Source organism: Bacillus cereus group sp. MYBK227-1 (assembly GCF_051916325.1).
GTDB lineage: Bacteria > Bacillota > Bacilli > Bacillales > Bacillaceae_G > Bacillus_A > Bacillus_A cereus.
Window position 1 is genome coordinate 173,014 of sequence record NZ_JBQAGK010000005.1, and the last position, 57,671, is coordinate 230,684.

The following is a 57,671-nucleotide window of genomic DNA, read 5'->3' on the forward strand; positions in this document are numbered from 1 at the left end:
TATGTATTAGAAAAGGAGTTTCAAATGGTAGGAATGTTCGAGAATATTTTAGAACAGTGTACGGAAAATGGAACATTTACATTAAATAAAAAAGAAATACAGCTTCTTGCCCATAATATTTTTATACAAGGACAGATGTGGGGATTTAGACGCTGGGCGCTGCAAAAACTGTATACGCTCGAAGAATATACAGAAATGCAAATTAGGTATGTATTGCAAGGGGCCCATATGCTTCCGAAATAAGGAACAGACAAATTATAATTTTACTACCCTATAAAAGTTTCCCGTTTTTTTTTGTAGCATATTTGTGCGACTTTTGTTTATAATGAATAGTATGGATTTTTTTAAGCAGGCCGTTATATATAAGGTTATATTTGATGAAAGGAAGTGCCGCATAAGTGGATTTTAAGCAATATTCACCAGAAGAGCTAAAAGAATGTTCAATGATTGAAGTTGTACATAGCGTTTTAGGGGATAAAAAACAAGCAACGACATTCAACGAGTTGGTTCAAGAAATCGCTCAAGTGCTGGGACTATCTCAAGAGCAAGTTAATGCGAAAATCGCACAATTTTATACAGACTTAAACATTGATGGACGTTTCATTAATTTAGGAGAAAATCGTTGGGGGCTACGCAGCTGGTACCCATACGAGCAAATTGATGAAGAAATCTTGCCTCAACCAAAACCGAAGAAGAAACGTAAAGTTGAAGAAGACGGTTTTGACGACTACATTGAAGAAGATGAAGATGACTTCGACGATGCAGACGTAAGTGAAGACGAAGATGATGATGTAGAAGATTTGGACAAGGTTCTTGAAGAAGAAGACGGAGATGACGACGATCTTGATGATTTAGACGAAGATGACGACGACTTCGCTGAAGAAGAACTTGAGTATGACGAAACTGAAGAAGAAGAAGAGGAAGAACTGTAGTTCTTGACTTTTCATTATCGTCCATGTAGAATCATTTTTGGGCTCTTTAAAAAAGGACGATAATACTTTTAAAGTGTAAATATAAAAGAAAATTGCTCCCTACTTATTACTTTTTGTGATGAGGGGAGCAATTTTCTTTTTTGTTTTTTGTTTAGAAAATAAAAAGAGTCTAACAATAAGATGGATACAGTGTTATCTACATACGTTGCGCTTTGCAACGGTGATTATATAACAGCAAAATAGAAGGGAGCTTTTTCATGACTAAGTATATTTTTGTAACAGGCGGTGTAGTATCGTCTTTAGGAAAAGGTATTACAGCAGCATCTCTTGGAAGACTTTTAAAAAATCGTGGTTTAAACGTAACGATTCAAAAGTTTGATCCATACATTAACGTAGACCCAGGGACTATGAGCCCATATCAACACGGTGAGGTATTCGTAACAGATGATGGCGCAGAAACTGACTTAGACCTTGGTCACTATGAGCGTTTTATCGACATTAACTTAAACAAATACAGCAACGTAACAACAGGTAAAATTTACTCTTCAGTTCTTCAAAAAGAGCGTCGCGGTGAATATTTAGGAGGAACAGTTCAAGTTATTCCTCACATTACTAACGAAATTAAAGAACGCGTATATCGTTCTGGTCGTGAAACAAATGCGGATGTTGTTATTACAGAAATCGGTGGAACTGTTGGTGACATCGAGTCTCTACCATTCTTAGAAGCAATCCGTCAAATTAAGAGCGACATCGGTCGTGACAATGTAATGTACATTCACTGTACGTTAATCCCGTACTTAAAAGCAGCGGGTGAAATGAAGACAAAACCAACACAACATAGTGTTAAAGAACTTCGTAGCTTAGGTATTCAACCAAACATTATCGTTGTTCGTACAGAAATGCCTGTTTCTCAAGATATGAAAGACAAGCTTGCATTATTCTGTGACATCGATACAAAAGCGGTTATCGAAGCTCGCGATGCAGATACTTTATATGCGGTCCCATTATCTCTTCAAGAACAAAACATGGACCAAATCGTTTGTGACCACTTAAAATTAGACAATCCAGCTGCAGATATGACAGAGTGGACTGCTCTAGTTAACAAAGTGCGTAATCTTTCTAAGAAAACAAAAATCGCTCTTGTTGGTAAATATGTAGAACTTCAAGATGCTTATATTTCTGTTGTAGAAGCACTTCGTCATGCTGGTTACTCATTCGACACAGATGTAGAAGTAAAATGGGTAAATGCTGAGCACGTAACAGCAGAAAACGTAAAAGAATTAGTTGGCGATACAGATGGTATCCTTGTACCAGGTGGCTTCGGCGATCGCGGTGTAGAAGGTAAAATCGTTGCGATTCAATATGCTCGTGAAAACAAAGTTCCATTCTTAGGAATTTGCTTAGGTATGCAACTTGCATCAATCGAATTCGCACGTAATGTATTAGGTTTAGAAGGTGCTAACTCTTCTGAAATCAACCCTGACACACCATATGCAATCATCGACTTATTACCAGAACAAAAAGATGTAGAGGACCTAGGTGGTACACTTCGTCTTGGTCTATACCCATGTAAGCTTGCTGAAGAAACAAATGCTTACAATGCTTATAATGAGCCGGTTGTATATGAACGTCATCGTCATCGTTATGAGTTCAACAACCAGTTCCGTCCGGATATGGAAAAAGAAGGATTTGTATTCTCTGGTACAAGCCCAGACGGCCGTCTAGTTGAAATCATTGAATTAAAAGATCATCCTTGGTTCGTGGCAGCACAGTTCCACCCAGAACTTGTTTCTCGTCCAAACCGTCCACAACCATTGTTCCATGACTTCGTAAGAGCTTCTATTACGAATAAAGAGAGCAAGTAATAAAAAAAGCGCCTGAAATAAGGCGCTTTTTTTAATATTCATTTAACATTTCATCGATTGTGAATTTGATCCCGTGATAAGCAAATAAGGCTACTATTAAACTTGGGAATCCGTAGCGATTACCTTCATCGTCTGGAATAAGACCTTTTAACAGTTTTGTATCAATATGTACGTCTGTATATCGTTCGAGTGATTCCGTACCTTCTTGAAGAGCAGAAATGCCGACAATAGAGTGTCCCTCTTCTTGTAGTTTTTTTGCAATTTCTACAACCGCTTCATCTGTTGAAAAACGGCTAATAAGAAGTACACGATCCGCAGAGGTTACTTCTGCTTCTTTACCATTTTCAAATAAGCGTTTTGCTTGCTTCATTGGTTCAGCACCGAATAGTGCCTCGGCAACAACGCCCTCCATTTCATTTGTACCATGTAAATAAATGAAACCATCGCCAACTAGTGCTTGAGCAAGTAAACGAGCGCTATCTTCTATATTCATTTCTTCTTTTTGAGAAACTCTGGAGAAATAACCACTTAATTGAGTTGAAAAAATTTTTAACATAATGTTACTCCCTTCGTACGTGTTTGCCGGCTTTCATTATAATTTATTTTTTTAGAAAGGTGAAATCGTAGGGTAGCATAACAAAATAGGAAACGGTAAAATAAGAAAGAATAGGAAGGAATTTGCCAAAGAATAGCGAAATTAAATCGTTAAGATATAAGAAGCTTTAAATCTTGTACTTACACAGAAAGGTTGGGAATTATGGAAGGTAAAATTTTAATCGTTGATGATCAATATGGGATTCGTGTGTTATTACATGAAGTGTTCCAAAAAGAAGGTTATCAGACATTCCAAGCAGCGAATGGATTTCAAGCTTTAGATATCGTGAAAAAAGATAATCCAGATTTAGTAGTGTTAGATATGAAAATTCCAGGCATGGATGGTATAGAGATTTTAAAGCATGTAAAAGAAATTGATGAGAGTATTAAAGTAATTTTAATGACTGCTTATGGAGAGCTTGATATGATCCAAGAAGCAAAAGATTTAGGAGCTTTAATGCATTTTGCTAAACCATTTGATATCGATGAAATTCGTCAAGCTGTGAGAAATGAGCTCGCTGTAGAGGCATAAAAATGAATTTTTTATAAAAAATATGGAAAAAAGCGTTTACATGGACTATTGTGCAGGTGAATACGGTTGAGTTTTTGAGTACAAGTTGTTATCCTATTGAGTGTAGAAAAAAGTCCGGTATGTAGATATACATATTTTACCTTATTCTGGTCATACTACCAGCGATAAGAACTTATCGGATACAAAAAACGTTTTTTAGGAGGATTCACCATGCCTTTAGTTTCTATGAAAGAAATGCTAAACAAAGCACTAGAAGGAAAATACGCAGTTGGTCAATTCAACATGAACAACTTAGAGTGGACTCAAGCTATCTTAGCTGCTGCGGAAGAAGAAAAATCTCCTGTAATCCTAGGTGTATCTGAGGGTGCAGCTCGTCATATGACTGGTTTCAAAACAGTTGTAGCTATGGTTAAAGCTTTAATCGAAGAAATGAACATCACTGTTCCTGTAGCGATTCACCTTGACCATGGTTCAAGCTTCGAAAAATGTAAAGAAGCAATCGATGCAGGTTTCACATCTGTAATGATCGACGCTTCTCACCACCCATTCGAAGAAAACGTTGAAACTACTAAACAAGTAGTAGAATACGCACACGCTCGTAACGTATCTGTTGAAGCTGAGCTTGGAACAGTTGGCGGACAAGAAGACGACGTAATCGCTGAAGGCGTAATTTACGCTGACCCAGCAGAGTGTAAGCACCTTGTTGAAGCAACAGGTATCGATTGCCTAGCTCCAGCTTTAGGTTCTGTACACGGTCCTTACAAAGGTGAGCCTAACTTAGGATTCGCTGAAATGGAACAAGTTCGTGACTTCACTGGCGTACCTTTAGTATTACATGGTGGTACTGGTATCCCAACTGCTGATATCGAAAAAGCTATCTCTTTAGGTACTTCAAAAATCAACGTAAACACTGAGAACCAAATCGAGTTTACAAAAGCTGTTCGTGAAGTATTAAACAAAGACCAAGAAGTTTACGATCCTCGTAAATTTATCGGACCTGGACGCGACGCTATCAAAGCAACTGTTATTGGTAAAATTCGCGAATTCGGTTCTAACGGTAAAGCGTAAGAATAAAATTCCGTTTTGGAAACCGTCTAGTCTTTTAGACGGTTTCCTTTCGTTGTATAATGAAAGCGTGAACAAGTCTAAAGATTTTATCATTTTTGGTTTTTAAATAGAAAATAATGTGCATAGTCCTATTAATAAATGTGATAACGTATCTAAATTGATAAAGTAAATTCGATGAATAGTTGATCTTTATCTATTCGTGCTACAGGAGAAATGAAGATAATGGTTTCCTATTTATTGAGTTTTGGGATGGAAAGAGTAATTGAGATTCTTAAGGGGAGCTTTCTATAAAAAGATAGAAAGTAAATACATTCACAAGAAGGGAGCTCAATATGGAAAAATTGCTAATTGAAGGCGGAAGAGCTTTAAATGGAACAATTCGAGTAAGTGGTGCAAAGAACAGTGCCGTTGCATTAATTCCAGCGACAATTTTAGCAGATACTCCAGTAACTATTGGTGGTGTCCCTAATATTTCGGACGTGAAAATGTTAGGAGACTTACTAGAGGAAATTGGAGGGAAAGTAACTTATGGACAGGAGGAAGAGATGGTAGTCGATCCTTCTAACATGGTTGCAATGCCTTTGCCAAATGGAAAAGTGAAAAAATTGCGCGCTTCTTATTATTTAATGGGTGCAATGCTTGGCCGTTTTAAAAAAGCTGTTATTGGGCTTCCGGGTGGATGTCATTTAGGACCGAGGCCGATTGATCAGCATATTAAAGGGTTTGAAGCGCTAGGTGCACATGTTACGAATGAACAAGGTGCCATCTATTTAAGAGCAGATGAGCTACGCGGGGCACGTATTTATTTAGATGTTGTTAGTGTAGGAGCTACGATTAATATTATGCTAGCAGCTGTACGAGCGAAAGGTAGAACTGTTATTGAAAATGCAGCGAAAGAGCCTGAGATCATTGATGTAGCTACATTGTTAACAAGCATGGGAGCACGTATTAAAGGTGCTGGTACTGACGTAATCCGAATAGATGGTGTTGACTCTTTACATGGTTGTCACCATACTATCATCCCAGATCGTATTGAAGCTGGTACGTATATGATTCTAGGAGCTGCATCAGGAGGAGAAGTAACGGTTGATAACGTTATTCCTCAGCATTTAGAATCAGTTACTGCAAAGCTAAGAGAAGCTGGTGTTCAAGTTGAAACGAACGATGATCAAATTACGGTGAACGGTAATAGAAAGTTAAAAGTAGTTGATATCAAAACGCTTGTATATCCAGGTTTTCCAACGGATTTACAACAGCCGTTTACGACGCTTTTAACAAAGGCACACGGGACGGGAGTTGTAACAGATACAATTTACGGTGCCCGTTTCAAACACATTGATGAATTACGTCGTATGAATGCTCAAATTAAAGTAGAGGGTCGTTCGGCAATTGTAACTGGTCCTGTGTTACTGCAAGGTGCAAAAGTGAAGGCGAGTGATTTACGAGCAGGAGCGGCACTTGTTATTGCAGGGTTAATGGCAGATGGAATTACAGAAGTAACAGGACTTGAGCATATTGATCGAGGTTATGAGAATATAGTGGACAAGCTTAAAGGGCTTGGTGCAAACATTTGGCGAGAACAAATGACAAAGCAAGAAATTGAAGAAATGAAGAACGCATAAGTGATACTTCCGCAAGGGGGAAGCATCACTACTTGCGGAAGTACACTTTATAGAAAAACACGGTTCACAAAATACGGCAGAAATATAAAGGCTTAAAGGAGAGGGATTATCGTGGAAAGAAGTTTATCTATGGAGTTAGTACGTGTAACAGAGGCTGCAGCTTTATCATCAGCGCGTTGGATGGGGCGCGGGAAAAAGGATGAGGCAGACGGTGCAGCAACATCAGCTATGCGTGATGTATTTGATACAATTCCGATGAAAGGTACAGTTGTAATTGGTGAAGGTGAGATGGATGAAGCACCAATGCTATATATCGGAGAGAAATTAGGTACAGGATATGGACCACGTGTAGACGTTGCGGTTGATCCTTTAGAAGGGACAAACATCGTAGCAGCCGGTGGCTGGAATGCTCTTGCTGTCATTGCAATTGCAGACCACGGTAATTTGTTACATGCCCCTGACATGTACATGGATAAAATCGCGGTTGGCCCAGAAGCAGTTGGGGCGGTCGACATTGATGCGCCTATTATTGATAACTTACGTGCAGTTGCGAAAGCGAAAAATAAAGATATTGAAGATGTTGTAGCGACAGTTTTAAATCGTCCACGTCATCAAGAAATTATTGAAGAAATTCGTAAAGCTGGTGCGCGCATTAAATTGATTAATGATGGAGATGTAGCTGGAGCGATTAATACAGCGTTTGATCGTACAGGTGTAGATATTTTATTTGGATCTGGTGGAGCACCTGAAGGTGTATTAGCAGCAGTTGCTTTAAAATGTTTAGGTGGAGAAATTCACGGAAAACTATTGCCACAAAACGAAGCTGAATTAGCACGTTGCAAAAAAATGGGCATAGAAGACATTAATCGTATCCTTCGCATGGAGGACTTAGTAAAAGGTGACGATGCAATCTTTGCAGCAACAGGCGTAACAGATGGAGAACTATTACGTGGTGTTCAATTTAAAGGTAGCGTAGGAACAACGCAATCCCTTGTTATGCGCGCAAAATCAGGCACAGTTCGCTTCGTAGATGGTCGTCATAGCTTAAATAAAAAACCGAACTTGGTTATTAAGTAAAAGGTGGAAGCGGCTCGCTCAGAATCGCAGGACACTTTCAACTCTCGACCTTGAAGCGCTCTTTGCTTCGAGTGAGAGAGTAAAATGACCGGAGATTCTAGCCGCTGGAACTGGATTTAAGTAAAAAGCGTAAGCAGCTTGTTCAGAATGGGAGGTGGATGGAGCTTCTGACGTAGAGGCGCTTTTTGCCTCGCAGGAAGAAGTGAAGCCACTGACCATTCTAGCTGCTGAAGCTAGATTAAATAAAAAGCGTAAGCAGCTCCTTCAGAAAGGTTAAAATGGTCGATCTTTCTAACTATCGGAGCTGGAACTAAATTAAATAAGAAGCGAAGACAAATTTTCTTGTCTTCGCTTCTTGTATTTGTGTTCCAACGTATTGATTAAAACTAGATAAAAGGGTTACAATAGTGAATATTACCCTACTTGAACTTATTGCCTTTCATTATTAATTATTTGCCTTCCGTATTTTTTCCCTTTACCCATGAAAAAAGAGAATAACGTTAAAGTGTGGTGTCTGAATGAATTTGTCAATTGCAGCATTAGAAAACATGAAATTAAAAGAGTTATACGAGCTTGCGAAAGAATTTAAGATTTCGTATTATAGCAAGTTAACGAAAAAAGAGCTGATTTTTTCTATTTTGAAAGCTCGAGCAGAAAAAGAAGGTTTCTTTTTCATGGAAGGCGTATTAGAAATTATTCAATCAGAAGGATTTGGATTCCTACGTCCTATCAACTATTCTCCAAGCTCAGAAGATATTTATATCTCAGCTTCGCAAATTCGTCGTTTCGATTTACGTAATGGAGATAAGGTTTCTGGTAAAGTACGACCTCCGAAAGAAAATGAACGCTATTTTGGGTTATTACAAGTTGAAGCTGTAAACGGAGATGATCCAGATTCAGCAAAAGAGCGTGTGCATTTCCCTGCATTAACACCATTATACCCAGATCGCCAAATGAAATTGGAAACGGAACCGAAAAAGTTACCGACACGCATCATGGATTTAATCGCACCAGTTGGATTTGGACAACGTGGTTTAATTGTTGCGCCTCCAAAGGCTGGTAAAACAAGTCTATTAAAAGAAATCGCGCACAGTGTTACAACAAATCATCCGGAAGCAGAACTAATTGTACTTTTAATTGATGAGCGTCCAGAGGAAGTAACAGACATTGAACGTTCTGTTAAAGGAGATGTTGTAAGTTCTACTTTTGATGAAGTACCAGAAAATCATATTAAAGTAGCTGAGCTTGTGTTAGAACGTGCGATGCGTCTTGTAGAGCACAAGAAAGATGTTATCATTTTAATGGATAGTATTACCCGTTTAGCTCGAGCTTACAACCTCGTTATTCCACCAAGTGGTAGAACATTATCAGGTGGTATCGATCCAGCTGCCTTCCATAGACCGAAGCGTTTCTTTGGAGCTGCACGTAATATTGAAGAAGGCGGTAGCTTAACAATTTTAGCAACAGCCCTTGTTGATACAGGATCACGTATGGACGATGTTATTTACGAGGAATTTAAAGGAACTGGAAATATGGAACTTCACTTAGATCGTTCATTAGCTGAACGTCGTATCTTCCCAGCGATTGATATTCGTCGTTCTGGTACACGTAAAGAAGATCTATTAATTCCAAAAGAACATTTAGACAAGTTATGGGGCATTCGTAAGACAATGCGTGATACACCAGACTTTGTTGAAAGTTTCTTACGTAAGCTTCGTCAAACGAAGACAAATGAAGAGTTTTTACAAAACATTGTTGCAGACTCGAAAAGGTATGTAACAACTAAGTAAAGGGAAAAAATCAAGACTCGCTTATTTTATAGTAAGCGAGTTTTTTATGCTGTTTAGGTGATATTAAAGAGAGAAATAAGTGAAAGAACCTGAGTTAGTCAGAGCTGGATGAGCTCCCTCCAGCGGCTAGAATGGTCGGTGGCTTCGCGTCTTCCTACAAGGTAAAAAGCACCTCTACGTCAGAAGCTCCATCCCCCTCCCATTCTGAACGAGCCGCTTCTGCTTTTAAATTGTATCTAGTTCCGACGGCTAGCTCTTCGTGTCTAAGAACCTCCCGCACTAAAGGTAAAAAGCACCTTTTGTGCGAGAGAACCTTAGCCGGTCAGAGCTAAACGAGCCGTCTACACTTTTAATTTCAAAAGACAAAAACAGGTAGTTGCAAAATGAAGTTAGCCTTGTTATAATTTCATCATATGTGTTTCATCAATATAGTTGTGTATGCAGCTGAAGATGAAAAACTCTGTTTCGAAAATGATTCAGGGCGGAAGGAGATGAAAAGAATGAAAGCAGGAATTCACCCAGATTACAAGAAAGTTGTATTCATGGACACAAACACAGGCTTCAAATTCTTAAGCGGATCTACTAAAGGATCTAACGAAACTGTTGAGTGGGAAGATGGTAACACTTATCCATTACTAAAAGTTGAGATCAGTTCTGATTCTCACCCATTCTACACTGGACGTCAGAAGTTTGCTACTGCAGACGGACGCGTTGACCGCTTCAATAAGAAATACGGTCTTAAGTAATAAAAACATAAAACAGGCAAGTGTATGTATTCGCTTGTCTGTTTTTTTTGCGAAAATATTATACCTTTACCCTACTTTTAACTGAAAAGTAGATGAAAGGAGAGCTTCATGTACTTAATAAATCAAAATGGCTGGATTGAAGTGATTTGCGGTAGTATGTTTTCTGGCAAGTCAGAAGAGCTAATCCGCCGTGTGCGCCGTACGCAATTTGCAAAACAACATGCAATTGTATTTAAACCATGTATTGATAATCGATATAGTGAAGAAGATGTTGTATCACATAACGGATTAAAGGTAAAAGCAGTTCCTGTTTCAGCTTCAAAGGATATATTTGAACATATTACAGAAGAGCTGGATGTTATTGCAATCGATGAGGTGCAATTTTTTGATGGGGACATTGTGGAAGTGGTGCAAGTATTGGCAAATCGTGGCTATCGTGTCATTGTAGCTGGTTTAGACCAAGATTTCCGTGGTCTACCATTTGGACAAGTTCCTCAGCTGATGGCGATTGCTGAACATGTGACAAAACTACAAGCAGTATGTTCTGTATGTGGATCTCCAGCAAGTCGTACACAACGATTAATTGATGGAGAACCAGCGGCATTTGATGATCCAATTATTTTAGTTGGAGCTTCAGAATCGTATGAACCACGTTGTCGTCATTGTCATGCAGTACCTGCAAACAAAGATAAGTAAAACTCGCTGCGCAAGGCGGGTTTTTTTCAAAATAGAGAGAATGAGCGGTGTGAGCCGCTTACGCTTTTAAATATATCTAGTTCCGGTGGCTAGCTCTTCGCATCTAAGAACCTTCCGCCCGAAAGGTAAAAAGCACCTTTAGGTCGAAAGAACCTTAGTTGGTCAGAGCTGAAAGAGCCACTGCCACTTTTAAATATATTATCTAGCTCCAGCGGCTAGAATCTCCGGCCATTTCGCTCTCTCGCTCGAAGCAAAAAGCGCTTCAAGGTCGAGAGCTCCAATGGCCTGCAATTCTGAGCGAGCCGCTTGCGCTTTTAAATATAATTTGCGTTTTTTTGAGTAAGTACCATATACTATTTGTATTAGATACTAGGATGTAGAGGTGAATGATGTGTTAGATCGTTTGCAAGCTGTAGAAAATCGTTATGAGAAGTTAAATGAATTGTTAAGTGATCCAGCGATTATTAGTGATTCAAATAAGCTTCGTGAATATTCAAAGGAACAGTCTGATATACAGGAAACGGTAGAGGTGTATCGTGAGTATAAGGATGTTCGTGAGCAATTAAAAGATGCGAAAGCAATGTTAGAAGATAAGTTAGACGCAGAAATGCGTGAAATGGTAAAAGAAGAAGTTTCTGAGTTAGAATCACAAGATAAAACATTATCAGAGCGTCTGAAAATTTTACTTGTTCCAAAAGACCCTAATGATGATAAGAACGTTATCGTTGAGGTTCGTGGAGCTGCTGGTGGAGACGAGGCAGCTTTATTTGCTGGTGACTTATACCGTATGTATAGCCGTTACGCTGAGGTACAGGGCTGGAAAACGGAGATTATTGAGGCTAGCTATACAGAGTTAGGTGGATATAAAGAGATTATCTTTATGATTAATGGTAAAGGTGCTTTCGCGAAGCTGAAATTCGAGAATGGTGCTCACCGTGTACAACGTGTTCCTGAAACGGAATCTGGTGGACGTATTCATACATCTACAGCAACTGTAGCTGTATTACCAGAGGCAGAAGAAGTAGAAATTGATATTCATGAGAAAGATGTTCGTGTTGATACATTCGCTTCTAGTGGACCTGGTGGACAGAGCGTTAATACAACGATGTCAGCGGTGCGTTTAACGCATTTACCGACTGGTGTAGTTGTATCTTGTCAGGATGAGAAATCACAGATCAAGAATAAAGAAAAAGCGATGAAAGTATTACGCGCACGTGTTTATGATAAGTTTAGACAAGAAGCGCAAGCTGAGTATGATCAAAACCGTAAACAAGCTGTTGGTACGGGAGATCGTTCAGAGCGTATTCGTACGTATAACTTCCCGCAAAACCGTGTTACAGACCATCGAATCGGTTTAACGATTCAAAAGCTAGATCAAATCTTACAAGGTAAGTTAGATGATTTCATCAATGCCTTAGTGATGGAAGATCAGGCTCAAAAGATGGAGGCAGCGGAGTAATGCGTGTCTATGAAGCCCTGAAATGGGCTTCTTCTTTTTTACAGGAAAATGGACGAGATGAAAATGCGGGAGAAATTGTCCTTTGTCATGTATTAAAGGTGAACAGAACAGGATTACTTATGAATATGCGTGAAGAAATAACTGAGGAACAAGAGAAAAGCTTTACGAAGTTTATCCATAAGCATGTAGAAGGTATTCCTATTCAATATATGATTGGTTATGAAATGTTTTATGGACGGTCTTTCTTTGTGAATGAAGAAGTATTAATACCAAGGCCGGAAACAGAAGAGCTTATAGTGGGAGTATTAGAAAGAATCGAGCGCCATTTTGGTGATGAGAAACTACATGTAGCAGATATAGGTACAGGTAGTGGAGCGATTTCTATTACGCTTGCTTTAGAAAATAAAAATCTTCATGTGTATACAGTAGATATTGCACAAGAGTCGATTGAAGTTGCAAAAGAAAATGCAAAAGCTTTAGGTGCAGAAGTAACGTTCTATCACGGTGATTTATTGTCACCATTTCATAAAACGGGTCAAAAGCTAGATGTTGTTGTTTCAAATCCTCCATATATACCGGAAGAGGATTGGCGTGGTCTTTCTCCTGTTGTGAAAGAGCATGAGCCGAAGAGAGCACTTGTTGGTGGTGAAGACGGATTAGATTTCTATCGCCGTTTTATGGAAGAATTGCCGAATGTGTTGCAGAAGAAAGCGATTGTGGCGTTTGAAATTGGAGTAGGACAAGGTGAGGATGTAAAAAGATTTTTACAACAAGCTTTTCCACATGCTCATGTTGAGGTTGTTTTCGATATTAACGGAAAAGATCGTATGGTATTTGCAGAGATGGAGTAAGGTTCACACCTTACTCTATTTTTTTGTGGAAAAATTCATATAGATTTTGAATTTAATAGTTTAGAAAGATGAAAGTCTGTCCACACTGTTTGTAGAAGGGACGGTGGAGGAAATGAAAAAACAAGTTATTGCTTATCTTCTTATACTATTAATTGGTGCACAGTTACTTGTGCAGTTTGGATATATGAAAGCTGATGCGAAAGGGCCTTCAGTTATTCCGAAAGAGGCCGTTCGATTACGAATTTTAGCAAATAGTGATTCAGATAAAGACCAGGCATTAAAGCGTAAAGTGCGTGATGAAGTAAAAGCACAAATTGATGGATGGGTAGCGGATTTAACTTCATTTGAAGAGGCGCGCAAAGTAATTCAAAGTCATATTCCAGAAATCGAGAAAACGGTGGAAAATACGTTAAAAAGAGAAGGAAGTAAAGAATCATTTCAAGTGAAATTTAGTAAGAATGTAAAGTTTCCGACAAAGGTATATGGGAATTTTATTTATCCGGCAGGGGAATATGAAGCAGTCTTAATTACAATTGGGGAAGGTGAAGGGGCAAACTGGTGGTGTGTATTATTTCCACCGATGTGTTTCTTAGATTTTTCAAGTGGTACAGCTGTAAGGAAAGAAGAACATGTTGTGAAGGCTGAATCTCCTGAAGAGGAGCAAGTAAAACAAATAGATAATGAAGAAGTAGTAAATGTAGAAGAGAAAAAAGAGGATGAGGTAAAAGAAACGAAAGTTGTAAAGCGGGAAGCAGTAAAAAAAGTAACAGCTTCTGAAAAGAAAGTAGTGAAAAATGAAACAAAAGTCGAAGAGCAGCCTGTAAGTAAAGAAGAAACAAAAAATGTGGAAAAAGTGGAGAAATCTGTGGAGAAAAAACAAGAACAGCAAAATGAGTATGTAAAAGTAGAAGAGGAAGAAGAAAAGCCAGAAGTTAAATTGTTTATTGTAGAAGCTTTTACATCTTTATTCTCTAAATAGTACTATTAATAAATCCCTCCTCATATATAAAAATGAGGAGGGATTTATTATGAAGAAAGTGTATTTTGCTACGAAAGCAGATGTGGAAAGATTACATTCTTTTTTCGGACAAGCTAATAAAAAAGATGATAAAATAAATGAGTTGTACGCACAATTTATGATTTTGGAAGAGGCGGAAGAAATACGAGCTGTAATTGGTTATGAACAAAGTGGGGAAGATGTACTTATTCGTTCTTGTTTATTCACACCTCATGTGGATAAACAGACTTTCTTATATTTTTTTGAAATGTTTTTGCAGTATATGAAAGAAAAAAGTGTTCAACAATTGTACTTACTAACAAATCATCCACAATCTGTACCGATCTTTCAGTTCTTTGACTTTTTTACTATAGAAAAGGATGAGGTTCCAGAGGGAATTCAACAGCTAGAACATTTTTGTAAAAATATAAAAGAGCAGAATGCAATAATACTAAATTGTCAGCTATTCACAAAGTTATCCACGGATTAATTAGGTTTATCCACATTTTGTGGATAAACCTTGTTTGTCTTTTGGATAAATCTCATAGTAAACTAAAAATAGACAAGTATTTAAGGCTAGAAAAGGACGTGGAAAAAAATGCATACAAATATGTGGGTTGTGGATAATGTTGTGGAAAGAAAAAAATATTATCCACAGTTACAAGAAGCAGCAAAATTATTAAGAGAAAATGAGGCGGTTGCTTTCCCTACGGAAACAGTATATGGGTTAGGGGCAAACGCGATGGATGATGAAGCAATCGCGAAAATTTTCGAAGCGAAAGGAAGACCGAGTGATAATCCACTCATTGTCCACATAGGTACAAAATCTCAGTTAGATGGGATTGTGAAAGAAATTCCACCAGTTGCAGAGAAGTTAATGGCGCATTTTTGGCCAGGACCATTAACAATTATTTTGCCGAGAAAAGAAGGAATTTCAGAGAAGGTGACGGCAGGACTTAATACGGTTGGAGTAAGAATGCCTGATCATCCAATTGCACTTGCTCTTATTGAAGAGGCGAATGTACCTGTTGCGGCACCAAGTGCGAATCGTTCAGGGCGTCCAAGTCCAACATTAGCTTCTCACGTATATGAAGATTTGAATGGGAAGATTGCAGGTATTGTTGATGGTGGTGCAACTGGAGTAGGCGTTGAATCAACTGTAATTGATTGTACAAGCACGGTTCCAACAATATTACGTCCAGGTGGGATTACGAAAGAACAATTAGAAGCGGTGATAGGTACTGTTTCTTTAGATCCAGCTTTAAAGGATGAGAAGGAAAAACCGAAATCGCCTGGAATGAAATACACACATTATGCGCCGAAAGCACCACTTAGTATTGTCGAGGGCTCACGTGAGTTTATTCAGCATCTTGTGGATGAGAAAAAGAAAGAAGGATTTAAAGTAGGCGTATTAACGACAGAAGAGTATCAGCATGTATATAGTGCAGATGTTATATTATCTTGTGGTGTTAGAAGTGACTTAGCTAGCGTTGCGACTAAATTATATGATGTACTTAGAACATTTGATGCAAGTGAAGTGGATGTTATTTTTAGTGAGTCATTCCCTAATGAAGGAATAGGGAATGCAATTATGAATCGTTTAACAAAAGCGGCAGGACATCATATTATTATTGAATGATAAGGTAAGATTAGCAAACAGAATATTTCTCCTTGGATAAGCATATTGTGAAGTAGCACGTCCAAGGAGGGGCATGAATGACGTTTGAACAGCTAATACCTTTAATAATTATGGCATTCGCCTTAGGGATGGATGCGTTCTCGGTGAGTCTTGGTATGGGGATGATGCCCCTAAAGTTAAGACAAATCCTGTATATTGGTATGACGATAGGGATATTTCATATTATTATGCCGTTTATAGGAATGGTACTAGGTCGTTTTTTATCAGAGAAATATGGAGATATCGCACATTTTGCGGGTGCTATTTTATTAATCGGACTAGGGTTTTATATCGTATATTCGACCATTTTACAAAATGAAGAGACTAGAACTGCTCCTATTGGAATTAGTTTATTCGTATTTGCATTTGGCGTCAGTATAGATAGTTTCTCAGTAGGGCTTAGTCTTGGTATTTATGGGGCACAGACAATTATTACGATTTTACTTTTTGGATTTGTTAGCATGTTATTAGCGTGGATTGGTTTATTAATTGGGAGACATGCGAAAGATATGCTCGGTACATACGGTGAGATAGTAGGTGGTATCATTTTGGTTGGGTTTGGATTATATATCCTTTTTCCTATATAATTTTATGTAGGAGGGAATTATGAACAAGCTATTGGAATGGTATGTTAAATTTTTAACCTTCTTTCCTCGATGGCTAAGAAGACTTATAATTTGGGGTATTATTTTGCAAATTTCGATGTTAGGTTGGATTAAGTTAATTCGTGAATGGTGAGATAGTTCCTTTCTGTGAATATTTTGTTTGTACTATATTTATTACGCTAAAAATTACAGATATAGAAAGGATGAGATGAATGACGAGATTGAAGCAAGTTTTTGGTATTATTATTAGTTTTTTTGTTTTTTGGTTTAGTATGCTCGGTGTACAAATGTTTGCTGAGTTTTTAGATATTGAGTCATTGAAATTTGTTGCGGGAAAGACTGAGGCGGCGCGTGCCTTTTACTCTCCGTACCCGTTTTTAATTGTTTTTCTTATTACATTGCTTTCCCTATACTTCTTCGTAATTAAGCTAGGGAAGCCGAAAAAAGAGAAAATGCCTACTTTAGAGGAAAAGAAGGAAGAATTACAATGATAAAATCCCCTGCTAAAAAGCAGGGGATTTTATATTTGAGTGATGGGAGGAATCTAGCTGCCTCCGCTTTTAGATGTTATCCAGCTCCAGCTGCTAGAATCTCCGGTCATTTCGCTCTCTCGCATGAAGCAAAAAGCGCTTCAAGGTCGAGAGCTCCAATGCCCTGCGATTCTGAGCGAGCCGCTTCCGCTTTTAGATATATCTAGCTCCAGCGGCTAGAATGGTCGGTGGCTTCGCGTCTTCCTGCGAGGCAAAAAGAGCCTCTACGTCAGAAGCTCCAATGCCCTGCGATTCTGAGCGAGCCGCTTCCGCTTTTAGATATTATCCAGTTCCAGTGGCCAGCTCTTCGCATCTAAGAACCTCCCGCACGAAAGGTAAAAAGCACCTTTTGTGCGAGAGAACCTTAGCTGGTCAGAGCTAAACGGGCCACTTCCACTTTTAGATATTATCCAGCTTCAGCGGCTAGAATCTCCGGTCATTTCGCTCTCTCGCATGAAGCAAAAAGGGCTTCAAGGTCGAGAGCTCCAATGCCCTGCGATTCTGAGCGAGCCGCTTCCACTTTTAGATTGGCCTAACTAATTCAAATTGTTCTCCTAATTTTGCATAGTTGTGTCCTGCTAGGCGGCTTATTGGTTTGAGTCCTTCGGCGTGAATGCGCCCTTTTTCATATAGATGTTCGGCAACGTGGAAACGAACGACGCGTCCAATTAGTAGATCACAAGCTGGTGAGTCTTCCGTTCCGCCAAGTGGAATTGCACGTTCTAATACACATTCCATTCGAATATTTGCTTCTTTTACACCTGGAACAGAGATGACTTCACTTTCGATTGGTGTTAGTTTTGCTAGTTCAATTTCACTTTCATTTGGCGGGAGGTTAGCTGCTGTTTCGTTAATTGCTGCTACATATGATTCGTCAGAAATATGTACGACAAATTCTCCTTTTTCAATTGCGTTTCGGGAAGTGTCCTTTCTTTCTCCTGCTTTTCGTTGTACAGATACTGAGATAAGTGGTGGATTAGCAGCGACAATATTGAAATAACTATATGGTGCTCCGTTTAGTACACCTTCTTTTGTTACAGAAGTAACGAATGCGACAGGACGAGGGATGATACTTCCGGTAAGTAATTTGTAATTATCTTTTTCAGTTTGTTCATTTGGATTAATGGATAACATGCTTGTAATCCCCTTTCTAAATATGAATACTTATTGTTTGTTTACAAGATAACGATGAGAAAATCCTGCTGGAAATAATATTTTGTTTCATAAAAAGAACTTACTTCAATTGTAATGAAGTAAGTTCTTTTTCAAGAATCTCAAATTTGAGATAAAAATTAAAGTAAAACGTATGCCCCAGGCCCGATTAAAGCTACACCAACAGCGACAGCGATTAACATTAAGTTATATTCATATCCGTTTTGTGTTACCCAGTAACCATTTTTTCCGTGAACAGTGAAGATAGCCATTAACATTGTTCCAACGATAAATAATGAACCAACTACAATGAAAATACCTGATGCGAATAAGAAACCACCTAGTAATTCAGTTGCGCCAGCCATAAATGCCATAAATACACCAGGACGTAAACCGATTGACTCCATCCAGCCACCTGTTCCTTTTAAACCGTAACCGCCGAACCAACCAAATAATTTTTGAGCGCCATGACCCATGAATGTAATTCCTATAATAAGACGAATAATAAGTAGACCGAAATCCATCATTTTAAAAACCTCCTAAAAGTTATTAACTTACCTTATGTAAGTAATAATAAAATAGTTACTTACTATAGTCAAGTGGATTTTGAAAAAAGTTTGAATTAAATTTTACAAATTAACAACAAAAAATAAAATGTAGTAAAGACCTCTAGACAAGTTGAGCAAAAAAAGAGAAAATATAAATAGAAGTTAACTTCTAATTGTTATTCAGACAATCAGAATTGACTGGAATTTTGTGAAGCGCTACAATAAGAGTCTATTAGTAATGACATAATTTATTTCGAAAGCGTTTTTACAGTATAATATTCGAAGTATGAAGTCTTACATGTATCCCGAGTTTTACTAGGGATTGCCCTATAAACTTTTAGGTAAATTATAAGGAGGACTATCCTATGTTTAAAAAATTATTCGGTCTTGGTTCAAAAACAAATGAAGAAACAATCGTAGCTCCATTAACTGGAGCAGTGAAAAATATTGAAGAAGTACCAGATCCAGTATTTGCTGGTCGTATGATGGGTGACGGTGTTGCAATTGATCCTACTGAAGGTGTAGTTGTATCTCCAGTTGATGGTGAAATCGTACAATTATTCCACACAAAACATGCTATCGGAATTAAAGCGAAAAACGGTACAGAAATTTTAATCCACGTTGGATTAGAAACTGTAAAAATGGAAGGTGAAGGTTTCGAAGCTCACGTTTCTGAAGGCCAAGCTGTAAAAGCTGGAGATAAATTAATCTCATTCGACTTAGAATTAATCCGTGAAAAAGCGAAAAGCACAATTACTCCAATTGTTATTACAAACACAGATGCAGCTGAGTCTATTAAGACAACTGTAGGCGTAGCAGCTACAAAAGGTTCAACAGAAGTAATGAAAGTTACAATGAAATAATTGCAATATAAGAGGAATCCGTTTCGTATGAAATGGATTCCTTATTTTTGTTGCGTGTTCAGTATGTATGTTAAAATACTCTAGGCACTTGGAAATAGGGTTTCACATATATGTGGATAAGGCGCATTTTTCTTAGAAAAAATATAAGAGAAATGCGCCTTTTGTATATTCACATTTCTTTTGTTCTATTCTAATGTAAGTTATGATGAATGATAAGAAATCGAATATAGGGGTGGGTTTGAATGAAACGAGTGTTATTTGTTTGTACTGGCAATACATGTCGTAGTCCAATGGCTGAGGCGTTGCTTCGTCATCACGGAGGAGATAAGTTTGAAGTGCAATCTGCTGGTGTTTTCGCCTATCCTGGGAGCGATGCATCGGTACATGCGAAGGAAGCTTTAGCTGAAAAAGGAATTTCAATTGATCATGCGGCGCAGCAAGTAAATGAAACTTTGCTTGATTGGGCTGATATTGTCGTAACGATGACAGAAAACCATAAGCAAATTGTACTTGGGCATTATCCGAGCGTTGAAAAGAAATTAAATACGTTATATGGATTAACTGAAGGTATAGGCAAGGACATTTCAGATCCATTTGGAGGCTCGCTTTCTATTTATAAAGAAACGTTAGATGAGATGGAAAAACTTGTACAAACTTTACTGAAAAAACATTCAGTAGGTTGATGTTTCGTGTATAATACGATATTGGAGATCACTTCTTCCTATATGAGGTAGCGAGTGTGAAATGAAGATAATTGATTGAAACTTTGGAGGGGTAAAAATGAAAGTAGTAATAGCATCTGATCACGGCGGTATGAATATCCGCAAAGAACTTGTAAATTTATTAGAAGAGTTAAATATTGAATATATTGATTTAGGTTGTGAATGTGAAGCTGGTTCTGTTGATTACCCTGACTTTGCGTTTCCAGCAGCTGAAATGGTAGCGAATGGTGAAGTAGATCGTGGTATCTTAGTTTGTGGGACAGGCATTGGTATGTCAATCGCAGCAAACAAAGTAAATGGTATCCGTTGTGCGTTAGTTCATGATACTTTCAGCGCGAAAGCGACGAGAGAGCATAATGACACTAATATGCTAGCAATGGGCGAGCGTGTAATTGGTGCTGGTCTAGCGCGTGATATCGCGAAAATCTGGTTAACAACTGATTATGAAGGTGGTCGTCACGAAAACCGCGTAGGAAAAATTAAAACATACGAAACAAAGTAATAGATTCTAACTATCAGTAGTGTGAAATATAATTTGGTGAACCAACCTGTGAAAGGAAGAGGCGTAATGACAGAAATCGTAAAGGTAAGAGAACAGCTACAAATGTCGCTTTCTGATTTCCAAGAACAAGCTTCATTACAAAGCGGTCAAGTTTTTGTAGTGGGTTGTAGCACGAGCGAAGTGCTAGGCGAAAGAATTGGAACATCAGGAACGATGGAAGTAGCAGAGGCGATTTTCTCTGAGTTAAAACAATTTCAAGAGCAAACAGGTATTGAATTAGCGTTTCAATGTTGTGAGCATTTAAACCGTGCTTTAGTAGTTGAGAGAGAAGTAGCGATAAAATATCAATTTGAAATTGTAACAGTTACGCCTGTTAGATCAGCAGGTGGTGCATTGGGGACATATGCATATCACAATTTGAAAGATCCGGTAGTAGTTGAGTTTATTAAAGCTGATGCAGGAATGGATATTGGTGATACATTTATCGGTATGCATTTAAAGCATGTAGCTGTTCCGGTTCGTACAAGTGTGAAGGAAATTGGAAGTGCGCATGTAACGATGGCCAAAACACGTGGAAAACTAATTGGTGGAGCACGTGCTGTCTATGCGGCAGTGGAAGAGACTACCACTTGCCGTTAAATATGAGAAATTAGAAAGTCATATAGTACCTGTTTATCCTAAGGTAAAAGGTATGTTGTCTGACTTTATAATAGAAGAAAGAAAAGACCGATTTTCGGTCTTTTTTTTCTTTTATGATATAGAAAGTCATGTTAGAATGTAGTTGAAAACATGAAGGTTCGAAAGAATTACAACCTGAATTTTCGTTTTTTCTGAATAAATAAGAAAAAACTGTTGGGAATCGATGTAATTCGTTCAGAAAAGGGGGATTTTGGTGGATCATTTAAAACGTCAAGATGAAAAGGTATTTGCTGCAATTGAGGCAGAACTAGGAAGACAGCGTTCAAAGATTGAGTTAATTGCTTCGGAAAACTTCGTAAGTGAAGCAGTAATGGAGGCACAAGGTTCTGTTTTAACGAATAAGTATGCTGAAGGATATCCTGGAAAACGTTACTATGGTGGCTGTGAACACGTAGACGTAGTAGAAGATATCGCACGTGATCGCGTGAAAGAAATTTTCGGCGCAGAGCACGTAAATGTTCAACCACACTCTGGTGCACAAGCGAACATGGCAGTATACTTCACGATTTTAGAGCAAGGCGATACAGTACTTGGTATGAACTTATCTCATGGTGGTCACTTAACACACGGAAGCCCTGTTAACTTCAGTGGAGTACAATATAATTTCGTAGAATATGGCGTGGATGCTGACTCTCACCGTATTAATTACGATGATGTATTAGCAAAAGCGAAAGAACATAAGCCAAAATTAATCGTTGCAGGTGCAAGTGCATACCCTCGTGTTATCGATTTCAAGCGATTCCGTGAGATTGCAGATGAAGTGGGCGCTTATTTAATGGTTGATATGGCACATATCGCAGGTTTAGTAGCTGCTGGTTTACATCCAAATCCAGTACCACATGCACATTTCGTTACAACGACAACACATAAAACGTTACGTGGTCCGCGTGGTGGTATGATTTTATGTGAAGAGCAATTTGCAAAACAAATTGATAAATCAATCTTCCCTGGTATTCAAGGTGGTCCACTTATGCACGTAATCGCTGCAAAAGCTGTTGCATTTGGTGAAGCACTTCAAGATGATTTCAAAACATATGCACAAAATATCATTAACAATGCGAACCGCTTAGCTGAAGGTCTTCAAAAAGAAGGACTTACACTTGTTTCTGGCGGAACAGACAATCACTTAATCTTGATTGATGTTCGTAACTTAGAAATCACAGGTAAAGTAGCAGAGCACGTATTAGATGAAGTTGGTATTACAGTGAACAAAAATACAATTCCATTTGAAACAGCAAGCCCATTTGTAACAAGTGGTGTACGTATCGGTACAGCAGCTGTAACATCTCGTGGTTTTGGTTTAGAAGAAATGGATGAAATTGCGTCACTTATTGCTTATACATTAAAAAATCATGAAAATGAAGCTGCATTAGAAGAAGCACGTAAGCGTGTAGAAGCGTTAACTAGCAAATTCCCAATGTATCCAAATCTATAATAGATTGAAGAAGACTGCCGAGACTTAATTGTTTTGGCGGTCTTTTTTTGGACATATATTATTTTTAAAGTATGTATACAAATGATGAATAAATTTTGGCGATATAATGAAGGATACAGCTCCCATAATTGGTAAAGATACTAGATAGATTCATTGTAAAATCATGATTTTGCCAAATTTGCCCTTGAATATTAGTAGCGTTTTCTTTACAATCGTAAATAGTGTAAAAAAGCGTGCAAACGCATGAATATCATCTAAAGGAGAGATTCACATGGGAAAACTGTATGTATTTGATCACCCGTTAATTCAACATAAGATTACATATATTCGCGATAAGAATACAGGTACGAAAGATTTTCGTGAATTAGTGGACGAAGTAGCAAGCTTAATGGCTTTCGAAATTACTCGCGACCTTCCACTTAAGGACATTGAAATTGAAACACCAGTAAGCAAAGCGACAACAAAAGTGATCGCTGGTAAAAAACTTGGTTTAATTCCGATTTTACGTGCAGGTTTAGGAATGGTTGATGGAATTCTGAAATTAATTCCAGCAGCAAAAGTAGGACACGTTGGTTTATACCGTGACCCTAAAACATTGCAACCGGTAGAATACTATGTGAAACTTCCAACGGATGTAGAAGAGCGTGACTTTATCGTACTAGATCCGATGCTAGCAACAGGTGGTTCTGCGGCTGAAGCAATTAACTCTCTGAAAAAGCGCGGTGCGAAACAAATTAAATTAATGTGTATCGTTGCAGCTCCAGAAGGGGTAAAAGTAGTACAAGAAGAACATCCTGATGTTGATATTTATGTAGCAGCATTAGATGAGAAATTAAATGACCACGGATATGTAGTACCAGGTCTTGGTGATGCTGGTGACCGTTTATTCGGAACGAAGTAAGACAACTGACGAGCAGGGAGATTCCCCGGCTCGTCTTTTTTTGTTGTAAGCAAGTAGGGGAGGGGGAGAGGATAAATATACATCGTATATACAACATAAGTTGCATACACCTCACATATAATATAGAAGTCTTACGTCTGAGGAACACTATATTATGGAAGAAAAGCGTTATATCTCGAAAATATAATAGTGACAAACTTGTGAACATTTCCTTCTATTATAAAGAGAAAACTGTTAGAAATTGCATATATGTAACCAGTATTTAGAAGGGGAACGTTTTCATTTTTGGGAGGAAATGCCTAATACTCAAATTTTTAGATTTTTTACGATTTCTCGTTGACACTGTTAATACCCTATTGTATGCTAACAACGGGGATAGATGGTAGGGCTTTCAGTGACAAAATTACATCTATTCCGTGACGAAAATGTAAACTTTTTGTTTTGTATAGGATTTATGCAAAAAAATGAGTTATTATTAACACATCGTGAATGAGGGTTACATATTGGAGGGATGAATCCTTGCAAAAAAACGATCGCAGCCATATAAAAGCTTATGCTTTAATGTCAGGTATTCTCGCTCAGTTAGTCGGTTCTATTCTTGTTGGAATCTTTGGTGGGCAGTGGATTGATAATAAGGTTGGAACGTTTCCGTTGTTTCTTATTATAGGGTTATTACTCGGACTAGGAACAGGGGTATACGCAATGATTCGACTCATTCGACATTACTATTCGGGAGAGCAATGATGATAGACGTACATGGACTTGTCCAAAGACAAAAGAAATATATGTACTACTTGCTTGCGCTTCTAGTGCTAGGATGGGGATTTACCTCTTACAAGGATGTATTTCTTGGACTGATTATCGGTACGATTTTCAGTTTTCTTAGTTTGCGCATCATTGCACGTAGAACAGACAAGCTGCTAGATCGCGTAACAAATGGAGAAAACGTGAAGTTCAAGGCAACAGCGGTAAGTACATATTCAAGATTCGCCACGATTGGGTTATTAATTTTATTTGCAGCCAAATATCAAGAGTTAATCGCGATGTGGGGCCTAGGTGTAGGATTGCTGACAGGATACCTTGTCATGATCATAGATTTTCTTTATTTAGAGTATAAGAGCAGGGAAGAGAGGTGAATTACTAGTGGAACACGGTAAATTAGTTGAATTTCTAGGTTTAACGTTCGATTTGTCATCAGTTATGATGGTTACTGTAGCAGCAGTTATTGTTTTCTTAATCGCTGTTATCGGAACTCGCAGCTTAGCTCTTCGCCCAACCGGGATGCAAAACTTCATGGAATGGGTGTTTGACTTCGTGAAAGGGATTATCAATAGTACGATGGACTGGAAAACAGGTGGACGTTTCTTAACGCTTGGCGTTACGCTTATCATGTTTATCATCGTATCGAACTTCCTTGGTTTACCATTCATGTATTCAGCAACTGAAGCTGGCGAACATATTGCATGGTGGAGATCACCAACGTCTGATCCAGCAGTTACATTAACATTAGCCGTGATGGTAGTTACCCTCACCCATTATTATGGAATTAAGATGAAGGGTACGAAAGAGTACGTAAAAGGTTATTTCCAACCTATGAAATTCTTATTCCCATTAAAGGTTATTGAGGAGTTTGCTAACACATTAACGTTAGGTCTTCGTTTATTTGGTAACATTTATGCAGGTGAGATCTTATTAGGATTACTTGCTAAGTTGGGCGGAGCATCAGTCCTTGGGGCATTAGGTGCGCTTGTACCAATGTTAGCATGGATGGGATTCAGTGTATTCGTTGGATCAATCCAAGCATTTATTTTCGTTATGTTAACGATGGTTTATATGGCTCATAAAGTAAGCCATGACCATTAATATAATTTAAGTAAGAAAAAAATTATTTTTTTATAATACAAAGGAGGACAAATTAAATGAGTTTAGGTGTAATCGCAGCTGCAATTGCAATTGGTTTATCAGCATTAGGTGCAGGTATTGGTAACGGTCTTATCGTATCACGTACAATCGAAGGTGTTGCTCGTCAACCAGAATTAAAAGGCGCACTTCAAACAATTATGTTCATCGGGGTTGCTTTAGTTGAGGCACTTCCAATCATCGGTGTAGTTATTGCATTCATCGTAATGAACAAATAAGGGAGACTCCCCTTACATAGATGGCGAAGAGTGTTTTTCCGAACTTTCTTCGCCATTGCTTTATGAACGAAACGTATGTCTTTTTTTTTCATATGATCAATTTAGATATTTTGAAGGGAGTGAATCCTTGTGCCAACTTTATTATTAGGAGCTTCCATTCCATTTGGAACGATTGCTTATACATTGTTCATTTTCTTACTTCTATTAGTAATGCTACGCAAATTTGCGTGGGGTCCTTTAATGGGAATTATGAAAGAACGTGAAGAGCACGTTGCTAATGAAATCGACGCTGCAGAAAGAAATAATGCTGAAGCGAAGAAATTAGTAGAAGAACAACGTGAGATGTTAAAACAATCGCGTGTTGAAGCACAAGAGTTAATCGAAAGAGCGAAAAAGCAAGCTGTAGATCAAAAGGATGTTATTGTTGCTGCTGCGAAAGAAGAAGCAGAATCAATTAAAGCATCTGCTGTACAAGAAATTCAACGCGAAAAAGAGCAAGCAATTGCTGCTTTACAAGAACAAGTCGCTTCTTTATCTGTTCAAATTGCTTCTAAAGTAATTGAAAAAGAATTAAAAGAAGAAGATCAAGTGAAGTTAATTCGCGATTATATTAAAGAAGTAGGAGAAGCGCGATGAGCAATGGGATTGTAGCAAAACGTTATGCTGTCGCTCTTTTTAAAATTGCAAAAGAAAAACACGTATTAGAAATGTTTGAAGAGGAATTACGCCTTGTACAAAACGTTTATGTAAAGAACGGAGAACTACATAGCTTTTTAACGCAACCGAACATTTCAAAGGAACAAAAGAAAACGTTTCTTGCAAACGTATTCGGATCTGTTTCTGAATCTATTTTAAATACGTTATATATTTTAATTGATAACAAACGCATTGATATCTTACCTGAAATTGCAGATGAATATGTTGTTCTTGCTAATGAAGAACGTAACGTAGCGGATGCAACTGTATATTCTACTCGTCTTCTATCAGAAGAAGAGAAGCTTAACATTGCTGAAGCATTTGCAAAGAGAACGGGAAAAGATGCAATTCGCGTGAAAAATGTTGTAGATGAAGATTTACTAGGCGGAATTAAAGTACGTATTGGAAATCGCATTTATGACGGAAGTTTACAAGGAAAATTAGCACGTATTCAGCGTGAATTAATGAAGAATAGATAGGGGTGAAGCACATGAGCATCAGAGCTGAAGAAATTAGCGCACTGATAAAGCAACAAATCGAGAACTATCAGTCTGAAATCGAAGTTAGTGATGTTGGTACAGTTATCCAAGTTGGTGACGGTATCGCGCGTGCTCATGGTCTTGATAACGTTATGGCTGGTGAACTTGTAGAGTTCTCTAACGGCGTTATGGGACTAGCACAAAACTTAGAGGAAAACAACGTAGGTATTATCATTTTAGGACCTTACACAGAAATCCGTGAAGGTGACGAAGTTCGTCGTACTGGTCGCATCATGCAAGTACCAGTAGGAAAAGAACTAATTGGTCGTGTTGTAAACCCATTAGGTCAACCAGTTGATGGTTTAGGCCCAATCAATACAACAAACACTCGTCCAATCGAAAGTCCAGCACCAGGTGTAATGGATCGTAAATCTGTTCATGAGCCACTTCAAACAGGTATTAAAGCGATCGATGCTCTTGTACCAATTGGCCGTGGTCAACGTGAGTTAATCATTGGTGACCGTCAAACTGGTAAAACAGCAGTTGCACTTGATACAATCATTAACCAAAAAGATGAAGACATGATTTGTATCTACGTAGCAATTGGACAAAAAGAATCAACTGTACGTAACGTAGTAGAAACACTACGTAAGCACGGTGCATTAGAGTACACAATCGTTGTAACTGCATCTGCTTCTCAGCCAGCTCCATTATTATACCTAGCTCCTTATGCTGGTGTAACAATGGGTGAAGAGTTCATGTACAATGGTAAACACGTATTAGTAGTATATGATGACTTATCAAAACAAGCAGCGGCTTACCGTGAGCTGTCATTACTATTACGTCGTCCTCCAGGTCGTGAAGCTTACCCAGGGGATGTATTCTACTTACATTCTCGCTTATTAGAGCGTGCAGCAAAATTAAGTGATGCAAAAGGCGGCGGTTCTTTAACTGCACTACCTTTCATCGAAACACAAGCAGGGGACGTATCAGCATACATCCCAACAAACGTAATTTCTATTACGGATGGACAAATCTTCTTACAATCTGACCTATTCTTCTCTGGCGTACGTCCAGCGATCGATGCGGGTACTTCTGTATCTCGTGTAGGTGGATCTGCTCAGATTAAAGCAATGAGTAAAGTATCAGGTACACTTCGTCTTGACCTTGCATCTTACCGTGAGTTAGAAGCGTTCGCTCAGTTCGGTTCTGACCTTGATAAAGCAACTCAAGCGAAATTAAACCGTGGTGCTCGTACTGTTGAGGTATTAAAACAAGGATTACACAAACCGTTACGTGTAGAGAAACAAGTTATCATTCTTTACGCTTTAACACGTGGATTCCTAGATGATATCCCAGTAGTAGATATCACTCGTTTTGAAGAAGAATTCCATGCTTGGTTAGATTCTAATGCGACTGACTTATTAGAAGAAATCCGCACAACTAAGAAACTTGCGGATGACGACAAATTTGCAGCAGCAATCAATGGATTTAAAAAAGTATTCGTAGCTTCTGAATAATAAAAGCTCCAGCGGCTCGTTCAAGCCGCTGGAGCTAGATAGTATATATAAAAGGCATCTCGGGCTCTGAGATTGCTAAAGGTCATGTAAAGGAAAAGAGTAGGTGCACCTATTCTTTTCCTTCAATCATGAGCAAGAATATCTTGCAACGTAGATTAGGAAGAGGATTCTTACTAATCGTGCCAACTTCCGGAAAAAAGGTGGTGAAAACCTGTGGCATCTTTACGCGATATAAAAGCGAAGATTAACTCGACAAAGAAAACGAGTCAAATTACGAAAGCGATGGAGATGGTATCTGCATCTAAGTTAAACCGTGCAGAGCAAAATGCTAAATCTTTCGTTCCGTATATGGAAAAGATTCAAGAAGTAGTAGCGAGCATTGCGCAAGGAAGCAAAGGGATTAATCATCCAATGCTAAATGCGCGTCCTGTAAAGCGTACAGGATACATCGTTATTACGTCTGATCGCGGACTAGCAGGTGGTTATAACAGTAACGTATTACGTACAGTAAGTAACGTAATTCGTGAACGTCATAATATGGATTCAAACCAATATTCTATTATTGTGCTTGGACGACTAGGACGTGATTATTTAAAACGTCGCGGCTTTAACATTATTGATGAAGTAGTTGGATTATCTGACCACCCATCATTTACTGATATTAAAGACCTTGCTTCTCGAGCAATTGCGATGTTCGCAGATGGTGCTTATGATGAGCTGTACATTTACTACAACCATTACGTAAGTAAAATTTCACAAGAGGTAACGGAAAATAAAATTTTACCGCTTACTGATGTGGCGTCTGACAAACCGACGACAGCTTATGAATTCGAACCTTCTGAAGAAGAAATTTTAAAAGTACTATTGCCACAATACGCAGAAAGCTTAGTGTACGGTGCATTACTAGACGGTAAAGCAAGTGAGCACGCAGCGCGTATGACAGCAATGAAGAGTGCTACAGACAACGCAATGGAAGTTATCGATTCACTTACACTTTCATTCAACCGTGCGCGTCAGGCAGCGATTACGCAAGAAATTACGGAAATCGTTGGTGGAGCAGCAGCGTTAGAATAGTATTAAAAAGCGGAAGCGGTTCGTTCAGAATGAGAGGGGGATGGAGCCTTTTGACGTAGAGGCGATTTGTGCCTCGTAGGAAAAAGCAAAGCCACCGAACATTCTAACCGCTGGAGCTGGATTCAATAAAAAGCGGAAGCGGCTCTTTCAGGAGAGTCGCGTAAGCTAAACTAATAAAAAATTAAAAGCTAACCTCTCTGATAGAGGTAGCTAATTAAAAGAAAGCTAGGAGGGAACCCGATGAATAAAGGGCGCGTTACGCAAATCATGGGTCCGGTTGTAGACGTTAAGTTTGATGGCGGAAAGCTACCAGAAATCTACAATGCCCTTACGGTAAAACAAAGCAACGAAAACGGAAGCATGAACTTAACATTTGAAGTTGCACTTCATTTAGGTGATGATACAGTTCGTACAGTTGCGATGTCTTCCACAGATGGACTTGTTCGTGGCACAGAAGTAGAAGATACTGGTAAAGCAATCTCTGTACCAGTTGGTGATGCAACACTTGGACGTGTATTCAACGTATTAGGTGATGCAATTGACTTAGATGGTGAACTTCCTGCGGATGTACACCGTGATCCAATTCACCGTCAAGCACCTGCATTCGAAGAATTATCTACTAAAGTAGAAATTCTTGAAACTGGTATTAAAGTAGTAGACTTACTTGCTCCTTACATTAAGGGTGGTAAGATCGGCCTATTCGGTGGTGCCGGCGTAGGTAAAACAGTATTAATTCAGGAATTAATCAATAACATCGCACAAGAGCACGGTGGTATCTCTGTATTCGCTGGTGTAGGTGAGCGTACTCGTGAGGGTAATGACTTATACCACGAAATGAGCGATTCTGGCGTAATCAAGAAAACTGCGATGGTATTCGGACAAATGAACGAGCCACCTGGAGCACGTCAACGTGTTGCATTAACAGGTTTAACAATGGCTGAGCATTTCCGTGATGAGCAAGGACAAGACGTACTTCTGTTCATCGATAACATCTTCCGTTTCACGCAAGCGGGTTCTGAAGTATCTGCCCTTCTTGGTCGTATGCCATCTGCGGTAGGTTACCAACCAACACTTGCAACAGAAATGGGTCAATTACAAGAGCGTATTACATCTACAAATAAAGGGTCTATCACGTCTATCCAAGCGGTATATGTACCAGCCGATGACTATACTGACCCAGCACCAGCTACAACGTTCGCTCACTTAGATGCAACAACAAACTTAGAGCGTCGTTTAACGCAAATGGGTATTTACCCAGCCGTAGATCCATTAGCATCTACATCTCGTGCACTTTCTCCAGAAATCGTAGGAGAAGAGCATTATGAAGTAGCTCGTCAAGTACAGCAAACTTTACAACGTTATAAAGAGCTTCAAGATATCATCGCTATCTTAGGTATGGATGAGTTATCTGAAGAAGATAAGTTAGTTGTACATCGTGCTCGTCGTATTCAATTCTTCTTATCTCAAAACTTCCACGTAGCTGAGCAGTTTACAGGTCAAAAAGGTTCTTACGTACCTGTAAAGAATACAGTTAGTGGTTTCAAAGAAATTCTAGAAGGAAAATATGATGACCTTCCAGAAGATGCATTCCGCTTAGTAGGTGGCATTGAAGAAGTTATTGAAAACGCGAAGAAAATGATGGCGTAAGGCCTTAGGAGGGACGAAGTATGAAGACATTTCCAGTCAGTATTGTAACTCCTGATGGACCGGTTTACGAAAAAGAAGTAGAAATGGTAAGTGTAAAAGCAGAGAGTGGGGAAATGGGGATCTTACCAGGTCACATTCCAACTGTTGCACCATTAAAAATTAGTGCAGTTCGTCTGAAAAATGGTGGACACACTGATTATGTAGCAGTAAGCGGTGGCTTTATCGAAGTTCGTCCAGATAAAGTGACTGTATTATCATCATCTGCTGAAGAAGCAAACCATATCGATATCCATCGTGCAAATGAAGCGAAGCGTCGCGCTGAGCAACGTCTGCAAGATAAACAAGCACATGTTGACTTTAAACGTGCAGAAATGGCATTACAACGTGCTGTGAACCGTTTGAACGTTTCCGATATGAAGTAAAAAAATCCGTAAGGGCTTTGCCTTTACGGATTTTTTTTTGTGTATTTTATGGATAATTTTACAAAACTGGTATAATTATATTGATGCTTGTATAAGTAGAAGTGTACAACAATTTATATTTCATAAAGGGGATGGATCAATGATTGGTGAAATGAAGCGAGAAGCATTGTACTCTTTAAAGGGAAAATGGGGACTAGGTGTTGGATCAACAATTTTATATTTTATTTTAAGTTATGTTGTTTCGCTGGCTGCAATGCTTATACTATTAATTCCAGGAATTATTATATTTCTCTCAGTTGTAAGCTTAACTGGATCATTTGAAGAGGAAACGATGTCAATTGGAGCAGGTATTACCTTTGGAATTTTTTATTGCATTATGATAATTTTGAGTAACGCATCGTATGGGATTACGTCATATGGTTATACAAATGTATTTTTACAGATTAGTAAACGAGAAGATGCTAAAGTAGATTACTTATTCGAAGGATTTCGTGGCTTTAAAAGAATGATGAAAACAATGTGGGCAATGCTTGCAATTTTGTTATATACAGGTACATGGATTCCGATGCTGTTAATAGGCTTATTTGCATTGTTAGGTGAAGAAGGGAATACGTCATTTGCAATAGCTTTCTTCGTACTATTAGCAATTTCAATAGTTGGTATGATTGTGATGTATTTTTCTTATGCACTGACGTACTATGTGATGATTGAAAATCCAGAATATAGTGTTTCGCAGGCGATGAAGGAAAGTAAGAATCTTATGAAGGGTCATAAGTTAGATTTGTTTCTTTTATGGCTGAGTTTCATAGGATGGGCTATTTTAGCGCTGCTTACTTTTGGAATAGGATTTCTTTGGCTTAGTCCGTATATGAGTACGACGACAGCACACTTTTATCGCTACATTTCAAAAGGTGAATTTCAATAGGAACATGCTATACTAATAGAATTATTGTGTATAGGAGGCGAGGCTACGCATGATTAGTGATTTAAAAGGAGAAGCACTAGATTCATTAGAAGGGAAATGGGGATTAGCTGTTGGAGCTACACTACTCATTTCAATTCTTATCACGGCTTTTAGTTTTAGTGTTGATTGGGGATTTTCTTTAATTTTCGGTTGGCAAAAAACAAATGGTTCACTTTCAACGAATATTCTTTCATTTTTTGTAACTGGACCGTTAACTTTAGGTGGATATTACCTTGGTTTAAATATCCTTCGTGAAAAGCAAGCTAGTATTGGTAATGTATTCATTTGGTTTTCAGAGGGAAAGAGATTTCTAAAATCATTTTTATTATATTTATTAGTAAATCTTTATCTTTTCTTATGGACGTTATTGTTCATTATTCCAGGTATTATTAAATCATTTTCTTATGCGATGACATACTTTATTATAAACGATCATCCTGAGTATTCACTGAACCAAGCTATTACAGAAAGTCGTCGTATGATGGATGGACATAAGATGGAGTATTTCATTTTATGTTTAAGTTTTATTGGCTGGTTTATATTAAGTTGTATTACGTTAGGGATTGGATTCTTATGGTTAATTCCATATTTCTATACGACATCTGCAGCTTTTTACGAAGAGATTGCAGAAGAATATTATGAGAAAAAAATTTAGCACTATAAAACCCCCAGTATGAATTATTTGTTCATACTGGGGGTTTTTTGTAGAAATTTTATAAATTGATTACTAGTAAGTGGTTTACTGAAATAGTAACCTTGCATATATTTACAGTTATGTTTTTGCAGAAACTTAAGCTGTTTTTCGGTTTCAATTCCTTCGGCAACGACTGAAAGATTTAAAGTATTTGCGAGGGAAAGTATTGTAGAAACGATGGCTCGTTCTTCAGGACGATGATCAGCTAATTGTGTAAATTCTCTCGGTACTTTTAATGTGTCGATTGGAAAAATTGATAAATAAGCAAGAGAAGAATACCCAGTACCGAAGTCATCAATGGAAGTTTGGATACCGTACTCTTTTAATTGCTTCAGTCTCAATAACGTTTCTTTCTCGTCAATCATTGCAATTCTTTCTGTTAACTCAAGGGTTACATATTTTGGGTCGACTTGCACGTCGTTTAATATTTGTGAAATGTTTTCGATTAATTGATCTTGCCGGAATTCTTTTGCGGATAAATTAACACTTATTTTTAAATTTTGGTAGCCAAAGGTATGCCATATTTTTAATTGGAGACAAGCTTCTTGTAATACCCAATGTCCAAGTGGGACTACTTGTGGCGTCTCTTCTACAATTGGAATAAACTCACATGGTGAAATGTCACCTAATAGCGGGTGTTTCCATCGTATTAAAGCTTCAGCACCGATAATTTTATTTGTTGTCGTATCAATTTGTGGTTGATAAACGAGATAAAATTCTTTGTTTACTAAAGCGATTGGCAAATCTTTTTCAATTCGAGCTTTTCGTTCCATTTTTTTATATAGTTCTTTCGTGTAAAGAGAGCTACCGTTTTTTCCTTTATTCTTTGCTTCGTACATGGCCATATCAGCATGCTGCAAAATGGATAGCGCATCTTCACCTGCTTCAGGATATATTGCAATTCCGATGCTCGGTGAGATTTGTAAATGTTGATTTTCGATTTCAAATGGCTCATTCATGGCCGCTACAATCCTATCAGCTATTTTTTGGACATCTGGCTTTTTTTTGTAATTCTCGATAAGGATTGTGAACTCATCCCCAGCTAGCCGCGCGAGTTTCATATTTGATGTTGCTATTCTTTCGAGCCTTTTTGCTACTGCGATGAGCAATAGGTCTCCTACTCGATGACCGAGGGTATCATTAATAACTTTAAAACGGTCTAGGTCGAGAAACATAACAGCAAAAGGCTTTTTCGATATTTTTGCTCGCGCAATTGCCTGTTCTAAATGTTGATGAAATGCACGACGATTTGCAAGCTCTGTTAAAGTATCATGGTATGCTAGGAAGTTGATTTGTTCTTGTTGTTGTTTGCTTTCCGTAATATCTTTAATCATTAAATAAACCCCAGAAATTTTCTCCTTTAAAAAGATCGGTACGGCGGTAACGTGCAAGTAGTAAATATCTCTGTTTTTATGGTAAGCCCGTATTTCTAAAGAAATAGAATATCCCTTTTTCACGCGATGAAAGGCGTTAATCATTTCTTCTAAATCTTCTTCGTATATGAGTGAGTAGTAAGGCTGGTTTAATAATTCATTCGTTTGATAACCGAGTAAAGTAGTACCAGCGTTATTTACTTTGAGAAAATTACCGTACAAATCTAATGTGAAAATTGGATCGGGATGATGCTCGTATAAAGATTTAAACATTTGTTGATTATGATAGAGTTCATTTTTCTGTTCTACTAAATCTTCTGTACGTAGTTTAATTTGTTTCTCGAGTTCTGAGTTGAATTGCATTTGAGCGATCAATAATATTTTATTTTGTTTTCGAACTAAACTATGACGTATGAGAACGAAAGAAAAAGTTATTATAAGTCCGATTACTATAATAGGCGCAAAAACGTATTCAACTAATATAAAAACAATAAGCATTACTACCGAAATATACGGTAATGATAATCGGATTGATTCGCCAATTTTAGGTGTTAGTAGTACTTGTTCTTGTTTTTCAGGCTTTTTTGTATGGAGAATACAGGCGATTGCTACTAGTACTAAGGTTACTTGATAGAAAGGCGTAACTGTAAACATAGAATACTCTGGTATGAAGTATTTTATATAAGCATAAATCGCATCTGTAGTAGCATATAAAATTAAAGCACTGCCAAGAAGTGCACCGACCTTTTTAGGTAATAAGGATAGTGGTTTGAATAAAAGGTTGATTCCTATTAAGAGAAAGAGTAAATCAGCCATTGGATAGGTAAGTTGAACAAATATGTCGATATAGGATGTTTTAAAGATATGAATAGTTCGTTCAATAAGTAAGTAGTAACTTAAAGTAAATTGGGCTGTAACGATAATACAAATATCACATAGCATAAAAAGTTTTTCTAATAAATCTCGGTTATAAATGATTTCGTATAGAAAGGCAAACGTAAAGCTAACTAAAAAAAGTAAGTAAAAAAAGTCAGATGGATCAACGAACGTATAGAAGTCCTTTACAATTAAACGCTGATAGGCAACGACTATATCACCGATAAAATAAGAGAGAGCTCCAACAGATAATATGATCCAAAATAAACGAGATAGCCCTTCTTTCATGTTTGAAAAATAAAGTATATAACTACAAGCGATAATATCAATTAATAGGGTGCTCGTTCCGATTAATAGCTGAAAAGGAAATGAGTATTCATATACAAAAGGCATTGCTACATAGTGAAGCGTTATAGACAGCAATACAATGCTTATAAGAATACTTACATGTGTTTGTTTTTTCATTTATATCACCTACGGTTTCTTGAAAAGCATATATAAGTTTTATATTTATTTTGCACAATTATAGCAAGTTGTAAAGATAGATTTTAATAATTCTTGTTTCTGTCTCCCAACATATCGACATAGGAATTTGAAGTTTGCTATAATGATTAGAATAGTTGCATTATTTAGAAAAATTTAAAAATAATAATTACTGCAACTAGGACATATTGTTTACTATGTGAACTTGTTCTTAATTTAGGGGGGAGGGTTTCACAATGGCAAGTGTATATGAAAATAGTTATATGATCGTTTTGATTTTCTTGCTATTAGGTATATTGCTGCCGGTAGTGGCTCTTACATTAGGAAGGATGCTGCGCCCAAATAAACCAAGTGCAGCAAAGGCGACGACGTATGAGAGTGGAATTGAGCCTTTTCATGATGCAAATATTCGGTTTCATGCTCGTTATTATATTTTCGCTTTATTGTTTGTGATCTTTGATGTAGAAACTTTATTTTTATATCCTTGGGCTGTTGCGTATGACAAGCTAGGTTTATTTGCATTAATTGAAATGCTCATCTTTGTTGTAATGTTGCTAGTTGGATTAGCGTATGCTTGGAAAAAGAAGGTGTTACAATGGTTATAAATTTTGAGGAATTACATCCAAATGAGCGAGCAGAATTAGAACGAAATATCTTTTTTTCTACATTGGAACAGTTGAAAGGATGGGCGAGGAGCAACTCTTTATGGCCGATGACATTCGGACTGGCATGCTGTGCAATTGAAATGATGGGGGTAGGCTCATCACATTACGATTTAGATCGATTTGGGTCATTTTTTCGAACTTCACCAAGGCAATCGGACGTCATGATTGTATCGGGAACAGTAACGAAGAAGATGGCTCCTATTGTTCGGCGTTTATATGATCAAATGCCCGAACCGAAATGGGTTATTGCGATGGGATCTTGTGCGACAGCAGGTGGTCCGTATGTAAATTCATATGCTGTTGTGAAAGGTGTAGACCAAATCGTACCAGTTGATGTGTATATTCCTGGTTGTCCCCCAAATCCAGCTGCTTTAATCTATGGAATTAATAAATTAAAAGAGAAAATTCGTTACGAGGCAAAGACCGGAAAGCAGGTGACGAATAAATGAGTAATCCAAATAAAGATTTAGAGGATCTAAAAAAAGAAGCAGCTAGGCGTGCGAAAGAAGAAGCGAGAAAACGCCTTGTAGCGAAACACGAGGCGGAAATAAGTGAACTTGAGGAGGAAGATCAAGAAAAAGAGAAAGCGCTACCAAAAAATGATGATATTACTATAGAAGAAGCAAAACGACGTGCAGCAGCAGCCGCAAAAGCAAAAGCGGCAGCATTAGCAAAGCAGAAAAGAGAAGGGACAGAAGAAGTAACGGAAGAAGAAAAAGCGAAAGCCAAGGCGAAGGCAGCAGCAGCTGCAAAGGCAAAAGCGGCGGCGTTAGCGAAGCAGAAAAGAGAAGGGACAGAAGAAGTAACGGAAGAAGAAAAAGCGAAGGCGAAGGCAGCAGCAGCCGCAAAAGCAAAAGCGGCGGCGTTAGCGAAACAGAAAAGAGAAGGAACCGAAGAAGTAACGGAAGAAGAAAAAGCGAAGGCGAAGGCAGCAGCAGCTGCAAAGGCAAAAGCGGCAGCGTTAGCGAAACAGAAAAGAGAAGGAACCGAAGAAGTAACGGAAGAAGAAAAAGCGAAAGCCAAGGCGAAGGCAGCAGCCGCAAAAGCAAAAGCGGCAGCGTTAGCGAAGCAGAAAAGAGAAGGAACCGAAGGAGTAACGGAAGAAGAAAAAGCGAAAGCCAAGGCAAAAGCGGTGGCGGCGGCAAAGGCGAAAGCGGCAGCATTGGCGAAGCAGAAAGCCTCGCAAGGTGATGGGGATTCGGGAGATGAAAAGGCAAAGGCAATTGCAGCGGCAAAAGCGAAAGCAGCAGCGGCTGCAAGAGCGAAGACAAAGGGAGCTGAAGGTAAGAAAGAGGATGAGCCGAAGCAGGAAGAACCGTCCGTAAATCAGCCGTATTTAAATCAGTATGTTGAGGCTATTAGGGAGAAGTTAGGAGAGGGTGCATTAGTAGATTCCTACATTAATAAACTGTCAAAGGATGTGCCAACTCTTGTGGTGGATCCCGAAAAGTATTATGAAGTGATGGAGTCACTGCGATTCCATGAGGGACTTGCTTTTGATTATATGTCAGAGCTACATGCGACGGATTTTGTGACACATATGGAAGTGTATGTTCATTTGTTTTCATATGGCAAGAAACAATCGGTAGCGGTGAAGGTAAAGCTAGACCGGGAAGCGCCGCAAGTCGAATCTGTGACAGCGCTTTGGAAAGGAGCTGACTGGCCGGAGCGAGAAGCATACGATTTGCTCGGCATTGTATTTAAAGGGCATCCGAATTTAACGCGTATTTTAATGCCAGATGATTGGGTAGGATATCCGCTTAGAAAAGACTATGAACCGTATGATGTGGAGGTGTAGCTATGATCCGCACGGAAGAGATGCTTTTGAATGTAGGACCTCAGCATCCGAGTACACATGGTGTGTTCAGGCTCGTAATTAAGATTGACGGGGAAATTATTAAAGAAGCTACACCTGTTATTGGATATTTGCATCGCGGGACCGAAAAGATCGCTGAGAGCTTACAGTATACGCAAATTATCCCTTATACAGATCGAATGGACTATTTATCAGCCATGACGAATAATTACGTCATTTGCCATGCTGTAGAGACGATGATGGGGCTTGAAATTCCAGAGCGTGCCGAATACTTGCGAGTACTTGCGATGGAGCTAGGAAGAATTGCGAGTCATCTCGTTTGGTGGGGGACGAATCTTCTTGATATAGGAGCGGTCAGCCCGTTTTTGTACGCGTTTCGTGAACGAGAGATGATTATAAATTTATTAAATGAATTATGCGGGGCACGGCTTACTTTTAACTATATGAGAGTTGGCGGTGTGAAGTGGGATGCGCCAGATGGTTGGATTGAAAAGGTGGAAGAGTTTGTTCCGTATATGAGGGAGCAATTAGCAGGGTATCACGATCTTGTTAGCGGTAATGAGATTTTCTTAAATCGTGTGAAAGGCGTTGGTATATATAGCGCGGAAGAAGCAATCTCGTATTCTTTAAGCGGAGCAAATTTGCGGTGCACTGGAGTAAACTGGGATCTTCGCAAAGATGAGCCGTATTCGATTTATGATCGTTTTGATTTTGATATTCCTCTTGGAAGCGTGGGAGATGCTTGGGATCGCTACGTTTGCCGAATGCAAGAAATCGAGGAGTCTTTAAAGATTGTTGAGCAAGCGGTTCAGCAGTTCCCGAAAGATGGAGCTGTGCTGGCAAAAGTACCGAAAATTATTAAGGCACCTAAGGGAGAAGCATTTGTACGTATCGAATCGCCGCGCGGAGAGATTGGTTGTTATATCGCAAGTGACGGAAAGAAAGAGCCGTACCGTTTGAAGTTTCGTAGGCCATCTTTTTATAACTTGCAAATTTTACCGAAGTTATTGAAAGGTGAAAACATCGCTAATTTAATTACGATTTTAGGTGGAGTTGATATTGTACTTGGGGAGGTTGATGGCTAATGATTGAGACGCTCTTACAATCACCTTCAAGCTGGACGAATTTCTTCATTTTTTTCGGATTAGCGGTACTTCTACTATTTGCAGTCCTTGGCTTCGTTACATATGGAATTTTGGCAGAACGGAAAGTGATGGGGTTTATGCAAGGGCGGATTGGACCAAACCAGGTTGGAGGCCGATTCGGTTTACTGCAAACGGTAGCTGATGTTTTAAAACTATTATTGAAAGAAGATAGTATTCCGAAAGCAGCAGATAAACCGCTGTTTATATTAGCGCCTGTCATTGCATTTGCACCAGCATTTATGGTGCTTGCGGTTATCCCGTTCACTGATAAATTTCAATTTGCAGATATTGGAGTCGGGCTACTTTATTATATTGCTGTTTCCGGTATTACGACGATAGGTGTTGTAACTGGGGGATGGGCATCGAATAATAAATATTCCCTTTTAGGAGGGATGCGTGCGGCGGCGCAAATGATTTCTTATGAGATTCCGCTCGTAATGAGTGTAATTGGTATCGTTTTGCTAGCTGGTAGTCTGAATTTAAATGAGATTGTAGCGGCGCAGGAGAAGGTTTGGTACATTTTCGTACAGCCAATTGGCTTCGTCGTTTTCTTAATCGCAGCAGTTGCAGAATTAAATAGGACGCCATTCGATTTGCCGGAAGCGGAGTCAGAACTTGTTTCTGGATATCATACGGAATACTCCGGTTTTCGCTGGGCGTTTTTCATGCTTTCAGAGTACGTATATTTCTTCGGGATGGCATCGTTAATTACAGTGCTCTTTTTAGGCGGATGGAATCCAGTCATGTTTCTTGGATTTATCCCAGGTGCCGTATGGTTTGCTTTGAAATTTAGCAGTGTAGTCTTTCTATTAATTTGGTTCCGCGTTACGTTCCCGCGTATAAGAGGTGACCAGTTAATGGAGTTTGGATGGAAAGTATTATTGCCGATTGCACTTGCAAATATTTTCTTAACGGCATTGATTAAGGAGTTATTCTTCTAATCTATGAGGGGGGTGCCAGTAAGAGATGAAAGGACTATTTAAAGGGTTAAAATATACATTAAGTAATTTGAGCAAGAAGAAGGTAACGTATGATTATCCAAATCAACCGTTGCCGTTGCCAGACCGTTTTCGGGGGATTCAAAAATTTTATCCGGAGAAATGTATTGTTTGTAATCAGTGCTCTAACATTTGTCCGACAGACTGTATTCAGTTAACAGGAAAGAAACATCCGGATCCTACGAAAAAAGGAAAAATTATCGACACGTATGATATTAATTTTGAAATTTGTATTCTTTGTGATTTATGTACAGAAGTTTGTCCGACAGAGGCAATTGTCATGACAAATAACTTTGAACTCGCGGAATATTCACGTGATGACTTATTTAAAAATTTGCAGTGGCTTGACGAAAACGACGAAAACGTCAGGAAGGAGAATAAGGCATGAATGGCGAGTTTGTAGCATTCTTTATACTATCCTTGTCTGCAATTATCGGCGGTGTTCTTATGTTGAACTTAACGAAAGTTATGCACATGATGCTAGCTCTCGTTCTGACATTTCTCAGCATTGCAGGTTTGTATTTTCTTTTGTCAGCCGAATTTATAGGCGTTGCACAAATTTTACTTTACTCCGGTGCAATCACAATTATTATGATTTTCGGCATTATGTTAACGAAACATAACGCGGAAAATGAATCGCGTCTTACTCTTCGAAAATGGATTATCTTCTTTGCAGTTGTAGCATTTGGAGCGGTTATGTATTTCGCTGTTAATAATGTTGATTTTGCAAATGAAAGCACACAAGGAAGTTTACCTCTCCATGAAAACAACACACTTCAAATCGGTACGCTTCTCTATTCAAAATATATTATTCCATTTGAACTAACTTCAGTTATTTTACTTGTAGCACTCGTTGGCGCAATTATACTTGCGAAAAAGGACGAGAAAGAGGAGGATTCCAATGAGTAGCGTTCCAGCTTCTGCATATTTAACACTTGCGATTATTTTGTTTTGCATCGGTCTATTTGGAGCTTTAACAAAGCGGAATACAGTAATCGTATTAGTTTGTATCGAATTAATGCTGAATGCTGCCAATTTAAACTTAGTGGCGTTTAGTAAATTAGGCTTATTTCCGAATTTAACAGGTCAAATTTTCTCACTGTTTACGATGGCTGTAGCGGCAGCGGAAGCGGCGGTAGGACTCGCTATTTTAATTGCTTTATATCGTAATCGTACGACAGTTCAGGTGGATGAAATGGATACGCTCAAAGGATAGCATTGTGACCGAAAAAGGGGGAAGGAAACAATGATCGATTATGCATGGCTCATACCGCTTTTCCCACTCGTTTCGTTTTTGTTACTTATTATATTCGGGAAGAAAATTAGAGAAGGAAGCAGCGTACTTAGTATTTTTTTCGTCTTTCTCTCCTTTATACTTGCGGTACTTGTGTTAATAGAAAGGTTTTCAGAAGCAAGCGTGAAGCATAAGTGGGTGTGGCTTAGAGCTGGAGATGTGGATATATCATTCGGCTTTGAAGTGACTGCATTAGGAGCTTTAATGTTATTTATCGTGACGCTTGTGAGTCTACTTGTACATGTGTATTCGAAAGGTTATATGAAAGGTGATGAACGATTACCGACCTTTTACGCATATTTAGGACTCTTTACATTTGCGATGTTAGGGCTTGTTATATCAACGAATTTATTACAACTTTATATATTTTGGGAATTAGTTGGCCTTGGCTCATTTTTACTTATCGGTTTTTATTTCTTTAAAGAAGAAGCGAAGGCTGCTGCAAAAAAGGCTTTTATTATGACCCGTATTGGGGATGTTGGTTTATTTATCGGGATGATTTTAATTTTTTGGTACGCAGGTAGTTTTGAATATGACGCAATATTTAGGGCGATTTATACAGGGGATCTACCTCCTTACATGATTACAATAACAGCGATATTAATTTTTATCGGGGCGATGGGGAAATCAGGGCAGTTCCCGCTTCATACGTGGTTGCCAGATGCAATGGAGGGGCCAACGCCCGTTTCGGCACTTATTCACGCGGCGACGATGGTCGCAGCTGGCGTATATTTAGTAGCGACGATGTTCCCTCTATTTTCAGCAAGTACAGTGGCGATGCAGACAGTGGCAATCGTTGGAGCTTTCACTGCAATCTTTGCGGCCTCTATCGGTCTTGTGCAAACAGATATAAAGAGGGTGCTTGCTTATTCTACAGTTAGCCAGCTCGGGTACATGATGCTCGCGTTAGGTTCTGCCGGTTATGTAGCTGGTATATTTCATTTAACAACACATGCTTTTTTTAAAGCACTACTATTTTTGGCGGCAGGAAGTGTAATTCATGCTGTGCATACGCAAAACATTAATAAAATGGGCGGTTTACAGAAGAAGATGAAAGTAACTGGTACGCTATTTTTAATAGGTACCCTTGCCATTAGCGGTGTTCCGCTGCTTTCCGGTTTTTTCAGCAAAGATGAAATTTTAGCGGCGACGTGGATGAATGGCAATTACGTTTTATTTACTTTAGCGGTAATTGCGGCGTTTTTAACAGCGTTCTATATGTTCCGCCTATACTTTCTTGTCTTTACTGGAGAAACGCAGACGAAGGAAGAAGTGCATGAATCGCCTCGCGTTATGACGTATCCAATGATTGTTCTCGGCGTTCTCGCAGTAGTGGCAGGATATATAAATACACCATGGTTTGGGACGTTTCTCGGAGATTGGTTGACGAAAGATGTAGGGTTTAAGGTTGAAGAAACGCATGGACCAGTTTGGATTATGATTGTTGCGACACTCGTTTCATTTGCGGGAATCGCTCTTGCATATTTCATATATAGGAAGAAATCAATTTCTAGGAATTGGGCTGGGGGTACGGAAACATCGCTTTATAATCTTTTGAAAGAAAAATATTATGTGGATGAACTATACAACATGACGGTGATCCCTATTACGAAAGGAATCGCTCATGTGCTTCGCTTATTTGAAGTGTATGTAGTCGAAGGAATTGCAGTTTTAATTGCAAGTGTAGTGAAAGGCACAAGTAACCTTGGATCGAAACTTCAAAACGGGAATGTACAAGTGTACGGTACTGTAACGGCGGTTTCGCTCGCTGTACTCGTCATTATTTTGCTCTATACGGGAGGGGATTTACGATGAATGATTTGTTGTTAACGTTCTTCATTTTTTCCCCGCTTTTAGGAATTTTATTGCTTGTATTAACACCGAAAAAGGAATTGCGTACAGTGCGAGCGCTTGGCTTATTTGGGACGGCACTTCCATTTGGAATCGCTATCGTCCTCGCTTGTACATATGCTTCTGGAAAGAATTTGTCACTATTCGATGAAAAGATGAAATGGATTAAGTTCGGCGATTTTACAGCGGTAGATAAAAGGTGGTTTTCTATTTATTACGAGCTCGGTATTGATGGTTTGTCGCTTGTCATGATGGTACTGACGGCTCTTCTAGCAACGCTTGCAGCAATTGCAGCCTTTTCTATTAAAAGAAATTTAAAAGCATTTTATATGCTGTTACTCATGCTAGAAATAGGAATGCTCGGCGTCTTTGCTGCTCAAAACTTAATGTTGTTTTTTATCTTCTTTGAAATTACGTTGCCACCAATGTTCTTATTAATTGGAAAGTGGGGAAAATTGTCGAGTGAAAAGGCTGCGTATAGTTATTTAATATATAACGGTATTGGCTCAGCTATTTTGCTCATTGTTTTCTCAATTTTGTTCGCGAAAACAGGTACAACAAATATTGTGGAGCTGAAAGAGATATTAAGAAGCGTAAACGCAGAGGGAGCACTCGTCATCCCAAGTAGTTTGCAGCTTAGTGTATTTATTGCCATAATGATTGCTTTTGCAATTAAACTACCTGTTTTTCCGTTGCACCGCTGGATGGTCAATGTACACATAGAAGCGCATCCAGCTGTAGTTATGCTTCATGCGGGTGTTTTGCTGAAGATTGGAGCGTACGGTATTATTCGCTTCGGGAAAGGGCTATTCCCGGAATATTTTCACGATGTTGCAACACTAATTGCGATATTAGGCGTAATTAATTTATTATACGGTGCCTTTTTAGCGCTCATCCAAACAGACTTTAGGAAAGTACTGGCTTACTCTAGTATTTCGCATATGGGAATTGTGTTAATGGGACTTGCGTCACTTAATGCACCTGGTACACAAGGAGCGTTATTCCAGGTTGTATCGCACGGTTTAATTGCAGCCTTGCTGTTTTTCTTACTCGGTGTTATAGAACAACGTTTCGGAACATCAGACATTACAGCGCTTGGTGGACTCGCAAAAAGTGTCCCAGTACTTAGCGGCTTCTTCTTAGCAGGAGGAATGGCATCGCTCGGATTACCAGGGATGTCTGGGTTTGTTAGTGAATTTCTTGCCTTTCTCGGTTTATTTCAAGGAGAGCCCATCATTGCTGCAGTCGGTGTGATTGGCATCATTTTAACCGCTGTATATGTATTAAGGGCGACACTTCAAGTGACATTTGGAAAGAAAGAGTGGGAAGCAAAATCTGATATACACGGATGGGAGTATGTCCCTGTTTTACTACTTATCTTTTGTATTATTGCAATTGGAGTTATGCCAGAAATACTAGGGGATCCGCTTCAAAATACATTGAAAACATTGGGGGTGAAGTAGGATGGATATGAATACGTTACTTAGCTTATCGTGGCATCTAATGGTGCCAGAATTTATTATTCTCGGCGCCGCCATCCTCCTTTCCATATGTGATTTGTTTTTTAAGCTGAACCATAGATATGTAGCTCTTGGTGCGATTGCTGCCATCGTATTAGCAATCGTGTCATTAATTACTCTATATAGCGAACCAGCAGGAGATATTTTAAATGGATCGTTTGTGTTAGATGGATTTTCAAAAGGGTTTAAAACGTTGCTATTAGGTGCCTCAGCCCTCATTTTATGCACCGCAATGAGCGATGATAAGAAGAATCCAATCGAAGATAAAGGTGAATATTATTATTTATTTTTAATGGCACTTCTTGGTGCGATGTTCATGGCTTCTAGTGTTGATTTTATTACCCTTTTCGTTGGTTTGGAGTTACTTTCACTTTCTTCTTATATTTTAGTAGGAATACGAAAAAAGAGCCGTGCATCAAATGAAGCGGCAATGAAATACGTCATTAGCGGAGGAATTGGAACGGCGATTACGCTCTTCGGAATGAGTTATTTATACGGTATTACAGGTTCAACTAACATTGTAGATATGCAAAAGGTACTCACTGGGGAACTCGCTAGTGGTATTCAGTTATTGTTAGCTCTCGCATTTCTTTTATTGCTAGTTGGTCTCTCATTTAAAATTGCCACAGTGCCGTTTCATATGTGGGCACCTGATGTGTATGAAGGAGCAGCTACACCAGTTACTGCTTTTCTTGGAACGATTTCTAAAATTGCCGGGTTCCTACTCATTATTCGTTTGTTCCTTATGATCTTTGCAAGTGTATTAATACAAGGAGATATGCAATCTTTATATGGGCATATGAGTATATATATTGCGGTGCTAGCAAGTATTACGATGATTGTTGGGAATGTAGTAGCGTTAAAACAATACAATATAAAGCGTTTATTTGCTTATTCGGGCATTGCTCATGCAGGGTATTTACTCGTTCCACTTGTGGCATTATCACCATTTACGATGGATAGCATGTGGTTTTATATGCTGGCATACATGCTTATGAATATAGGCGCATTTGCCATTATCCACGGCTTAATCTTACAAAATAATGAGGAAAATATAACAATTTTCACAGGTTTATATAAAAGGTCGCCATTTACAGCGATAATGATGACAATTTTTATTTTATCGTTGGCTGGGATACCAGGAACGGCTGGCTTCATTGGAAAGATTAATATCTTTTTAGGCGCACTTCATGTAGAGCCAGCACATTACGTACTAGCTTCGATTATGATGGGTACGACAGTTGTTTCATTCGTATATTATTTCCGTATTTTACAACAAATGTTTTTCCACACCGGAGAGACAGAAGAGAGAATACGGTTACCGTTAAATATAAAGGTTGTTATGAGTCTTTGTGCAATTTCGATTGTAATACTAGGGATTATGCCGATGATTGGGTACAATTTCTTTTATGAATATTTTCCATTAATGAAAGATTTCTTCTTCTTAGGGAACGTGGTACAATAGTGAAAATAAAAGGTGTGGAGTCAGTACTCTGCGCTTTTTATTTTGTGTTAACTTGTAATGTAGATATACGTTTTTGGAAAGAAAATCACGATGTAAAATGTAAGATGTCTATGTGCATTTGAAAAAGTGTAGCTCCTACTTATTATGGTATCGTTTTTATATTCTTTCATAAGTAGTAGCTGAGTAAAAAGGGGTCGATTTTTTGGCACAACTTTTAGGGCAACAAGCACTGATTGCCATTGTTTCGCATTTATTGTTTATTACCATTACGTGGTGGGCCTTACAAGGCATTCACATTGAGCGTTTAATGAAGTCCGGAAAAGTGCTGCAGACGCGAGTATTACTCATCTTAATTACAATTGCAATTGGGACATCTGTAAGTAACTTTTTCCTTGATTATTTAGGCTATTCGAAGAGTTTAACGTATTTAGTAAAGTAAGTGTATAGAACCTCAAATCTCCGTTAACAATGGGGATAGGAGGGGATGAAATTGAAGCTTAAAGCCATTCTTATTGTTGCACTTAGTGTTGTTTTATTTTTGGTTGGATATAGAGAGATGAAACCGATAAGCGATGAACAGAAAATGGAGAGCATGATCAAGGCTTTAGAGAAAAATGATGCTAAAGTAGAAAAATGGTCATGGTTAGCGAGAGAAACAAAAACAATTTCTAACATACATACGTTTCAAAAGTTGTTAAACGATGTGAAGGAAAAGGCAAATATTCAAAAGTGGGAAGTAGAGCAATCTCCAGATGGATATAAAGCTACATCCTATAAAAAGCTTTCTTCTTATGAAGAACGAGTAGTAGTAACTTGGAGTAAAGAAAATACTAAAGAAAACACTTTCATTATCTTTGAAGTAAGTGGGGCGAAATGGGACCCGAAGTATGTTCGAAACATGAATAAAATTTTTAGTGAAAAACCTATAATTTACACTTGTGTTCAAGGTGTACTGAATGATAAGATTGAAGGTGTTTTGCAAAATAAAACCAATCAGGTTTTGAAAGATCTTTCAGCAAGAGCGATCGAACAAGTAGAAGAAAGAGCATTTGTGTCAGTCTCCGCATACAATAAAAAGTGGGATGACGCTCTTTCAACAAATAGAGAGAAAATAAATGTGCAAATAGCAATACGTTCTACAGACAACAAAGATACAATTGTGGTTGGCACACCGATCATAACTTCTGAGTATTGAGTGAATAGATACTGAAAAAAGGACACGGAGGGGAATAATTTGGAAAAGATCATCGTCCGTGGCGGAAAGCGGTTAAACGGCACAGTGCGTGTTGAGGGCGCAAAAAATGCTGTATTACCTATAATCGCTGCAGCCCTATTAGCGAGTGATGGAAAGAATGTACTATCTGAAGTACCAGTTTTGTCTGATGTATACACAATTAATGAGGTATTACGTCATTTAAATGCTGAAGTCGTATTTGAAAATAATCAAGTAACAATCGATTCTTCTAAAGAACTAAACATTGAAGCACCATTTGAATATGTACGTAAAATGCGTGCATCTGTTCAAGTAATGGGACCATTATTAGCACGTAACGGTCGTGCTCGTATTGCACTTCCTGGTGGATGTGCAATTGGTTCACGTCCAATTGACCAACATTTAAAAGGCTTCGAAGCAATGGGAGCAAAAGTACAGGTTGGTAACGGTTTTGTTGAGGCATATGTTGAGGGAGAACTAAAAGGAGCTAAAATCTACTTAGACTTCCCAAGCGTAGGCGCGACAGAAAACATTATGTCTGCAGCTACATTAGCAAAAGGGACAACAATTCTTGAAAACGCAGCGAAAGAACCAGAAATCGTTGACTTAGCTAACTTCTTAAATGCGATGGGAGCGAAAGTACGCGGAGCTGGAACTGGAACGATTCGTATCGAAGGCGTTGATAAATTATATGGTGCAAACCACTCTATTATTCCTGACCGTATTGAAGCGGGAACATTCATGGTTGCAGCAGCAATTACTGGTGGAGACATCTTAATTGAAAATGCTGTACCTGAACATTTACGCTCAATTACAGCGAAAATGGAAGAAATGGGTGTTAAAATTATTGAGGAAAACGAAGGTGTACGTGTTATCGGCCCAGATAAGTTAAAAGCGGTTGATATTAAAACTATGCCTCACCCAGGTTTCCCAACAGACATGCAATCACAAATGATGGCATTATTACTACAAGCTGATGGAACAAGCATGATTACAGAAACGGTATTCGAAAACCGCTTTATGCACGTTGAAGAATTCCGTCGTATGAATGCTGATATTAAAATTGAAGGTCGTTCTGTTATTATGAACGGTCCAAACAGCTTACAAGGTGCTGAAGTAGCAGCAACTGACTTACGTGCTGCAGCTGCATTAATCTTAGCTGGTTTAGTATCAGAAGGTTATACTCGTGTAACTGAGTTAAAACATCTTGACCGTGGCTATGTAAACTTCCATAAGAAATTAGCTGCATTAGGTGCAACTATTGAACGTGTAAACGAAAAAGTAGAAGAAGTGAAAGAACAAGAGGTTTCTGATCTTCACGCTTAATTAAAATAGTCTCTATGTCTTTTGACATAGGGGCTATTTTTTTTGGTTATTACTGTTATAGTCAATAAATTCTATACTTATGCACGTACCAGTAAAAATATTTAGAAAATTTCTGTTTTATACTCTTCCCCTTAAGTATGTTCTAAAAGAAAGAGTTGTTCCATAAGAATGAATGGAGTAAAGCTTTTATATTGGAGGAAAATAGGATGAAATTTTCAAAGCCACTTTTTATTACAGTAGCGCTCTTAATAGCGCTCGTTATCATTGTACCTGCAGCCCTTGTTATTCCATTTGCGAAAGCAAAAGTAGGGGAAGAAACGGCCTCTAAAACTCCTCCAGCGATAGAAAGCATACCAGCTCCAGGAAAAGTAGATACAGCTGTTCAAGTTGCTGTATATCGCGAAAAACAGAAGAAGGTAGAAACATTACCAGTGGAGGAGTATGTGACAGGTGTAGTAGCTTCTGAGATGAATGCCAGTTTTGAAATAGAGGCACTAAAGGCGCAGGCATTAGCAGCGAGAACATTTGTAGTACAACGTATGCTAAGCGGAGGAAAGAAAAATAATGCGGACGTGACAGATACGGTGAAAGATCAAGTGTACAAAAGCAAAGATGAATTGAAGAAGCAATGGGGTAATAACTACGAAAATAATTTGAAGAAAATCGAAGAAGCCGTTTCGAAAACAGCAGGACAAGTTTTAACGTATGATGGAAAACCAATTTCAGCATCCTTCTTTTCAACGAGTAATGGTCGAACAGAAAATGCAGCTGACTATTGGGGAAATGATTATCCGTACTTGAAAAGTGTAGATAGTCCGTGGGATCAAGCCTCTCCAAAGTTTACGAGCGAGCAAACATTTACAGTAGCTGATTTTCAAAAACGTCTCGGTGTGAAAGTGCTAGCAGACGGAAAGGTTGGCAATATTAAAGACCTTACGGAAGGAAAGCGCGTAAAGGATGTAGCTTTTCAAGGAAAAACATTAACTGGAAAAGAAGTTCGTGAAAAGTTAGATTTACGTTCTTCTGATTTTACGTGGAAACAACAAGGAGATAAAATCATCGTTACGACGAAAGGTTTCGGTCACGGCGTTGGTATGAGTCAATACGGGGCCAACGGCATGGCAGCGGAAGGAAAGAAATATACAGATATCGTCGCTCATTACTATAAAGGCGTTGAAATAAAGACGATGAATGATTATGAAGGGAAATTGATGGTGAAGAAATAGGTGTCAGAACTCTGGCACCTATTTTTTTTGTTTAAAATATCATAATTTTCCATTAACTGTTTGATATAATAGGATAAAAAGGCATTTGGGGGAAATGAAATGGCGTTACTAGAGTTGAAACAATTAGGGAAGACGAACCAGTTACCGGCAATTGAGCTAAAGGTTGAGAAAGGACAATGTATTGTTTTGCAATGCAATAATCATACAGCTAAAGTGTTACACCGCATTATTATTGGTGAAGAAGAAGCTTCGACTGGCAATGTACTGTTTGAAGGAGAAGCAATTGGAAAGAAAAATTATTCCCGCATCGGCTTTTGTTTTTTGAAGGATGAGGCATATGATCGTTTGAAGGTGAAAGAATACTTTAAGTTTTTAATAGGGCTTTATGAATCAAAGATAAGTATAGAAGAAGTTGTGCAGTCTGTTGGTCTCCTAGATAAACTAAACGTTAAAATAGAAAAATTGTCATTTTCAGAGAAACGCCGTCTTCATATTGGACGAATGATGATTCATAATCCGGATTTAGTCATTTTGGAAGAGCCAGAGCAAAATGTAGATATAGAGAGTACGATTATTATTCGAAAAGCAATTATGAAAATGAAAGAGCAAGGAAAGGCGATTTTTATTACGTCATCTTTTCTATCGGATGCCCTTTCGTTAACGGAAGATGTATACATATTAAACAACGATGGTGTGAAAAAGATAGAAATTGAGCAAGAGGAAGTGGAAGAAGTCGGTGAAGAAAAAGTCATTCAAATGATTCCGCAAATGAAGTTAGAAAGAATACCTGCGAAAGTGAACGATAAAATCATTTTACTTGATCCGATGGAAATCCATTTCATTGAAACGCAAAACGGAGTAACGCATATTCACGTTCGTGAAGGTGATTTCGTATGTGCATTAACATTAAGTGAACTAGAAGCAAGATTAACAGGTTTTGGTTTCTTTAGATGTCACCGCTCGTATCTTGTGAATTTACAAAGAGTACGAGAAGTGATTACTTGGACTCGTAACAGTTTTAGTTTAATTTTGGATGACGAAAGAAAAAGTTCAATTCCGCTTTCAAAAGGACGCATGGATGAATTAAAAGGCGTGATTGGGCTATAAAAAGTGTTCCAATAAGCTCAACATGCGATTCATTCACCGGTAAAAATACTCCTTTTACCGGTATTTTACTGCGTAATCCCTTTGTTTTTCATATGATTGAGTTAAGAAAAGCGAAACAAACGAACGAAAAGCGCTAAAGCGACTTTCATCTATAAAGAAGAAAAACAAAGGAGATGAAGAAATGACATTGGCAATTGAAATGAAAGATGTAATGAAAAGTTTCGACGGAAAAACGGCACTTGGAAATGTAAATATTGAGGTGAAGCAAGGAGAGATTTTTGGATTCCTCGGACCGAGTGGATCTGGTAAGACGACAACAGTAAAAATTTTAACTTCTCAATTGCTTCATAGTGTTGGAACGGTAAGAGTATTAGGGAAAGATATTACAGGACCAAGTAGCATCGATTACAAACGAATTGGTATTTTAACAGATAACAGCGGCTTATATGAAAGACTTAGCATTTATGATAACTTACTATTATTTTGTGACTTATACGATTGCAAAAAAGAACGAATTGATGAAGTACTAGCACAAGTAAATTTATTAGATGATAAAAAAACACCAGTAAAGAAACTATCAAAGGGAATGAAGCAACGCGTCACACTAGCAAGAGCAATCCTTCATAAACCAGATATCCTCTTCTTAGATGAACCAACATCTGCACTTGATCCAGTAAACGTACAAAACATTCATAAAATCTTAAAAGACTTAAATGAAGAAGGAACGACGATTTTCTTAACGACTCACAACATGGATGAAGCAGAAACGCTTTGTAACCGTATTGCCTTCCTTTGTGGCGGAGAAATTGTAGCGCTTGATACGCCAGAGAACCTGCGCTTGCAATACGCTAAGGATCAAATAGAGGTCGTATTAAAAGATAAACAAAAAGAAGTAGTGCAAAAAGATGAATTAGGCGCAAAACGTATTTCAGAATGGATGAAAAAGGGCGAACTGTTATCTATTCATTCACACGAACCAACTTTAGGCGATATCTTTATTGAAGTTACTGGGAGGGGATTATAATGACATTTTCAATGAGACGTGTATCAGCTATTTTTAGAAAAGAAGTACAAGATTTTAAGACAAATTCACAAGTGTTGTTAATGGCATTTTTACCAATTATACTTTCATTTTTGTTTAGCAGATTTGGAGTGGGAAAGGAAATGTTAGGTATTACTACTATAACGGCCTTCCTATTTGTCGCAGGCTTTGTTCAATCTATGGTAATTGCAGAAGAAAAAGAAAAACATACATTGCGTGTATTAATGCTATCACCGGCATCTTCGGTTGAAGTTCTACTTGGAAAGAGTTTATTAACATCGGGTCTGACGATGGTCATTTGTATTGCAAATTTATTCATTTTAGATCAGTTAAATATTAACCTTCCATTGGTAGGATTGATATTCTTATGCGGAACTATTTTGTTTATCGTACTTGGAACAATGATCGGATTACTTGCATCTTCTGTACCACAAACATCAATAATTGGAATGCCGATATTAATGACGATGTATTTGGCTGTACAGTTTGAGCCAATGGTTGAAAATAAAGTAATTAAGACGATGATTGGATATCTTCCAACATCTCATATTGTGAAAGCACTTAAAAGCTTAGTAGGTGGGGCGGGATTTAGTAGTATTAGTGGGCATGTATTAAATGTTGCAGTTTGGCTTATTATATCGCTCGTTGTATGTTTAATCGTATATAAAAAGAAACAATTAGACTAAAAACTGAGCCGAAACGCTCAGTTTTTTCTTTTTTCTATCATTTCCTCGGAAATTTTACAGTTCTTATACATATTTTTACAGATTTTGTCGAAAAGTAATTAGTTATACGTTGTATAGGATACGTGAATATTGTTCAAAATGATTGCTGAGGTGATGATGGAATGCGAGGAAGAAATAATAAAAAGTCGCAAAAGGTAGTACATTTATTTCAAAAAAGATGGGTGTTTCCGGCACTATACATTGCTTGTGCAGCGGTAATCTTAATGGTTGCGCTATGGTTCCAAGGAGCTAATCCGAAGAAGACTCCAAACCACGATCAAGCAACACCGTATACACAATCGGAAGATCCAGCAGTACCAGTAACGAAATCTTCAGAAGTAGTGAAAATGCCAGCTGCCGCGAATGCGGAAGTAGTCGTACAGAAGAAATTCTATGAAGATGCAGCAACTGAGGCGGAACAAGAAAAAGCACTTGTCTTTTATAACAACACATATTCCCCGAACAAAGGAATTGACATTGCTGCGAAGAATGGAAAAGAATTCAATGTTGCTGCTGCTTTAAGTGGTACAGTAACGAAAGCTGAAAAAGATTCACTTCTTGGTTATGTTGTAACAGTTGATAGTGGAAATGGTGTAGCGGTATCTTATCAAAGCTTAGGCAGTGTGAAAGTAGAAAAAGGTGCAAGAGTTGCACAAGGTGAAGTATTAGGAACATCCGGTCTAAGTGCAATGAATAAAGAGGCAGGCTCTCACGTTCACTTTGAAGTACGTAAAGACAATGTGGCTGTGAACCCTGAACGTTACTTAAATAAATCAGTAACAGAAATTAAAGCTGATGCAGGTGCTGCAAAGGCTACGAATGCTTCTGGTAAAAAAGCTGATGACAAATCTCAAAAAGAAGAGAAGTCAACGAGCACGAAACCTGAAAGTAAAACAGAAGACAAGTCTCAAAAAGAAGAGAAATCAACAAGCGGTTCAACTAGTGACAAAAAAGAAGAACCGAAGAAAGAAGAAAAATCAACAAATGGTTCTACAGAATCATCTAACGATTCTTCTTTACAAGAATAAGAAAGTGAAAAAGTCAGTTCTCACTAGGAGAGCTGATTTTTTTATTTCTATATAAAAATACTCAATTTCGAGAAAAAAGTTGCAAAAACAAGGAAAAATGACGAGATTCTCGAATATATATTACAAAAGGGAGGGGATACTGTGTCATTTTTATTTGTTCTGTCGACTGCTATTATTTTATTGTTTGTTTTATTCACCTTATATTATTATATTGCCGGTAAGAAAGAGGTTCCCCACCATCAATTATTAGAAGAAGAGTTTGAAAGAGAAGAATGACGCCTTATATATAAGGTGTCATTTTTTTTCGTCAAAATAGTCACTGTTAACGTATTTCTCACAAAAAAACGTAATTTTTCTTAACTTAGTCCGCAAAAATAGTGAACATGTAGCATATATCAGTAGTGCGGGCAATACAATGGTATAAACCAAAGCAAAGAGAGTGTTTGAGGTGAGAAATCGTGAATCATTTCATTATAAATCCAAGAATGTTTAACGCTTACAAACAGCACTCACACTTACTTCTTAGTCGTATGCAGCGAGGCTCATTTCACCCTTCTCACATCCAAATTAGGGAGGCGAGTGGTGTGCACGATTACATCAAAGAGAGAACTATCAAGATTGGTAAGTATATCGTGGAGACAAGAAAGACAGTGCGTGTCATTGCAAAGGAATTTGGGGTATCAAAGAGTACAGTCCATAAAGATTTAACAGAGCGTCTACCAGAAATTAATCCAGAGCTCGCAAATGAAGTGAAAGAAATTCTTGATTATCATAAGTCTATTCGTCATTTAAGAGGTGGAGAAGCAACAAAGCAAAAGTATAGAAAAGAAGATGTAGAGAAGCCTGTACGTCAATAATGTTACAGTAGCAAACATTCCGTTCACATTCGGTAATATTTTTCAGAAGAATTCTTTTTGCGAATATTACGTTTCTGTTAAATTTATGATAAAATCAGAAATTAGGTGAAAAGAATTCGGGTGTAACCTGATTTTGAATATCGAGGAGGAAAAAACGGGAATGTTTGCGCGAGATATCGGAATTGACCTAGGTACGGCTAACGTATTAATTCATGTTAAAGGTAAGGGTATTGTATTAAATGAGCCATCTGTTGTGGCAATTGATCGTAATAGTGGTAAAGTATTAGCAGTAGGTGAAGAAGCGAGAAGCATGGTGGGACGTACGCCTGGTAATATTGTAGCAATTCGTCCACTTAAAGATGGTGTAATCGCAGACTTCGAAATTACAGAAGCAATGTTAAAGTATTTCATTAACAAATTGGACGTAAAGAGCTTCTTTTCAAAACCTCGTATTTTAATTTGTTGTCCAACAAATATTACATCAGTAGAACAAAAAGCAATTCGTGAAGCTGCTGAACGTTCAGGTGGTAAAACAGTATTTTTAGAAGAAGAACCAAAAGTAGCCGCAGTTGGTGCTGGTATGGAAATCTTCCAACCAAGCGGTAACATGGTTGTTGATATTGGTGGAGGTACAACAGATATCGCTGTACTATCTATGGGTGATATTGTTACCTCTTCCTCTATCAAAATGGCTGGCGATAAGTTTGATATGGAGATCTTAAACTATATTAAACGTAAGTATAAGCTATTAATCGGAGAACGTACTTCAGAAGATATTAAAATTAAAGTTGGTACAGTATTCCCAGGTGCACGTAGCGAAGAGCTTGAAATTCGCGGACGTGACATGGTAACAGGCTTACCACGTACAATTACAGTATGCTCTGAAGAAATTACAGAAGCATTAAAAGAAAATGCAGCTGTTATTGTACAAGCTGCAAAAGGCGTATTAGAGCGCACACCACCAGAATTATCTGCAGATATCATCGACCGCGGTGTTATTCTAACAGGCGGTGGAGCTTTACTACACGGTATCGACATGCTTTTAGCAGAAGAACTAAAAGTACCAGTATTAATTGCTGAAAACCCAATGCACTGCGTTGCGGTTGGTACAGGTATTATGTTAGAGAATATCGATAGATTACCAAAGCGTGCTTTGAGATAATTTGAAAGAACTAAGGCTGACGCCTTAGTTCTTTTTTTTTCGTTTTTATATTTTTTTATTTTGATTTTTTGCGAAAATGGAAGGAAAATAGAGAAATGTGAAGGAAACAGGTAAAATATTCATATATATGGTTAAATTTAATATTTCCTTAATTGAAAACGTTTATAATATAATGAGTCGAATACGACATTAAGGCAAATAATGTTTCAATACATATTGCCTTTCCCTAATTTGGGCATACACTCCTTTCCACCTCCGTGTCAGTTGCAAAAATGTGCAACTATTTTAATGGAATAGAGTGTGTGCATTTTTTTTAGGAAGTTGTGCTAAATTTAAAATGTTACTTTGTAATGACAAACAATAAACAAAATGGGATAATAGCAATATGTCCAAGTGGTAAGACCAATATTACAAAAGGGGCGATTGTTACATGCTAAATATAGAACAAATTAAAGAAATCATTCCTCACCGCTATCCATTTTTACTTGTTGATAAAATATTAGAAGTAGATGAAGGTAAAAGAGCGGTTGGGATTAAAAATGTATCCGCAAACGAAGAATTCTTTAACGGACACTTCCCTGACTATGCAGTTATGCCTGGTGTACTTATTGTAGAAGCATTAGCACAAGTCGGAGCAGTTGCAGTATTAAAGAAAGAAGAAAACCGCGGAAGACTTGCTTTCTTTGCAGGTATCGACAATTGCCGTTTCAAAAAACAAGTACGCCCAGGTGATCAGCTTCGTCTAGAAGTAGAAATGACACGCGTACGCGGCCCAATTGGAAAAGGAAAAGCAATCGCAACAGTAGATGGTGAAGTTGCATGTGAGGCAGAAATTACATTTGCGATTGGTGATAAAAAAGAATAGATAGTACTAAAAAATCTCCTTGTGAAAAGACAAGGGGATTTTTTAATTTCTGCTATATAACGATTAAACAATAATATACAAACTAATCAGAAAATATCTTGTAAATAGATGGTAATTACCATATACTTACTTTATT

64 protein-coding genes (1 of these 64 running past the window's edge) are annotated in these 57,671 nt (G+C 38.2%); 60 read left to right on the top strand and 4 right to left on the bottom strand.

Annotated elements, in window-relative coordinates; translation table 11 throughout:
- The 3 genes from ACTFRM_RS22170 to pyrG all read left to right on the top strand — a co-directional run.
- Positions 1–243, top strand: partial view of a TetR/AcrR family transcriptional regulator gene (locus tag ACTFRM_RS22170; protein ID WP_000238605.1) — the 3' portion only. It extends 387 nt beyond the left edge of the window; 243 of the gene's 630 nt are visible here — the last part of the coding sequence; its start codon lies off the left edge, out of view; it ends in the stop codon at positions 241–243.
- Positions 244–398: 155 nt separating this feature from the next.
- A complete protein-coding gene (gene rpoE, locus ACTFRM_RS22175; RefSeq protein ID WP_000346279.1) occupies positions 399–932 on the top strand; it encodes a DNA-directed RNA polymerase subunit delta in 534 nt (177 codons plus the stop codon).
- 257 nt (positions 933–1,189) lie between these two features.
- Entirely contained in the window at positions 1,190–2,797 is a 1,608-nt protein-coding gene (gene pyrG / locus ACTFRM_RS22180; RefSeq protein WP_000170460.1) for a CTP synthase, read from the top strand.
- Between the two features lie 31 nt (positions 2,798–2,828).
- Here pyrG and ACTFRM_RS22185 read toward each other — a convergent pair whose 3' ends face one another.
- Entirely contained in the window at positions 2,829–3,353 is a 525-nt protein-coding gene (locus ACTFRM_RS22185) for a DUF2529 domain-containing protein (protein ID WP_000912402.1), read from the bottom strand.
- A 201-nt stretch (positions 3,354–3,554) separates the two neighbouring features.
- Between ACTFRM_RS22185 and spo0F the strand changes: the two genes are divergently transcribed.
- The 15 genes from spo0F (at position 3,555) to ACTFRM_RS22260 (ending at position 17,003) form a co-directional block, all read left to right on the top strand.
- On the top strand, positions 3,555–3,923 hold the full coding sequence (gene spo0F / locus ACTFRM_RS22190) for a sporulation initiation phosphotransferase Spo0F (RefSeq protein WP_000398594.1): 369 nt from the start codon (positions 3,555–3,557) through the stop codon (positions 3,921–3,923).
- A 210-nt stretch (positions 3,924–4,133) separates the two neighbouring features.
- Positions 4,134–4,991 carry a class II fructose-bisphosphate aldolase gene (locus tag ACTFRM_RS22195; protein ID WP_001131855.1) on the top strand — a complete coding sequence of 286 codons (858 nt, stop codon included), beginning with the start codon at positions 4,134–4,136 and terminating at the stop codon, positions 4,989–4,991.
- Between the two features lie 332 nt (positions 4,992–5,323).
- On the top strand, positions 5,324–6,613 hold the full coding sequence (gene murA / locus ACTFRM_RS22200) for a UDP-N-acetylglucosamine 1-carboxyvinyltransferase (RefSeq protein WP_000413254.1): 1,290 nt from the start codon (positions 5,324–5,326) through the stop codon (positions 6,611–6,613).
- A 111-nt stretch (positions 6,614–6,724) separates the two neighbouring features.
- A complete protein-coding gene (glpX, locus tag ACTFRM_RS22205) occupies positions 6,725–7,690 on the top strand; it encodes a class II fructose-bisphosphatase (protein WP_000442340.1) in 966 nt (321 codons plus the stop codon).
- Between the two features lie 518 nt (positions 7,691–8,208).
- Positions 8,209–9,480 carry a transcription termination factor Rho gene (rho, locus tag ACTFRM_RS22210; RefSeq protein ID WP_001053903.1) on the top strand — a complete coding sequence of 424 codons (1,272 nt, stop codon included), beginning with the start codon at positions 8,209–8,211 and terminating at the stop codon, positions 9,478–9,480.
- A 500-nt stretch (positions 9,481–9,980) separates the two neighbouring features.
- Positions 9,981–10,226: a type B 50S ribosomal protein L31 gene (locus ACTFRM_RS22215; protein WP_000643433.1), complete on the top strand. Its 246-nt coding sequence runs from the start codon at positions 9,981–9,983 to the stop codon at positions 10,224–10,226.
- A gap of 108 nt (positions 10,227–10,334) precedes the next feature.
- Positions 10,335–10,922, top strand: a complete 588-nt coding sequence (locus ACTFRM_RS22220) for a thymidine kinase (RefSeq protein ID WP_000280859.1) — start codon at positions 10,335–10,337, stop codon at positions 10,920–10,922.
- Between the two features lie 391 nt (positions 10,923–11,313).
- Positions 11,314–12,381 carry a peptide chain release factor 1 gene (prfA, locus tag ACTFRM_RS22225; protein WP_000887064.1) on the top strand — a complete coding sequence of 356 codons (1,068 nt, stop codon included), beginning with the start codon at positions 11,314–11,316 and terminating at the stop codon, positions 12,379–12,381.
- Complete coding sequence (prmC, locus tag ACTFRM_RS22230) at positions 12,381–13,232, top strand: peptide chain release factor N(5)-glutamine methyltransferase (protein WP_001267067.1); 852 nt, start codon at positions 12,381–12,383, stop codon at positions 13,230–13,232. Before prfA ends, prmC begins: the two co-directional genes overlap by 1 nt.
- Before the next feature lie 112 nt (positions 13,233–13,344).
- On the top strand, positions 13,345–14,211 hold the full coding sequence (spoIIR, locus tag ACTFRM_RS22235) for a stage II sporulation protein R (RefSeq protein ID WP_000745065.1): 867 nt from the start codon (positions 13,345–13,347) through the stop codon (positions 14,209–14,211).
- A 49-nt stretch (positions 14,212–14,260) separates the two neighbouring features.
- Complete coding sequence (locus ACTFRM_RS22240) at positions 14,261–14,719, top strand: mechanosensitive ion channel protein (RefSeq protein ID WP_000758437.1); 459 nt, start codon at positions 14,261–14,263, stop codon at positions 14,717–14,719.
- A gap of 108 nt (positions 14,720–14,827) precedes the next feature.
- Positions 14,828–15,868 (top strand): L-threonylcarbamoyladenylate synthase, encoded by a 1,041-nt coding sequence (locus ACTFRM_RS22245; RefSeq protein WP_000557353.1) that lies wholly within the window; start codon positions 14,828–14,830, stop codon positions 15,866–15,868.
- A gap of 77 nt (positions 15,869–15,945) precedes the next feature.
- Positions 15,946–16,494: a manganese efflux pump MntP gene (locus ACTFRM_RS22250; protein WP_000142475.1), complete on the top strand. Its 549-nt coding sequence runs from the start codon at positions 15,946–15,948 to the stop codon at positions 16,492–16,494.
- Positions 16,495–16,513: 19 nt separating this feature from the next.
- Entirely contained in the window at positions 16,514–16,645 is a 132-nt protein-coding gene (locus ACTFRM_RS22255; protein WP_001037634.1) for a hypothetical protein, read from the top strand.
- Positions 16,646–16,724: 79 nt separating this feature from the next.
- Positions 16,725–17,003, top strand: a complete 279-nt coding sequence (locus tag ACTFRM_RS22260) for a DUF3935 domain-containing protein (protein ID WP_000197472.1) — start codon at positions 16,725–16,727, stop codon at positions 17,001–17,003.
- Between the two features lie 561 nt (positions 17,004–17,564).
- Here ACTFRM_RS22260 and ACTFRM_RS22265 read toward each other — a convergent pair.
- On the bottom strand, positions 17,565–18,176 hold the full coding sequence (locus ACTFRM_RS22265; protein ID WP_000949054.1) for a flavin reductase family protein: 612 nt from the start codon (positions 18,174–18,176) through the stop codon (positions 17,565–17,567).
- A gap of 158 nt (positions 18,177–18,334) precedes the next feature.
- Entirely contained in the window at positions 18,335–18,721 is a 387-nt protein-coding gene (locus ACTFRM_RS22270) for a DoxX family protein (protein ID WP_000968616.1), read from the bottom strand.
- Between the two features lie 386 nt (positions 18,722–19,107).
- Between ACTFRM_RS22270 and ACTFRM_RS22275 the strand changes: the two genes are divergently transcribed.
- The 19 genes from ACTFRM_RS22275 (at position 19,108) to ACTFRM_RS22365 (ending at position 33,459) form a co-directional block, all read left to right on the top strand.
- Positions 19,108–19,605: a PTS sugar transporter subunit IIA gene (locus tag ACTFRM_RS22275; protein ID WP_000473665.1), complete on the top strand. Its 498-nt coding sequence runs from the start codon at positions 19,108–19,110 to the stop codon at positions 19,603–19,605.
- A gap of 242 nt (positions 19,606–19,847) precedes the next feature.
- On the top strand, positions 19,848–20,288 hold the full coding sequence (locus ACTFRM_RS22280) for a low molecular weight protein arginine phosphatase (RefSeq protein ID WP_000832373.1): 441 nt from the start codon (positions 19,848–19,850) through the stop codon (positions 20,286–20,288).
- 97 nt (positions 20,289–20,385) lie between these two features.
- Positions 20,386–20,829 carry a ribose 5-phosphate isomerase B gene (gene rpiB, locus ACTFRM_RS22285; protein WP_000869538.1) on the top strand — a complete coding sequence of 148 codons (444 nt, stop codon included), beginning with the start codon at positions 20,386–20,388 and terminating at the stop codon, positions 20,827–20,829.
- A gap of 66 nt (positions 20,830–20,895) precedes the next feature.
- Positions 20,896–21,468, top strand: coding sequence for a TIGR01440 family protein (locus ACTFRM_RS22290; protein WP_000136386.1), 573 nt, complete (start codon positions 20,896–20,898; stop codon positions 21,466–21,468).
- Between the two features lie 253 nt (positions 21,469–21,721).
- Entirely contained in the window at positions 21,722–22,963 is a 1,242-nt protein-coding gene (gene glyA, locus ACTFRM_RS22295; protein WP_000349805.1) for a serine hydroxymethyltransferase, read from the top strand.
- Positions 22,964–23,234: 271 nt separating this feature from the next.
- A complete protein-coding gene (gene upp / locus ACTFRM_RS22300) occupies positions 23,235–23,864 on the top strand; it encodes a uracil phosphoribosyltransferase (protein ID WP_000517539.1) in 630 nt (209 codons plus the stop codon).
- Positions 23,865–24,243: 379 nt separating this feature from the next.
- Entirely contained in the window at positions 24,244–24,357 is a 114-nt protein-coding gene (locus ACTFRM_RS22305) for a DUF4024 domain-containing protein (protein WP_000232962.1), read from the top strand.
- Positions 24,358–24,383: 26 nt separating this feature from the next.
- Entirely contained in the window at positions 24,384–24,608 is a 225-nt protein-coding gene (locus ACTFRM_RS22310) for an AtpZ/AtpI family protein (RefSeq protein WP_001171223.1), read from the top strand.
- Positions 24,608–25,000 (top strand): ATP synthase subunit I, encoded by a 393-nt coding sequence (locus ACTFRM_RS22315; protein ID WP_000567600.1) that lies wholly within the window; start codon positions 24,608–24,610, stop codon positions 24,998–25,000. The genes ACTFRM_RS22310 and ACTFRM_RS22315 overlap by 1 nt, the downstream gene beginning before the upstream one ends.
- Before the next feature lie 7 nt (positions 25,001–25,007).
- The gene (gene atpB / locus ACTFRM_RS22320) at positions 25,008–25,727 is read left to right on the top strand and encodes a F0F1 ATP synthase subunit A (RefSeq protein ID WP_000399871.1); all 720 of its coding nucleotides are present in this window, start codon (positions 25,008–25,010) and stop codon (positions 25,725–25,727) included.
- 56 nt (positions 25,728–25,783) lie between these two features.
- Entirely contained in the window at positions 25,784–26,002 is a 219-nt protein-coding gene (gene atpE, locus ACTFRM_RS22325; RefSeq protein ID WP_000052064.1) for a F0F1 ATP synthase subunit C, read from the top strand.
- Between the two features lie 129 nt (positions 26,003–26,131).
- Positions 26,132–26,638 carry a F0F1 ATP synthase subunit B gene (gene atpF / locus ACTFRM_RS22330; protein ID WP_001142624.1) on the top strand — a complete coding sequence of 169 codons (507 nt, stop codon included), beginning with the start codon at positions 26,132–26,134 and terminating at the stop codon, positions 26,636–26,638.
- Positions 26,635–27,177 carry a F0F1 ATP synthase subunit delta gene (gene atpH, locus ACTFRM_RS22335; protein ID WP_000064683.1) on the top strand — a complete coding sequence of 181 codons (543 nt, stop codon included), beginning with the start codon at positions 26,635–26,637 and terminating at the stop codon, positions 27,175–27,177. Before atpF ends, atpH begins: the two co-directional genes overlap by 4 nt.
- A gap of 11 nt (positions 27,178–27,188) precedes the next feature.
- Positions 27,189–28,697, top strand: coding sequence for a F0F1 ATP synthase subunit alpha (atpA, locus tag ACTFRM_RS22340; protein ID WP_000027518.1), 1,509 nt, complete (start codon positions 27,189–27,191; stop codon positions 28,695–28,697).
- Between the two features lie 213 nt (positions 28,698–28,910).
- On the top strand, positions 28,911–29,771 hold the full coding sequence (gene atpG / locus ACTFRM_RS22345; protein ID WP_000157696.1) for a F0F1 ATP synthase subunit gamma: 861 nt from the start codon (positions 28,911–28,913) through the stop codon (positions 29,769–29,771).
- Positions 29,772–30,011: 240 nt separating this feature from the next.
- Positions 30,012–31,418, top strand: a complete 1,407-nt coding sequence (atpD, locus tag ACTFRM_RS22350) for a F0F1 ATP synthase subunit beta (protein WP_001032595.1) — start codon at positions 30,012–30,014, stop codon at positions 31,416–31,418.
- Between the two features lie 20 nt (positions 31,419–31,438).
- Positions 31,439–31,840, top strand: a complete 402-nt coding sequence (atpC, locus tag ACTFRM_RS22355) for a F0F1 ATP synthase subunit epsilon (RefSeq protein ID WP_000847211.1) — start codon at positions 31,439–31,441, stop codon at positions 31,838–31,840.
- 139 nt (positions 31,841–31,979) lie between these two features.
- Positions 31,980–32,765, top strand: coding sequence for a DUF975 family protein (locus ACTFRM_RS22360; protein ID WP_000578820.1), 786 nt, complete (start codon positions 31,980–31,982; stop codon positions 32,763–32,765).
- Positions 32,766–32,814: 49 nt separating this feature from the next.
- Positions 32,815–33,459, top strand: a complete 645-nt coding sequence (locus ACTFRM_RS22365) for a DUF975 family protein (protein ID WP_000622462.1) — start codon at positions 32,815–32,817, stop codon at positions 33,457–33,459.
- 23 nt (positions 33,460–33,482) lie between these two features.
- On the opposite strand, the gene ACTFRM_RS22370 is transcribed toward ACTFRM_RS22365, so the two are convergent.
- On the bottom strand, positions 33,483–36,212 hold the full coding sequence (locus ACTFRM_RS22370; RefSeq protein ID WP_000745007.1) for an EAL domain-containing protein: 2,730 nt from the start codon (positions 36,210–36,212) through the stop codon (positions 33,483–33,485).
- 254 nt (positions 36,213–36,466) lie between these two features.
- Here ACTFRM_RS22370 and nuoA point away from each other — a divergent pair, with 254 nt between their 5' ends.
- The 23 genes from nuoA to fabZ all read left to right on the top strand — a co-directional run bounded on the left by nuoA (position 36,467) and on the right by fabZ (position 57,535).
- Positions 36,467–36,835, top strand: coding sequence for an NADH-quinone oxidoreductase subunit NuoA (gene nuoA / locus ACTFRM_RS22375; protein ID WP_000179273.1), 369 nt, complete (start codon positions 36,467–36,469; stop codon positions 36,833–36,835).
- A complete protein-coding gene (gene nuoB, locus ACTFRM_RS22380) occupies positions 36,826–37,344 on the top strand; it encodes an NADH-quinone oxidoreductase subunit NuoB (RefSeq protein ID WP_000236331.1) in 519 nt (172 codons plus the stop codon). The genes nuoA and nuoB overlap by 10 nt, the downstream gene beginning before the upstream one ends.
- On the top strand, positions 37,341–38,693 hold the full coding sequence (locus ACTFRM_RS22385) for an NADH-quinone oxidoreductase subunit C (protein ID WP_440043306.1): 1,353 nt from the start codon (positions 37,341–37,343) through the stop codon (positions 38,691–38,693). Before nuoB ends, ACTFRM_RS22385 begins: the two co-directional genes overlap by 4 nt.
- 2 nt (positions 38,694–38,695) lie before the next feature.
- The gene (nuoD, locus tag ACTFRM_RS22390) at positions 38,696–39,796 is read left to right on the top strand and encodes an NADH-quinone oxidoreductase subunit NuoD (protein ID WP_000621428.1); all 1,101 of its coding nucleotides are present in this window, start codon (positions 38,696–38,698) and stop codon (positions 39,794–39,796) included.
- Complete coding sequence (gene nuoH / locus ACTFRM_RS22395) at positions 39,796–40,797, top strand: NADH-quinone oxidoreductase subunit NuoH (protein ID WP_000573426.1); 1,002 nt, start codon at positions 39,796–39,798, stop codon at positions 40,795–40,797. Before nuoD ends, nuoH begins: the two co-directional genes overlap by 1 nt.
- Before the next feature lie 25 nt (positions 40,798–40,822).
- The gene (gene nuoI, locus ACTFRM_RS22400) at positions 40,823–41,242 is read left to right on the top strand and encodes an NADH-quinone oxidoreductase subunit NuoI (RefSeq protein ID WP_000677191.1); all 420 of its coding nucleotides are present in this window, start codon (positions 40,823–40,825) and stop codon (positions 41,240–41,242) included.
- Complete coding sequence (locus tag ACTFRM_RS22405; protein ID WP_001012812.1) at positions 41,239–41,763, top strand: NADH-quinone oxidoreductase subunit J; 525 nt, start codon at positions 41,239–41,241, stop codon at positions 41,761–41,763. The genes nuoI and ACTFRM_RS22405 overlap by 4 nt, the downstream gene beginning before the upstream one ends.
- Entirely contained in the window at positions 41,756–42,070 is a 315-nt protein-coding gene (nuoK, locus tag ACTFRM_RS22410; RefSeq protein WP_000100079.1) for an NADH-quinone oxidoreductase subunit NuoK, read from the top strand. The genes ACTFRM_RS22405 and nuoK overlap by 8 nt, the downstream gene beginning before the upstream one ends.
- A gap of 30 nt (positions 42,071–42,100) precedes the next feature.
- Complete coding sequence (gene nuoL, locus ACTFRM_RS22415) at positions 42,101–43,963, top strand: NADH-quinone oxidoreductase subunit L (protein ID WP_000568233.1); 1,863 nt, start codon at positions 42,101–42,103, stop codon at positions 43,961–43,963.
- Positions 43,960–45,462, top strand: a complete 1,503-nt coding sequence (locus tag ACTFRM_RS22420; RefSeq protein WP_173600716.1) for an NADH-quinone oxidoreductase subunit M — start codon at positions 43,960–43,962, stop codon at positions 45,460–45,462. The genes nuoL and ACTFRM_RS22420 overlap by 4 nt, the downstream gene beginning before the upstream one ends.
- Before the next feature lie 7 nt (positions 45,463–45,469).
- Positions 45,470–46,984, top strand: coding sequence for an NADH-quinone oxidoreductase subunit NuoN (nuoN, locus tag ACTFRM_RS22425; RefSeq protein ID WP_002183008.1), 1,515 nt, complete (start codon positions 45,470–45,472; stop codon positions 46,982–46,984).
- 202 nt (positions 46,985–47,186) lie between these two features.
- Complete coding sequence (locus tag ACTFRM_RS22430; RefSeq protein WP_000057889.1) at positions 47,187–47,423, top strand: DUF1146 family protein; 237 nt, start codon at positions 47,187–47,189, stop codon at positions 47,421–47,423.
- 51 nt (positions 47,424–47,474) lie between these two features.
- Positions 47,475–48,179, top strand: coding sequence for a YwmB family TATA-box binding protein (locus ACTFRM_RS22435; protein WP_000767917.1), 705 nt, complete (start codon positions 47,475–47,477; stop codon positions 48,177–48,179).
- 39 nt (positions 48,180–48,218) lie between these two features.
- Entirely contained in the window at positions 48,219–49,523 is a 1,305-nt protein-coding gene (gene murA, locus ACTFRM_RS22440) for a UDP-N-acetylglucosamine 1-carboxyvinyltransferase (protein WP_000411274.1), read from the top strand.
- 206 nt (positions 49,524–49,729) lie between these two features.
- A complete protein-coding gene (gene spoIID, locus ACTFRM_RS22445) occupies positions 49,730–50,749 on the top strand; it encodes a stage II sporulation protein D (protein ID WP_000672663.1) in 1,020 nt (339 codons plus the stop codon).
- A 99-nt stretch (positions 50,750–50,848) separates the two neighbouring features.
- Positions 50,849–51,856 carry a LytTR family transcriptional regulator DNA-binding domain-containing protein gene (locus tag ACTFRM_RS22450; protein ID WP_001185926.1) on the top strand — a complete coding sequence of 336 codons (1,008 nt, stop codon included), beginning with the start codon at positions 50,849–50,851 and terminating at the stop codon, positions 51,854–51,856.
- 181 nt (positions 51,857–52,037) lie between these two features.
- Positions 52,038–52,880, top strand: coding sequence for an ABC transporter ATP-binding protein (locus ACTFRM_RS22455; RefSeq protein ID WP_000170820.1), 843 nt, complete (start codon positions 52,038–52,040; stop codon positions 52,878–52,880).
- Positions 52,880–53,584, top strand: coding sequence for an ABC transporter permease (locus ACTFRM_RS22460; RefSeq protein ID WP_000144450.1), 705 nt, complete (start codon positions 52,880–52,882; stop codon positions 53,582–53,584). The genes ACTFRM_RS22455 and ACTFRM_RS22460 overlap by 1 nt, the downstream gene beginning before the upstream one ends.
- Positions 53,585–53,745: 161 nt before the next feature.
- Entirely contained in the window at positions 53,746–54,651 is a 906-nt protein-coding gene (locus ACTFRM_RS22465; protein WP_001214925.1) for a M23 family metallopeptidase, read from the top strand.
- A gap of 141 nt (positions 54,652–54,792) precedes the next feature.
- Positions 54,793–54,927: a hypothetical protein gene (locus ACTFRM_RS22470; protein WP_000008901.1), complete on the top strand. Its 135-nt coding sequence runs from the start codon at positions 54,793–54,795 to the stop codon at positions 54,925–54,927.
- Between the two features lie 308 nt (positions 54,928–55,235).
- On the top strand, positions 55,236–55,508 hold the full coding sequence (gene spoIIID, locus ACTFRM_RS22475; protein WP_000544012.1) for a sporulation transcriptional regulator SpoIIID: 273 nt from the start codon (positions 55,236–55,238) through the stop codon (positions 55,506–55,508).
- Positions 55,509–55,668: 160 nt separating this feature from the next.
- On the top strand, positions 55,669–56,670 hold the full coding sequence (locus ACTFRM_RS22480; RefSeq protein WP_000457978.1) for a rod shape-determining protein: 1,002 nt from the start codon (positions 55,669–55,671) through the stop codon (positions 56,668–56,670).
- 430 nt (positions 56,671–57,100) lie between these two features.
- On the top strand, positions 57,101–57,535 hold the full coding sequence (fabZ, locus tag ACTFRM_RS22485) for a 3-hydroxyacyl-ACP dehydratase FabZ (protein WP_000931959.1): 435 nt from the start codon (positions 57,101–57,103) through the stop codon (positions 57,533–57,535).
- Positions 57,536–57,671 lie beyond the last annotated feature (136 nt).

Bases quoted from the DNA above. Each gene is read 5' to 3' on its own strand.
- pyrG (WP_000170460.1), top strand. From the start codon at position 1,190: ATGACTAAGTATATTTTTGTAACAGGCGGTGTAGTATCGTCTTTAGGA.
- ACTFRM_RS22185 (WP_000912402.1), bottom strand. From the start codon at position 3,353: ATGTTAAAAATTTTTTCAACTCAATTAAGTGGTTATTTCTCCAGAGTT.
- spo0F (WP_000398594.1), top strand. From the start codon at position 3,555: ATGGAAGGTAAAATTTTAATCGTTGATGATCAATATGGGATTCGTGTG.
- ACTFRM_RS22195 (WP_001131855.1), top strand. From the start codon at position 4,134: ATGCCTTTAGTTTCTATGAAAGAAATGCTAAACAAAGCACTAGAAGGA.
- murA (WP_000413254.1), top strand. From the start codon at position 5,324: ATGGAAAAATTGCTAATTGAAGGCGGAAGAGCTTTAAATGGAACAATT.
- rho (WP_001053903.1), top strand. From the start codon at position 8,209: ATGAATTTGTCAATTGCAGCATTAGAAAACATGAAATTAAAAGAGTTA.
- ACTFRM_RS22215 (WP_000643433.1), top strand. From the start codon at position 9,981: ATGAAAGCAGGAATTCACCCAGATTACAAGAAAGTTGTATTCATGGAC.
- ACTFRM_RS22220 (WP_000280859.1), top strand. From the start codon at position 10,335: ATGTACTTAATAAATCAAAATGGCTGGATTGAAGTGATTTGCGGTAGT.
- prmC (WP_001267067.1), top strand. From the start codon at position 12,381: ATGCGTGTCTATGAAGCCCTGAAATGGGCTTCTTCTTTTTTACAGGAA.
- spoIIR (WP_000745065.1), top strand. From the start codon at position 13,345: ATGAAAAAACAAGTTATTGCTTATCTTCTTATACTATTAATTGGTGCA.
- ACTFRM_RS22240 (WP_000758437.1), top strand. From the start codon at position 14,261: ATGAAGAAAGTGTATTTTGCTACGAAAGCAGATGTGGAAAGATTACAT.
- ACTFRM_RS22245 (WP_000557353.1), top strand. From the start codon at position 14,828: ATGCATACAAATATGTGGGTTGTGGATAATGTTGTGGAAAGAAAAAAA.
- ACTFRM_RS22250 (WP_000142475.1), top strand. From the start codon at position 15,946: ATGACGTTTGAACAGCTAATACCTTTAATAATTATGGCATTCGCCTTA.
- ACTFRM_RS22255 (WP_001037634.1), top strand. From the start codon at position 16,514: ATGAACAAGCTATTGGAATGGTATGTTAAATTTTTAACCTTCTTTCCT.
- ACTFRM_RS22260 (WP_000197472.1), top strand. From the start codon at position 16,725: ATGACGAGATTGAAGCAAGTTTTTGGTATTATTATTAGTTTTTTTGTT.
- ACTFRM_RS22265 (WP_000949054.1), bottom strand. From the start codon at position 18,176: ATGTTATCCATTAATCCAAATGAACAAACTGAAAAAGATAATTACAAA.
- ACTFRM_RS22270 (WP_000968616.1), bottom strand. From the start codon at position 18,721: ATGATGGATTTCGGTCTACTTATTATTCGTCTTATTATAGGAATTACA.
- ACTFRM_RS22275 (WP_000473665.1), top strand. From the start codon at position 19,108: ATGTTTAAAAAATTATTCGGTCTTGGTTCAAAAACAAATGAAGAAACA.
- ACTFRM_RS22280 (WP_000832373.1), top strand. From the start codon at position 19,848: ATGAAACGAGTGTTATTTGTTTGTACTGGCAATACATGTCGTAGTCCA.
- rpiB (WP_000869538.1), top strand. From the start codon at position 20,386: ATGAAAGTAGTAATAGCATCTGATCACGGCGGTATGAATATCCGCAAA.
- ACTFRM_RS22290 (WP_000136386.1), top strand. From the start codon at position 20,896: ATGACAGAAATCGTAAAGGTAAGAGAACAGCTACAAATGTCGCTTTCT.
- upp (WP_000517539.1), top strand. From the start codon at position 23,235: ATGGGAAAACTGTATGTATTTGATCACCCGTTAATTCAACATAAGATT.
- ACTFRM_RS22305 (WP_000232962.1), top strand. From the start codon at position 24,244: ATGGTAGGGCTTTCAGTGACAAAATTACATCTATTCCGTGACGAAAAT.
- ACTFRM_RS22315 (WP_000567600.1), top strand. From the start codon at position 24,608: ATGATAGACGTACATGGACTTGTCCAAAGACAAAAGAAATATATGTAC.
- atpE (WP_000052064.1), top strand. From the start codon at position 25,784: ATGAGTTTAGGTGTAATCGCAGCTGCAATTGCAATTGGTTTATCAGCA.
- atpH (WP_000064683.1), top strand. From the start codon at position 26,635: ATGAGCAATGGGATTGTAGCAAAACGTTATGCTGTCGCTCTTTTTAAA.
- atpA (WP_000027518.1), top strand. From the start codon at position 27,189: ATGAGCATCAGAGCTGAAGAAATTAGCGCACTGATAAAGCAACAAATC.
- atpD (WP_001032595.1), top strand. From the start codon at position 30,012: ATGAATAAAGGGCGCGTTACGCAAATCATGGGTCCGGTTGTAGACGTT.
- atpC (WP_000847211.1), top strand. From the start codon at position 31,439: ATGAAGACATTTCCAGTCAGTATTGTAACTCCTGATGGACCGGTTTAC.
- ACTFRM_RS22360 (WP_000578820.1), top strand. From the start codon at position 31,980: ATGATTGGTGAAATGAAGCGAGAAGCATTGTACTCTTTAAAGGGAAAA.
- ACTFRM_RS22365 (WP_000622462.1), top strand. From the start codon at position 32,815: ATGATTAGTGATTTAAAAGGAGAAGCACTAGATTCATTAGAAGGGAAA.
- ACTFRM_RS22370 (WP_000745007.1), bottom strand. From the start codon at position 36,212: ATGAAAAAACAAACACATGTAAGTATTCTTATAAGCATTGTATTGCTG.
- nuoA (WP_000179273.1), top strand. From the start codon at position 36,467: ATGGCAAGTGTATATGAAAATAGTTATATGATCGTTTTGATTTTCTTG.
- nuoB (WP_000236331.1), top strand. From the start codon at position 36,826: ATGGTTATAAATTTTGAGGAATTACATCCAAATGAGCGAGCAGAATTA.
- ACTFRM_RS22385 (WP_440043306.1), top strand. From the start codon at position 37,341: ATGAGTAATCCAAATAAAGATTTAGAGGATCTAAAAAAAGAAGCAGCT.
- nuoD (WP_000621428.1), top strand. From the start codon at position 38,696: ATGATCCGCACGGAAGAGATGCTTTTGAATGTAGGACCTCAGCATCCG.
- nuoH (WP_000573426.1), top strand. From the start codon at position 39,796: ATGATTGAGACGCTCTTACAATCACCTTCAAGCTGGACGAATTTCTTC.
- nuoI (WP_000677191.1), top strand. From the start codon at position 40,823: ATGAAAGGACTATTTAAAGGGTTAAAATATACATTAAGTAATTTGAGC.
- ACTFRM_RS22405 (WP_001012812.1), top strand. From the start codon at position 41,239: ATGAATGGCGAGTTTGTAGCATTCTTTATACTATCCTTGTCTGCAATT.
- nuoK (WP_000100079.1), top strand. From the start codon at position 41,756: ATGAGTAGCGTTCCAGCTTCTGCATATTTAACACTTGCGATTATTTTG.
- nuoL (WP_000568233.1), top strand. From the start codon at position 42,101: ATGATCGATTATGCATGGCTCATACCGCTTTTCCCACTCGTTTCGTTT.
- ACTFRM_RS22420 (WP_173600716.1), top strand. From the start codon at position 43,960: ATGAATGATTTGTTGTTAACGTTCTTCATTTTTTCCCCGCTTTTAGGA.
- nuoN (WP_002183008.1), top strand. From the start codon at position 45,470: ATGAATACGTTACTTAGCTTATCGTGGCATCTAATGGTGCCAGAATTT.
- spoIID (WP_000672663.1), top strand. From the start codon at position 49,730: ATGAAATTTTCAAAGCCACTTTTTATTACAGTAGCGCTCTTAATAGCG.
- ACTFRM_RS22450 (WP_001185926.1), top strand. From the start codon at position 50,849: ATGGCGTTACTAGAGTTGAAACAATTAGGGAAGACGAACCAGTTACCG.
- ACTFRM_RS22455 (WP_000170820.1), top strand. From the start codon at position 52,038: ATGACATTGGCAATTGAAATGAAAGATGTAATGAAAAGTTTCGACGGA.
- ACTFRM_RS22460 (WP_000144450.1), top strand. From the start codon at position 52,880: ATGACATTTTCAATGAGACGTGTATCAGCTATTTTTAGAAAAGAAGTA.
- ACTFRM_RS22465 (WP_001214925.1), top strand. From the start codon at position 53,746: ATGCGAGGAAGAAATAATAAAAAGTCGCAAAAGGTAGTACATTTATTT.
- ACTFRM_RS22480 (WP_000457978.1), top strand. From the start codon at position 55,669: ATGTTTGCGCGAGATATCGGAATTGACCTAGGTACGGCTAACGTATTA.
- fabZ (WP_000931959.1), top strand. From the start codon at position 57,101: ATGCTAAATATAGAACAAATTAAAGAAATCATTCCTCACCGCTATCCA.